This window comes from Streptomyces roseus, assembly GCF_001044425.1.
GTDB lineage: Bacteria > Actinomycetota > Actinomycetes > Streptomycetales > Streptomycetaceae > Streptomyces > Streptomyces roseus.
On sequence record NZ_LFML01000043.1, the window covers coordinates 1 to 56822 of the forward strand.

The following is a 56822-nucleotide window of genomic DNA, read 5'->3' on the forward strand; positions in this document are numbered from 1 at the left end:
GCGCACCGGGCGGGCGGACATGACGGAAACGGTGAGCTTCATCGGGGTGTGACAGTTGGACGGCCGAGATCGACAGGACAGGTTCTAGGCCAGGTGGCGCTCCACCGTCTCCACCTTGGACGTCAGGCCGCCGACCACCCCGGGGCGGATGTCGGCCTTGAGGACCAGCGACACCCGCGGCGCCCTCTCCTCCACGGCCGCCACCGCGCGCTTGACCACGTCCATCACCTCGTCCCACTCCCCCTCGACGGAGGTGAACATGGCGTCGGTGCGGTTCGGCAGTCCCGAATCCCGTACGACGCGCACCGCGTCGGCCACGTACTCGCCGACCTCTTCGCCGACCCCCAGCGGGGTCACCGAGAACGCGACGATCACGCTGCGTTCGCCGCCTCGCGCCGGGCGCGGGCCGCCATGACGCTGTCGGCCTCCTCGCGCTTGAGGAGCTTGTCGCCGTACAGGCCGCCGAAGGGCAGCAGCGCCAGCAGGAAGAACAGGGCGACCCTCTTGACCGGCCACTTCGCCTTGTTCCACACGTCCAGCAGGAAGACCGCGTAGATGACGAACAGGATCCCGTGCAGGATGCCGAGCGGCATCATCAGGTAGTCGATGTCGGAGATCCGGCTCAGCACCGATCCGAAGATCAGCAGGGCCGGGAACGACAGCGCCTCCGGTACGGAGATGAGGCGCAGCCGGTGCAGGGCGGAAGCGGTCTTGATGTCCACGATGAGCCTTCGGGGTGGTGGCCGGGGGTCCGTTCCAGTCTCTCAGCCGCCGTGCCGGATCTTGCGGCGGGGCCGCCGCGGCCGGTGGGGCGCCGGGGTGTCCCGGGTGTGTGAGATGCCGCAGTCGCCGGATATCGGCCACCGGGCCCTGTTCGCCTCCGCCCGCTGCCGATAACGTCATCCCGTGGCTCAGTTCCGACTCCAAGGCAGCAAGGTGCTCGCCGTCGACCTGACCGGGGACGCCGTGAAAGCGAAGAACGGCTCCATGGTCGCGTACGACGGCCAGATGGCCTTCAAGAAGATGACCGGCGGCGGCGAAGGCCTGCGCGGCATGGTGACCCGTCGGCTGACGGGTGAGCAGATGACCGTGATGGAAGTGCAGGGGCACGGCACCTGCTTCTTCGCCGACCGCGCGAGCGAGATCAATCTGGTCAACCTGCGCGGCGAGAAGCTGTACGTGGAGTCCAGCAACCTCCTGTGCACCGACGCCGGCCTGCGCACCGGCACCACCTTCACCGGCCTGCGCGGCGGGGCGACGGGCAACGGCCTGTTCACCACCACCGTCGAGGGCAGCGGGCAGGCGGCGATCATGTCCGACGGACCGGCGGTGGTGCTGCGCGTCAGCTCCCAGTACCCGCTCTCCGTCGACCCGGGGGCGTACATCGCGCACACCGGGAACCTCCAGCAGTCCTTCCAGTCGGGGATCAATTTCCGCACCCTGATCGGCGAGGGCTCGGGCGAGGCGTTCCAGATCCGCTTCGAGGGCGAGGGCCTGGTCTACGTGCAGCCCAGCGAGCGCAACACCATCGGGGGCGACATCTGATGCCGTTCCGCGAGCTCAACTCGAAGATGGTCGAGGCCCAGGTGATCCCGGGGCAGAAGATGTTCAGCCAGCGCGGCGCGATGCTCGCGTACCGCGGCGAGGTCTCCTTCACCCCGAGCCTGACCGGTGGTCAGGGCGGGGTGATGGGCATGATCGGGCGCCGCGTGGCGAACGAGCAGACCCCGCTGATGTCGGTCGAGGGCAGCGGCACCGTGATGTTCGGCCACGGGGGCCACCACATCCAGGTGATCAACCTGACCGGCGAGACCCTGTACGTGGAGGCCGACCGGCTGCTCGCCTTCGACGGCACGCTCCAGCAGGGCACGATGTTCATGGGCTCGCAGGGCGGGGTCATGGGCATGGTCCGCGGCCAGGTGACCGGCCAGGGCCTGTTCACCACCACCCTCAAGGGGCACGGCTCGGTGGCGGTGATGGCCCACGGCGGGGTCATCGAGCTCCCCATCACCCCGAACCGGCCGATCCACGTCGACCCGCAGGCGTACGTGGCCCACCACGGGGACGTCAGGAACAAGCTCTCCACCGCGCTCGGCTGGCGGGACATGGTGGGGCGCGGCTCGGGCGAGGCGTTCCAGCTGGAGCTGTCGGGTCAGGGAGCGGTGTACGTACAGGCCTCGGAGGAGAAGCTGTGAATTTTGGCCCCGTGACGGGCGGACCCGGCGCCCCGACGGTCTTCGACCCGCACTCGCTGCCCTCCGACGACAACGTGAACGCCTACACCTTCTGCGTGGAGCTCAAAGGGAGCCAGTGGTTCCTGCAGAAGGGCAAGATGATCGCCTACTACGGGCGCATCGACTTCAACGGCGTCGGCAACGGCCGCTTCGACCGGCTCCTGCGCACGAGCTTCCACTCGCCGATGCACGCCGCCGACTGGGTGGTGGCCGAGGGCCAGGGCAAGATGCTGCTGGCCGACCGGGCCTTCGACGTGAACTCGTACGACCTGGACGACGGGAACCTGACGATCAGGTCGGGCAACCTGCTGGCCTACCAGCCCTCGCTCGCCCTGAAGCAGTCGATCGTGCCAGGATTCCTGACCCTGATCGGAACCGGGAAGTTCGTGGCGGCGTCCAACGGGCCGGTGGTGTTCATGGAGCCGCCGCTGCGCGTGGACCCGCAGGCGCTGGTGGGCTGGGCGGACTGCCCGTCCCCCTGCCACCACTACGATCACGGCTACATGTCGGGCGTCATCGGCGGGCTGCGCTCGCTGACCGGCATCGGCGGCAGCTCCGGCGAGGAACACCAGTTCGAATTTGTCGGTGCGGGGACGGTGCTGCTGCAATCGTCGGAGATGCTGATGGCGGAGCAGGCGATCGGAACCGTCGGCGCCGGCGCCGAGGCGGCGGGCGTGCCCGGTGCCGGTTACGGGGGCGGGCACGGGCAGCAGGGTCCGCTGGGCCAGCTGGGCGTGCCGCGGATGCCGGGGCAGCTGGGTGACATCCAGCGGCGTCTGGGACTCTGACATATTCCACCATTCTTCTTTGTACGTAATTCAACTTCTTAGGTAGAGTTCAGTCATGGAGACCATGGAGACCGAGACGGCCACCCGCTGGCTGACCGAGGCCGAGCAGTGCACCTGGCGCACCCACCTGGACGTCAGCCGGCTGCTGATGCACCAGCTGGAAAAGGATCTCCAGCCCTTCGGGCTCACCATCAACGACTACGAGATCCTGGTGAACCTCTCGGAGTCCGAGGGCCGCCGGATGCGGATGAGCGATCTCGCGACGTCGACGCTCCAGTCCAAGAGCCGGCTGTCCCACCAGATCACCCGCATGGAGACCGCGGGCCTGGTCGTCCGGGTGAACTGCGAGTCCGACCGCCGGGGGCTGTACGCGGTCCTGACCGACGAGGGCATGGAGCTCATGCGGAAGGTCGCCCCGCACCACGTGGCGTCCGTCCGCCGGCACTTCATCGACCTGCTGTCGCCCGAGGCCCTGGCTGCGCTGCGCGCGTCGCTGGAGCCGGTCGCCGGCCACCTGCGGGACGAGCGCGGCAAGGCCTGACACGGGCGGGCCGGGGCGGCGGGCCCGCGGCCGCCCCGGCCCGCGCGGGCGCGTCGGCCGCCGCTGCCGCTGCCGCCGCCCGGAACGGTCTGCGGGTTCCCGTGCGGACCCGATCGGGCGCCCCTAGACTGGCGAACGCCCGGATTACCCCGATCGTCGAGGGAGTGGCGTCATGGCCAAGCGCGGCAACAAGAAGCGAGCACGCAAGAAGAAGAAGGCGAACCACGGCAAGCGTCCCAACGCCTGACCGTCCGCCCGCAGACGTACGAGAGCCGCGCCCCGGAAGACCGGGGCGCGGCTCTCGCGCGGAACGGGCGTCAGGACTCCGTCAGCGTCGCCAGGAGCGTGTCCGCGGCCGCGTACGGGTCCAGCTCGCCGGCCGCCACCCGGCCCGCGAGGGCGTCGAGGTGCGCGTCCCCGCGCACGTCCGCCATCCTGGCCCGCAGGGCCGTCACCGCGATGGTCTCCACCTCGCGCGCGGCCCGGACCGTACGGCGCTCGGCCAGCACCCCGCGCTCGTCCATCCACGCGCGGTGCTTCTCCAGGGCCTCGACCAGCTCGTCGATGCCCTGGCCGCGCGCCGCGACCGTCTTGACGATGGGCGGCCGCCAGTCGCCCGCGCCCCGGGACTCCCCGAGGCCCAGCATGTGGTTGAGCTCCCGGGCGGTGGCGTCGGCGCCGTCGCGGTCCGCCTTGTTCACCACGTACACGTCGCCGATCTCCAGGATGCCCGCCTTCGCGGCCTGGATCCCGTCGCCCATCCCGGGGGCCAGCAGCACCACCGAGGTGTCGGCCTGCGCGGCGATCTCCACCTCGGACTGCCCGACCCCGACCGTCTCGACCAGGATCACTTCGCAGCCGGCCGCGTCCAGCACCCGGATCGCCTGCGGGGCGGCCCAGGCCAGGCCTCCCAGGTGGCCGCGGGTGGCCATGGAGCGGATGTAGACCCCCGGGTCGGAGGCGTGGTCCGACATCCGGACCCGGTCGCCGAGCAGCGCACCGCCGGAGAACGGCGAGGACGGGTCGACGGCGAGGACGCCGACCCGCTTGCCGGCCTTGCGGTACGCGGAGACCAGGGCCGAGGTGGAGGTGGACTTGCCGACGCCCGGGGAGCCGGTCAGGCCCACCACGTACGCCCCGCCCGTCAGCGGGGCCAGGGCCGCCATCACCTCGCGCAGCTGCGGGGACGCCCCCTCGACCAGCGAGATCAGCCGGGCCACCGCTCTCGGCCTGCCCTCACGCGCCTGGGCCACCAGCTGGGGGACGTCCACCGTCATACGTGCTGCGCTCCTCGGTTCGGGTAGGGAAGGGCCGGCGGGCCGGGACTACTTCTTCTTCGGGACGCGGACGATCAGGGCGTCGCCCTGGCCGCCGCCGCCGCACAGCGCGGCCGCGCCGGTCCCGCCGCCCCGGCGCGCCAGCTCCAGGGCCAGGTGCAGCACCACGCGGGCGCCGGACATGCCGATCGGGTGGCCCAGGGCAATGGCGCCACCGTTGACGTTCACCCGTTCCGGGGTCACGCCGAGATCCTTCATTGACTGCACGGCGACCGCCGCGAAGGCCTCGTTGATCTCGATGAGGTCCAGGTCGGAGACCTGGAGCCCCTCCTTCTGCAGGGCGTGCAGGATCGCGTTCGACGGCTGCGACTGCAGCGAGTTGTCGGGACCGGCCACATTGCCGTGGGCGCCGATCTCGGCGATCCACTCCAGGCCGAGCTCCTCGGCCTTCGCCTTGCTCATCACGACCACGGCGGCGGCGCCGTCGGAGATCTGCGAGGAGGTGCCGGCGGTGATCGTGCCGTCCTGCGCGAACGCGGGGCGCAGCTTGCCGAGGGACTCGACCGTGGTCTCCGGGCGGATGCCCTCGTCCTGGGCGAAGAGGACCGGGTCGCCCTTGCGCTGCGGGATCTCCACGGGGACGATCTCGGCCTCGAAGACGCCGTTCTTCTGCGCGGCGGCGGCCCGCTGGTGCGAGGCGGCGGCGAACTCGTCCTGCGGGGCGCGCTCGATGCCCAGGCGGCTGTTGTGCTTCTCGGTGGACTCGCCCATCGCGATGTGCTCGAAGGCGTCGGTCAGACCGTCGTAGGCCATCGCGTCGAGCATCTCGATCGCGCCGTACTTGAATCCCTCTCGGGACTTCGGCAGCAGGTGCGGGGCGTTGGTCATGGACTCCTGGCCGCCCGCGACCACGATGTCGAACTCGCCCGCGCGGATGAGCTGGTCGGCCAGCGCGATCGCGTCGAGGCCGGAGAGGCACACCTTGTTGATCGTGAGCGCCGGGACGTTCATCGGGATGCCGCCCTTGACCGCCGCCTGGCGCGCCGGGATCTGGCCCGCACCGGCCTGGAGCACCTGCCCCATGATCACGTATTGCACCTGGTCACCGGCGATGCCGGCCCGCTCCAGAGCGGACTTGATGGCGAACCCGCCGAGATCGGCGCCGGAGAAGGACTTCAGCGAGCCGAGCAGCCGCCCCATGGGCGTGCGGGCCCCGGCGACGATCACTGACGTGGTGTTGTTCGTTCCGGACATGGAGCACAGCCCCTTGAAGATGAGGGTGAACGAGGGTTTACATGAATGTACTGAGCGGTACCCGCGTCGTCACCGGGCAGTCGGTGTGATCGCTGGCACGTTGCGTGACCGCCCTCCGCAGCGGTGCACTGGTCCCATGCTGACAAGAATCGACCACATCGGGATCGCCTGCTTCGACCTGGACAAGACCGTCGAGTTCTACCGTGCCACGTACGGCTTCGAGGTCTTCCACACCGAGGTCAACGAGGAACAGGGCGTCCGCGAGGCCATGCTCAAGATCAACGAGACCTCCGACGGCGGCGCCTCCTACCTCCAGCTCCTCGAACCCACCCGCGAGGACTCCGCGGTGGGCAAGTGGCTGGCCAAGAACGGCGAGGGCGTGCACCACATCGCCTTCGGCACCGAGGACGTCCTCGGCGACTCGGAGGCCATCCGCGGCAAGGGCGTCCGGGTCCTCTACGACCAGCCCCGCACGGGCTCGATGGGCTCCTCGATCACCTTCCTGCACCCCAAGGACTGCCACGGAGTCCTCACCGAACTGGTCACCTCGAACCCCGACCACTGACGGACCCCTGATGGCCCGATTCCCCGGCCGGTAGAGTGGCCATGGCTCGGCCGGGGTTCGGTGCGGAGACGGGGTCGGGGCCTGTGACCCCTGCCCCGGTATCTGACACCATTCCCCCGGGGGCGTCGTTCAGCGGGCGAGCGATGCTCAATTGGGAGTGAGCTTGCGACCAGGGGACGGATGGGACCGCGCTGTGCGGGGCTACGAAAGCCAGGAGAGCCATCAGGCTGAAGCCGACCATCTCTCGCGCTTCGAAGCCGAGATGGAGCGGCTGAAGAAGGAGCGCGGGAAGGCCGTCCAGCACGCCGAGGACCTCGGCTACCAAGTCGAGGTGCTGCGCGCCAAGCTCCACGAGGTGCGCCGCAATCTGGCGTCCCGCCCCGCCTACGACAGTGCGGACATGGGCTACCAGGCGGAGCAGCTGCTCCGCAATGCCCAGATCCAGGCCGACCAGATGCGCTCGGACGCCGAACGCGAGCTGCGCGAGGCCCGGGCGCAGACCCAGCGCATCCTGCAGGAGCACGCCGAGCACCAGGCGCGCCTCCAGGCCGAACTGCACGCGGAGGCCGTCAACCGCCGCCAGCGTCTCGACCAGGAGCTCAACGAGCGCCGCCAGACCGTCGAGGCGCACGTCAACGAGAACGTGGCCTGGGCCGAGCAGTTGCGCTCCCGTACGGAGGCGCAGGCCCGCCGGCTCCTGGACGAGTCCCGCGCCGAGGCCGAGCAGTCCCTGAACGCGGCCCGCGCCGAGGCCGCCCGCGTCGCCGAGGAGACCCGCCGCCGGCTGACCGCCGACGCCGAGGCCGCCCGCGCGGAGACCGAGGCGACCCTGCTGCGCGCCCGCAAGGAAGCGGAGCGGCTGCTGACCGCCGCCTCCGCGCAGGCCCAGGAGGCCACCGAGCACGCGGAGCGGCTGCGCAGCAGCACCACCGCCGAGGCCGAGCAGACCCGGCAGCAGACCCTCGACCTCGGCCGGGTGGCCGAGCAGCGGGTCCAGGAGGCCGACGGCGCCCTGCGCGCGGCGCGCGCCGAGGCCGAGAAGCTCCTCGCGGACGCCAAGGAGAGCGCCGCCCGCCAGCTCGCCTCGGCGGAGTCGGTGAACGAGCAGCGCACCCGCACCGCCAAGGAGCAGGTGGCCCGGCTGGTCGGCGAGGCCACCAAGGACGCCGAGGCCCTCAGGGCCGAGGCCGAGCAGGCCCTCGCCGACGCCCGCGCCGGCGTGGAGCGGCTGCGCGCCGAGGCCGCGGAGCAGGCCCGTGCGGCGGCGGCCGAGGACACGGCCGCCCAGCTGGCGAAGGCGGCCCGCACGGCCGAGGACGTACTGAACAAGGCCTCGGAGGACGCCCGGGCCACCACCCGCGCCGCCTCCGAGGAGGCCGAGCGGATCCGCCGCGAGGCCGAGTCCGAGGCGGAGCGGCTGCGCGCCCAGGCGGCGGCCACGGCCGACGAGCTCAAGGGCGCGGCGAAGGACGACACCGAGGAGTACCGGGCCCGGACCGTCGAGCTCCAGGAGGAGGCGCGGCGGCTGCGCGGCGAGGCCGAGCAGCTGCGCGCCGAGGCCGTCGCCGAGGGCGAGCGCATCCGCGGCGAGGCGCGCCGCGAGGCCGTCCAGCAGATCGAGGAGGCGGCCCGGACCGCCGAGGAGCTGCTGGGCAAGGCCAAGTCGGACGCGGACGAGCTGCGCGGCGGCGCGCGCGCCGAGAGCGAGCGGGTCCGCGCGGAGGCCGTCGAGCGGGCCACCACCTTGCGGCGGCAGGCCGAGGAGACGCTGGAGCGCACGCGCGCCGAGGCGGAGCGGCTGCGCGGCGAGGCCGAGGAGCAGGCGGAGGCCGTACGGGCCGAGGCCGACGCGGCGGCGCGGGCGCGGCGCGAGGAGACCGAGCAGGCCCTCGCGGCGAAGCGGGCGGAGGCCGACGCGGAGCTCGTACGCCTCCACGCCGAGGCCGAGAGCCGGCTGGGCACGGCCGAGGAGACGCTGCGCGACGCCCGCGGGGCGGCGGAGAACATCCGGCGGGAGACCGCCGAGGAGGCCGACCGGCTGCGCGCCGAGTCGGCGGAGCGGATCCGTACCCTCCAGGCGCAGTCGCAGGCGGAGGCCGACCAGCTGCGCACGGACGCGGCGGACGACGCCGGGCGCACCCGCGCGGAGGCCGAGCAGGTCGCCGTACGGCTGCGCAGCGAGGCGGAGTCCGAGGCGGAGCGGGTGCGCGCGGAGGCGCAGGAGACCGCGGACCGGCTGCGCGCCGAGGCGAAGGCCGCCGCCGAGCGGGTCGCCGGGGAGGCCGCGGAGGCGCTGGCCGCGGCGCAGGAGGAGGCCGCCCGGCGCCGCCGGGAGGCCGAGGAGACCCTCGCGTCGGCCCGTACGGACGCCGACAACGAGCGGGCGCAGGCCCGCGAGCAGAGCGAGGAGCTGCTGGCCTCGGCCCGCAAGCGCTCCGAGGAGGCGCAGGCCGAGGCGGCCCGCCTGACCGACGAGGCGGAGCGGCGCGCCGCGGAGCTGGTGTCGGCGGCCGAGGCCACCGCGCAGCAGGTGCGGGACTCGGTGGCCGGTCTGCGCGAGGAGGCCGACGAGGAGATCGCCGGGCTGCGCAGCGCCGCCGAGCACGTGGCGGAGCGTACGAGGACGGAGGCCGAGGAGGAGGCCGCGCGGGTCCGCGCGGACGCCTACGACGAGCGCGAGCGGGCCACCGAGGACGCCAACCGGATCCGGACCGAGGCGCGGGCCGAGACGGACGCGGCGAAGGCGCTGGCCGAGCGCACGGTCGGCGACGCGATCGCCGAGGCGGAGCAGCTGCGGAGCGACACCGCCGAGTACGCGCAGCGCGTGCGTACGGAGGCGACGGACGCGCTGGCCGCGGCCGAGCGCGACGCGGCCCGCACCCGGGCCGACGCCCGGGACGACGCGAACCGGATCCGCGGCGAGGCGGCGGAGGCCCTGGAGTCCTCGCGCGCCGAAGGCGGCCGGATCGTCGCGGAGGCGACGGCACAGGCCGAGCGGCTCACCGGCGAGACCGAGGCGGCGAACGCCGCGACGCTCGCCGAGGCTGCGGCGGAGGCCGAACGGCTCACCGCCGAGGCGGCCGAGGCGGCGGACGCCACCCGCGCCGAGGCGGCGGCCACCTTGGACGAGGCGCGTTCCGAGGCCAACCGGCTGCGCAGCGACGCCGCGGAGCAGGCGGACCGGCTCATCACCGAGGCCGCGTCCGAGGCGGACCGGCTCACCGAGGAGACGCGCGCCGCGAACGAGGCCGCGCTCGCGGAGGCGACGGCGAAGGCCGAGCGGCTCACCCGGCAGGCCTCCGACATGCTGGCCGCGGCCGAGCGGGACGCGGCGCGGGTCCTGGTCGACGCCCGCAACGAAGGCGACCGGCTGGTCGACGAGACGCGCGCGGCCAACGAGGCCACGGTCGGCGAGGCCGCGGCCGAGGCCGAGCGGCTGCGCGCCGAGGCGGCGCGGACCCTGGACGACGCCCGTGCGGAGGGCGGCCGGATCATCGGCGAGGCCACCGCGGAGGCCGACCGGGTCACCGTCGCGGCCAACGAGACCTTGGCGAGCGCCGAGCGGGAGTCGCAGCAGACGCTCGACGACGCGCGCGCCGAGGCTGCCCGGCTGCGCACCGAGGCGGCCGAGCAGGTGGACCGGCTCATCACGGAGGCGGCGGCCGAGGCGGACAAGCTCACCGAGCAGACCCGCAAGGACAACGAGCGCACGGTCGGCGAGGCCCGGTCCGAGGCCGAACGGCTGCGTGCGGAGGCCTCGGAGGCCCTGGCCTCGGCGCAGGAGCACGCGACCCGTACCCGCTCGGAGGCCGAGCGCGTCAAGGCCGAGGCCGCGGCGCAGGCGGAGCGCACCCGCACGGAGGCCCGCGCGGAGTCCGAGCGGTTGCTGGACGAGGCCCGCGAGGAGGCCAACAAGCGCCGCAGCGAGGCCGCGGAGCAGGTGGACCGGCTCATCACCGAGGCGGCGGCCGAGGCGGACAAGCTCACCGGCGACGCGCAGGCGCAGGCCCTGGCGGCGACGACGGCGGCCGAGGAGCAGGCCGACGCGATGGTCGACGCGGCCCGCAAGGAGGCCGCGCGGATCTCCTCGGAGGCGACGGTCGAGGGCAACTCCCTGGTGGAGAAGGCCCGTACGGACGCGGACGAGCTGCTGGTCGGCGCGCGCCGCGACGCGGCCGCCATAAGGGAGCGGGCGGAGGAGCTGCGCTCCCGCGTCGAGGGCGAGGTCGAAGAGCTGCACGAGCGGGCCCGCCGGGAGTCGGCCGAGCAGATGAAGTCGGCCGGCGAGCGCGTGGACAAGCTGGTGCGGGCGGCGACCGAGCAGAGCGTCGAGGCCGAGGCGAAGGCCAAGGCACTGGTGTCGGACGCGAGCAGCGAGGCGAGCAAGGTCCGCATCGCGGCCGTGCGCAAGGCGGAGGCGCTGCTCAAGGAGGCCGAGCAGAAGAAGGCCGAACTGGCCCGGGAGGCCGAGAAGGCCCTCGCGGAGGCAAAGGCGGAGGCCGAGCGTCTGGTCGACGAGGGCCGCCGTGAGCTGGAGGTCCTGGTGCGCAGGCGCGAGGACATTCAGGCGGAGATCTCCCGTGTCCAGGACGTTCTTGAGGCGTTGGAGTCATTCGAGGCACCTTCGGGCGGCGGGAAGCCGGTGGTCGGCGGTCAGGGCGCGGGGGGCGTGAAGGCGGGAGCCTCGGCCGGTTCCACCCGTTCGGGTGGCAAGGCGTCGGAGGGCTAGCAATCGATCAGGTTGTGTGGTCCTGATGAAGGTTCAGCCGAACGAGTGACAAGCATTCTGTCGCCTTGCCACTCAAAAGGGGTGTCATTGTCCAGATCAAACGTGGATTGACTCGATGACACGCCGCTCGGGCGCCTAGGATTCCCCTAACACCTCACGTAGCACCTCATCGGTCTCATTCGACAGGAACCCCATGAGCGACACTTCCTCCCCCTTCGGCTTCGAGCTCGTGCGGCGTGGTTACGACCGCGGTCAGGTGGACGACCGCATTACCAAGCTGGTCTCCGACCGCGACAGCGCCCTTGGACGAATCAACTCTCTGGAAAAGCGGATCGAGGAGCTGCACCTCGAAACGCAGAACGCCCAGGCCCAGGTGAGCGACGCAGAGCCGTCGTACGCCGGCCTCGGTGCCCGGGTCGAGAAGATCCTGCGCCTGGCCGAGGAGGAGGCGAAGGACCTGCGCGAGGAGGCCCGTCGCGCGGCCGAGCAGCACCGCGAGCTCGCCGAGTCGGCTGCCCAGCAGGTGCGCAACGACGCCGAGTCGTTCGCCGCCGACCGCAAGTCGAAGGCGGAGGACGAGGGCGTCCGCATCGTCGAGAAGGCCAAGGGCGACGCCTCCACCCTGCGCGCCGAGGCCCAGAAGGACGCCGCCTCCAAGCGCGAGGAGGCCGACGCCCTGTTCGAGGAGACCCGCGCCAAGGCCGCCCAGGCCGCCGCGGACTTCGAGACCAACCTGGCCAAGCGCCGCGAGCAGTCCGAGCGCGACCTGGCCTCGCGTCAGGCCAAGGCCGAGAAGCGCCTCGCCGAGATCGAGCACCGCGCCGAGCAGCTGCGCCTGGAGGCCGAGAAGCTGCGTACGGACGCCGAGCGCCGCGCCCGCCAGACGGTGGAGACCGCCCAGCGCCAGGCCGAGGACATCGTCGCCGACGCCAACGCGAAGGCGGACCGCATCCGCAGCGAGTCCGAGCGCGAGCTGGCGGCGCTCACCAACCGCCGCGACTCGATCAACGCCCAGCTCACCAACGTCCGCGAGATGCTGGCGACGCTGACCGGCGCGGCCGTCGCGGCAGCCAACCCGATCGTCGACGACGAGCCGGTCACCCGCGGCGTTCCGGCTCAGCAGAGCCGCTAGTCCGGGCGCCGGTACGAGCGGTAGCCCACGCGGGAGTTCACCGGCGGTCGACCGGTCGGACGGCCGCCGTCCACCGGCCCGTGGACGAACGTCCTGCCCGAGGGCCCTATGTCACCTGTTTGAGGTGGCGTGGGGCCCTCGGGCGTTCTAGCGTGAGCGGCATGATCGAGCTTGAGGGCCTTACCAAACGATTCGGCGCGAAGACCGCCGTGGACCACCTCAGCTTCCAGGTCAGACCGGGGGTGGTGACCGGCTTCCTCGGCCCCAACGGGGCGGGGAAGTCCACGACCATGCGCATGATGCTCGACCTCGACAACCCGACCAGCGGTACGGTCCGGATCGACGGGAAGCACTACCGGGACCTGCCGGAGCCGCTGAAGCACATCGGTGCGCTGCTGGACGCGAAGGCCATGAACGGCGGCCGCAGCGCTTACAACAACCTTCTCTGCCTCGCCCAGTCGAACCGCATCCCGGAGCGCCGGGTGGCGGAGGTATTGGATCTTGTCGGGCTGACGCCCGTGGCGAAGAAGAAGTCGAAAGGATTTTCGCTGGGCATGGGCCAGCGGCTGGGAATCGCCTCCGCGCTGCTGGGCGACCCGGAGATCCTCATGTTCGACGAGCCCGTCAATGGTCTGGACCCGGAGGGAATTCTCTGGATCCGAAATCTCATGAAGGGCTTGGCGGCCGAGGGACGGACGATCTTCGTCTCCTCCCACCTGATGAGCGAAATGGCGCTGACCGCGGACCATTTGATCGTCATCGGCCAGGGAAAACTTCTGGCCGACATGTCCATGGCTGATTTCATTCACGAGAACTCGCGCAGCTACGTCCGGCTGCGTTCCCCGCAGCAGGAGCGGCTCAAGGACGTCCTGCACGAAGCGGGCATCGACGCCATCAGCGTCCCGGCCACCGGCGCGCTGGAGATCGACGGCGTCGCCGCGGAGCGGCTCGGCGAACTGGCCGCGCAGCACCAGATCGTGCTGCACGAACTCAGCCCGCAACGGGCCTCACTGGAGGAAGCGTTCATGCGCATGACGGCGGACTCCGTCGAGTACCACGCCCACGCACCGGGCGCCCCGGGGCTGCCTGCGGGACCCGGCGCCGCGGACAACCCCGTCCGGCCGGCCGACGTCCCCGCGTGGGGCGCCGGGTACGAGGCGACGCGCAAGGGCGGCGAGTGACCATGTCCTCCTTCCCCGCCGTCCTCCGGTCCGAGTGGACCAAGATCCGTACGGTCGCCTCGACCACGTGGACGCTGGTCGCGGCGCTGGTGGTCACGGTCGGCGTGAGCGCCGGCCTGTGCGCCGTCTTCAACGCCACCTTCAACGACATGCCGAAGGAGCAGCAGGTCACTTTCGACCCGACCCTGGCCAGCTTCGCGGGCATGACCCTCGGCCAGCTCGCCATGATCGTCTTCGGTGTGCTCGTGGTGGGCACCGAGTACAGCTCGGGCATGATCCGCACCTCGCTGGCCGCCGTACCGCGCCGGGGGAGCTTCCTGGCCGGCAAGCTGATCGTGGCGACCGGCCTCGCGCTGGTCGTCGGCCTGGTCACCAGCTTCCTGTCCTTCTTCCTCGGACAGGCGATCCTGGGTGACCGCAGCATCGGCATCGACGAGCCCAACGTCCTGCGCGCCGTGATCGGCGCCGGCCTCTACATGGCGATGATCGCCCTGTTCTCGATGGGCGTGGCGACGATCCTGCGCAGCTCGATGCTCTCGCTCGGCATCCTGATGCCGTTCTTCTTCCTGGTCTCGACGATCCTCGGGGCGGTCAGCGCGACCCGCAAGGTCGCCCAGTACTTCCCGGACCAGGCGGGCTCCAAGATCATGCAGGTGGTCCCGGGGGCGATGGACAGCGGCGAGGCCCCCTACGGGCCGTGGGGCGGCTTCGGGATCATGGCGCTGTGGGTGCTGGCCGCCGTACTCGGCGGCTACCTGGTGCTGAGGAAGCGCGACGCCTGATCCCCGCGGACCCGAGGCGTCCGCCCTGCGGCGGACGCCTCGGGTACTACGGGTCATCCCCGGGTCGGATTCAGGGGCAGCTCAGGGATCGGGCCGGGGTGGAACCGTAGGCGACTCGATATCCTCTTAACCCTTACGCGGACGAAAGTCGTCCGGTCCTGGCTAGGGGCAGAGCAGAGGCAGAGCAATGATCGAGGCTGTCGGCCTGACCAAGCGCTACGGCGCCAAGACCGCCGTCGACCAGCTGTCCTTCCAGGTCAGGCCGGGTCACGTGACGGGATTCCTGGGGCCGAACGGCTCCGGGAAGTCCACCACCATGCGCATGATCCTCGGCCTGGACCGGCCCACCGCGGGCAGCGTGACGATCAACGGCCTGCCCTTCCGGCAGCTGCCGAACGCCCAGCGGCACGTCGGCGCCCTGCTCGATGCCAAGGCCGTGCACGGCGGCCGCCGGGCCCGCCGGCACCTGCTCTCCCTCGCCCAGCTCTCCGGCATCCCCGAGAAGCGCGTGGACGAGGTGCTGGCCGTCGTCGGCCTCCAGGACGTGTCCGGGCAGCGTACGAAGGGCTTCTCGCTCGGCATGGGCCAGCGGCTCGGGATCGCCGCCGCGCTCCTCGGCGACCCCCAGGTGCTGCTCTTCGACGAGCCGGTCAACGGGCTCGACCCCGAGGGCATCCTCTGGGTCCGCACCCTGATGCGCCGGCTCGCCGCCGAGGGCCGCACGGTGTTCGTCTCCTCACACCTGATGAGCGAGATGGCGCTGACCGCCGACCACCTCATCGTGATCGGCCGCGGCCGGCTGCTGGCCGACATGGGCACCCAGGAATTCATCGCGCACAACTCGGCCGGATTCGCGCGGGTGCGCGCGGCCGACAACGATCACGGTGGCCGGGATGCACTGGGTGAAGCCCTGACCAAAGCCGGCGGCCGGGTCCTCCAGGAGCCCGAGGGGACACTCCGCGTGACCGGCCTGGACCTCCCGCGGATCTCCGATCTCGCGCACGAGGCCGGCGTACGGCTGTGGGAGCTGTCCCCGCACCGGGCCTCGCTCGAGGAGGCCTACATGCGGATGACCCAGGCCGACGTGGAGTACACCTCCACCGAGGACCCGCGCGCCGAGCTGTGGGAGCCGCAGCCGCTGACCGTCCCCGCCTGGGAGGACGAGCTCCGGGCGCCGGAGGTGCCGCGGGACTCTTTCTTCGCTCCCCCGCCGCCCGGGGCGGGCGGGCAGTCCTTCCTGATGCCCTCCGACCCCGGCCAGCTCGCCGGCACCGACCGGAACACCGCCCAGGACACCCGCGAGGACACCCGATGACCGGCCCCACGAGCCCCGCGCGCCCCACGCACAACACGACCACTGAGGGCACCACGAGCACTGCGGACACCACGAGCACCGCAAGCACCTCCACGCAGCCGAAGGGCTACAGCTCGCCCCTGGAGACGCCCCGCCCCCACCTCGGGCACGCCGTGGCCTCGGAGTGGACGAAACTGATCTCGGTGCGCTCGACCGTGTGGACGCTCGGCTCGCTGGTCCTGCTCGTCGTGGGCATCGGCGTGCTGGCCGTCTCCGAGACGCGCTCGACCGACTACCAGGAGGTGCCGCTCACGGCGCCCGCCCTGTTCGGGCTGCTGGTGGGGCAGATCCCCGTGATGGTGCTGGGCGTCCTCACGATCTCCTCCGAGTACGGCACGGGCATGATCCGTACGACGCTCACCGCCGCCCCCGACCGGGCGCGGGTGCTGACCGCGAAGTACCTCGTCTTCGCCGGGGTCGCCTTCGCCGCCATCGCCGGGTCGGTGGCCGTCGTGGGCCTGTCCTCCGCGATCCTGCGGGGCGGCGCGGGTGCCGGGGCGCACGGCGGCGGCGAATGGGCGCACGCGCTGGCCGGCTGTGTCTACGTCACCCTGCTCGGGGTGCTCGCCCTCGCGATCGGGGCCATGCTGCGGCACTCCGCCGGAGCGATCGCCGTCATGCTGGGGCTGGTCATGCTGCCCCCGGTGGTCGGGGGGATGCTCAGCATGTGGGAGACCCTGGCCCCGCTCGGCACCGTGATCCTCCGGTACAACGCCCCGGTCGCCATCATGGGGCTGTTCGGCCTGCCGAACGCCGACACCGGGGACTCTCCCGGAAGCGCGGTCCAGCTCCTGCTGATCCTGCTGGTGACGGGCGCCGCGGTGGCGGGCTCGTACGCGGTGGTCGGCCGCCGCGACGTCTGACCGCGCCGGCGGGAGTCAGTACTTGGGAGCGTTCCTGGACCGCTGCACCCGTGAGGTGCGGCGGTCCTTCGCGTTCCAGCAGGCCTTGTGCCAGTGCCGGCGGTCGTCCACGCCGCCGTACTCGGGCCAGGCCACCAGGTGCGGGGTGCCCGAGGGGATCTCCTGGTCGCAGCCGGGGCAGCGGTAGCGCTTGCCCGCCGCGCTCGCGCCCGCGACGTGCCTGACCTTCCACTCCTCGCCCTGGTACTCCTCCGTGCGCTCCAGCCCGAAGCGGTCGAGGCCGGTGGCGGGGCGTTCTTCCGGAGTCTCGCCGCCCCTGGGGCGGTTGTGGCGCGGTGACACGTATACCTCACGTATGGGCGGACGGAAGTGACTTTCTCCCAGACTACGCGCAGCGAGCCCGGGTACCCGCAGGGTGGCTGACAGGGGCCCGACGACCTCGACGCGCTCGCAGTCGGACGGCCTGACTATCCCAATAACTTTCGTGGCAGGCCGTGCCTTTGGCACGTGTCAGACGTTGTTGCCATCAGATGAACCGGTCCACCTGGGGGAGGCCGCGTCAGCCACGAGGAGGGCAAAGGCGATGCGCGTAGGAGCTTTTGTACTGGCGGCCCAGTTTCCGGGTCAGGGACAGGGGGAGGCCCTGCACCGGGCGGTGCGGACCGCGGAGGTGGCCGAGGAGGCGGGGCTGGACTCCGTGTGGCTCGCCGAGCACCACTTCGTCCCGTACGGGGTGTGCCCCTCGGCGGTGACCCTGGCGGCCCTGCTGCTGGGGAGGACCCGGCGGTTGCGGGTGGGCACGGCCGTGAGCGTGCTGCCGAACACGCATCCGGTGGCCCTCGGGGAGCAGGCGGCGCTGCTGCACTTGACCTCGGGCGGCCGGTTCACCCTGGGGGTGGGCCGGGGAGGGCCCTGGGTGGACCTGGAGGTGTTCGGCGGCGGCCTGGACTCCTACGAGAAGGAGTTCCCGGAGGGGCTGGACCTGCTGCGCCGGTGGCTGTCCGAGCCGCGGGTGGCGGCCGCCGGCGAGCGGTACGGGTTCCGCGAAGTGGCCGTAGTACCGCGCCCTTCGGAGGCGCTGGACGGCGACGGATCAGGGCCGGAAGTGATCGTCGCGTGCACCTCGCCCGCCTCGGTGCGCCTGGCCGCCGAACGGGGGCTGCCAATGCTGCTGGGCATGCACTGCGGGGACGAGGACAAGGCGGAGATGGTCGCGCTGTACCGGCGTACGGCCGCGGCGGCGGGGCGCGACCCGCACGCCCCGCACGTGTCCGCAGGCGTGTGCCAGCTGGCGGACCGCACGGCGGACGCCCGCGAGGCCCTGCTGAAGGCCATGCCGGGCTGGCTGAAGCAGGGGCTGGACGCGCACGTGACGGTGGACGGCCGGGTGCGGGCGATGCGGGACCCCGTCGCCTACACGGAGCTCCTGTGCGAGCTGCACCCCGTGGGCACCGCCCGGCTGGCGGCGAACCGGCTGGCGGCCACCTCCGAGCGGACGGGCATCACGCGGTTCGCGCTGCTGGCGGAGGGCTCCGGGGATCTCGCCGCGACGGAGGAGAACGTACGGCGCCTCGGCGCCGAGGTCCTGCCCCGTCTCGGCTGAGGCTGCCGCCCCGGTGTCACCTCCCCCGATACGGAGCGGCAGCGAAGTGGGGTCGGTCAGCAGTCCCGGAGCTCGGGCGACTGGTTGAGGAGCTGGCCGCGGATCGAAGTGAACTTGGCGAGCCGGTCGTCCGACGAGGGATCCAGCGGGAACACGGCCACCCGGTGGCAGTTCTGGAACGCCAGGCGCACCCCGAAGTGCCGCTGCAGCGCACCACGTATCGCGTCACTCGCGAGGGCGCGCAGCAGCTGGCCACGCGCCTGCTCGTCGGGCGGCGGCGTCTGGTTGTCGGCGAACTCTCCGCCGTCCACCTTCAGCTGGGCCACCAGCGAGCTGATCATCTCCCATGCGAAGGGCAGGGAGGTCCGGACGCAGTCGACGAAAGCGGCTTCGTCGACCTCGCCTCGCTCGGCCTGTTCGAGTAGGGCCGGTGAGACGTCGAGCGACATGGGTTCTCCTCTCGCGACCCCGGCGGTTTGGGTTGCCGGAGCCTTACGGGCAGGGAAGGAGATCGCGACGCAGCGTGCACGCTCCGCCACCTCCTGCTCACCACGGTAGGCGCCCCATGGGTGGCGCACCAGGAGAATGCGCATACAACGCGCCATCGGCGAACGGGGCTTTCGGGGGCGAATCGCGTACAGGCCTTCTCGTCGAGTAGCGTTGCCGACCATGCGTCTCGTCATTGCCCGCTGCTCCGTCGACTACGCGGGCCGGCTCACCGCCCATCTGCCCTCGGCACCCCGTCTCATCCTCGTGAAGGCCGACGGCAGTGTCTCGATCCACGCGGACGACCGGGCGTACAAACCGCTCAACTGGATGTCGCCCCCCTGCACCCTCAAGGAAGGGAGCGGGGACGAGGCCGGCGTCTGGACGGTCGTCAACAAGGCGGGCGAGAAGCTCATCATCACCATGGAGGAAGTCCTCCACGACTCCTCCCACGAGCTGGGCATCGACCCCGGCCTCATCAAGGACGGCGTCGAAGCACACCTCCAGGAGCTCCTGGCGGACCGCATCGAAACGCTGGGCGACGGCTACACGCTGATCCGGCGGGAGTACATGACGGCGATCGGGCCGGTGGACATCCTGTGCCGGGACGCCTCCGGCGCGACGGTGGCCGTGGAGATCAAGCGGCGCGGCGAGATCGACGGCGTGGAGCAGCTCACGCGCTACCTGGAACTGCTGAACCGGGACCCGCACCTGGCGCCGGTGCGCGGCGTCTTCGCGGCCCAGGAGATCAAGCCGCAGGCCCGCGTTCTGGCCACCGACCGCGGCATGGACTGCGTGGTCCTGGACTACAACGCCATGCGCGGCATCGAGGACGACAAGCTCCGCCTGTTCTGACGCGGGGCTGCGGTCCCCGCCGGCGCTCCGGCGGCCCCGGCGGCGCTACAGCGTCGCCGTCGGGCTGGCCGGTGTGGTCGTCGTGACGGGCGTCGGGTCCGGCGACGCTGGGGGCGTCGTCGTGGGCAGCGTCGTCGGGTCCGGGTCCGGGTCCGGGGACGGCGGCTTCGGGCCGTTCGAGGACGGCTTCGGCGAGGGCGGCGGGGTGACCGGCTTGCGCGTGGGGGGCCGCGGCGGCTGGTTCGGGTCCGGGGTGAGGGTCGACTCCGGGGAGCCCGGGTTCGAGGCTTCGGGGGCCGGGGTTCCCGGGCCCGCCGCAGGAACGTTCCCGCTCGTCTCCGTCACGTCCGGCGCCGATGCCCCCGGAGTCGGCGTGGAGGACGTCGCCGCGCCGCCCCCGCCCGCCGGGGTCTGCGGATCGTCCGAGCCCGACATCGCCAGGGCCATGACCGTGCCCAGTGCCACCACCGTCAGCGCGCCCGCCCCGGCCAGCAGTGCGGGCTTGCGGCGCGGGCGCTGTCGGGGCGCCGCCGCGGTCGCGTACCCGGTCGCGGGAGCCGTTTGCGGCGCGGGCTTGTGGGCGAGCGGGAAGGCGTCCTCGAACACCTCCGTGAGGTTCGCCGGGGACTCCGAGCGGCCGATCACCGGCACCACGGGGTTCACGGGCCCCACGGGATTCCCAGGCGCCACGGGCGTCATGGGCGTCGTCGTGGCCGTCGTGCGCATCGTGCCCGTCGTGGGCGCTGCGGGCGCTGCGGGCGCTGCGGGCGCTGCGGGCGCTGCGGGCGCTGCGGGCGCTGCGGGCGCTGCGGGCGCGACCGGTGGCAGCGCCGCCGTGACGGCCTCGGCGCTCCCGCCGGCCGGCGCGGGCGCCGGCGGCTCCAGCCGCAGCGGGGGCGAGACCTCCACTCCCGCCTTCTCCCGGTCGGCGACCAGCGCGAGCGCCCGCCGGCCCGCCACCGTGCCCCGCTTGTCGGCGAGCGCGCCCTTCAGGCCTATGGAGGCCTCCAGTTCGGCCCGCGCCCGGTCCAGGCGCCCCTCGCACAGGGCGAGTACGCCGAGCTCGTGGTGGAAGTACGCCTGCTCCGCGACCTCCCCCGCCTTCCGGGCGGCCTCCGCGCCGGAGCGCAGCACCCGCTCCCACGCCTCCCAGTGCCGCGCGGCCGCGAACGCCGGGGCCGCGGTCCGGGCCAGCAGTACGGCGGCCACCACGTCCGCGCCGGCCAGCGCGGCCAGCACCGCGTCGGCCTCCGCCGCGACCCGCTCCGGGGTCACCGAGGCGTGCCCGGTCCACCAGGCGTAGTGGCGGGCGGCCGTACGGGCCTCCTCCGCCGCGGTGTCCCCGTACCCGGCCTCCTCCAGCTGCCGCAGCACCCCGGCGGCCAGCCGGTAGCGGGTGCCGACGGCGGTGAGCAGTCCGCAGCCCAGCAGCTCCGCGACCGCCGCGTCGGCGTGGGTGTCCCCGACGAGCGCCGGCAGGTGGGCGTGGTGCGGGAGCTCCCCGCCGAGCGCGCTCGCGATCCGCAGCGCAGCCCGCGCCGACTCGCTGACGCGGGAGGCCAGCAGCTCGGCGGGGGCCGCGGCCTCGGCCAGCGTGGGCAGCGGCACGGCCTCGGCGTCGCGCGGCCGCTCGTCGAAGACCCCGGGCTCGTCGTGCTCGTCCTCGGCGCGGGACCGGTTCCGTTCGTCGCGCTGGCGCAGGAGCGCCGCCGCCTGGACGAAGCGCAGCGGCAGCCCCTCGGAGGCGAACCGCAGGTCCGCCGCCCAGGCGGTCTCCTCCTCGGTCAGCGCCCGGCCGATGCCCGCTTCCAGCAGCTCCAGGCAGTCGGCCCGGCCGAGCCCGGCGAGGAAGACCTCCTCCAGGTGCGAGTCGTCGGAGGGGGCGCGGGTGTCGGGGGTGGCGGCGAGCAGGTAGGCGCACTCGGGGGTGGCGCGCAGCAGCTCGTCGAGGGCGGCGCCGCCCATCTCCAGGTCGTCGAGGAGCACGATGGCGCCGATGTCCCGCACGCGGGCCAGGAGTTGGTCCCGCTCGGGACGTTCCCGGGGGGCCTCGTACACGGCGTCGTACAGCGCGTACAGCAGCTCACCGGGCTGCTGGTGCCCGTACCCGCTCAGCCGTACGACGCCGTCGGGCGCCAGGCGCGCGCACGCGGCGGCGACGGCGTCGAGCAGGGAGCTGCGGCCGGAGCCGGCGGGGCCGGTCAGCCGTACGGAACGGCCGCGGCCCAGCAGCCTTACGAGGCGCTCCCGTTCCTCGTCGCGGGCGAGGAGCGGGGGGGCCGGTGCGGCGGGACCGGGCAGGACGGGCGGCCGGGCGGCGGCGTCCCGGGCGGCGCGGCCGGCGGCGTCGCGCTTGGCGGGGGCGCTGCCGCCGGTGCCGGGACGGCGGGGTTCTATCTCGCTGCCGTCGACGGGGTTCACGGTGAGCGTGAAGTCCCCGGCGGTGAGGGTGACGATCCGCGCGACGCCGGGGGCGGCGGGGACGGAGGCCGGTGCGGACGCCGCGGCGCCCGTACCGGCGGGCGCGAGCGCCGTCCCCGGAGACACGGCTGCCGTCGCGGGCTGCTCCACCGGTTCGGGCTGCCCCTGCGTGCGGTCCATGACCTCGTCCCCCGATCGCGCCCTGCGCCATAGCCGTCGTGTCGTACCGTCCGGCCTTCGCACATTCCGCTGTCGCTACGGGTCCGGTTTCCGCCCGAACCCTAGACGGTGGCCGGTCGTGCACGGAACCGCAGGGGTGCCATCACCACCGGACCGTTACGTTTCCGCGGAAGGGTAGACGGTGGCCGTCTCAGACCCGCGGGAGGGATTCCGCTTCCAGTCCGCCCTCGATCGCGAGGATGCGGTGCAGCCGGGTGGCGACGAGGAGGCGCTGCATCTGCGGCGGCACCCCGCGCAGGACGAGGCGGCGGCCGGTCCGGCCGGCCCGCCGGTGGGCTCCCATGATCACGCCGAGCCCGGTGGCGTCCCAGGAGTCGAGCCCGGTGAGGTCCAGCACGAGGTCGCCGTGGCCGTCGTCGAGGGCGCAGTGGAGGGCCGTACGGGCGTCCGCCGCGCTGCGCACGTCGAGGCGGCCCCCGACAGCGAGTTCGGCGTGGTCGCCCCTGATGTGCATATGTGCTCCCGGCAGTCCTGGGTACGGGTACGTAGGGATCCGACTGGTCCGCGGTCGGCAACTCTCACTGCATCTGACTGCCGTTCGGGCAGTGAGGTTGCCGACCGTGAGCGAACCGATACCTAATTCACCCGTGCGGGTGCGGATATTCGAACTGGTGCTCAGTGTCGCTTCTGTGCGTGTATCAGTGCTTGTAGAAGCCCTGACCGCTCTTGCGGCCGATGTCGCCGGCGTCCACCATGCGGCGCATGAGCTCCGGCGGCGCGAACTTCTCGTCCTGGGACTCGGTGTAGATGTTGCTCGTGGCGTGCAGCAGGATGTCGACCCCGGTGAGGTCGGCGGTGGCGAGCGGCCCCATGGCGTGGCCGAAGCCCAGCTTGCACGCGATGTCGATGTCCTCGGCGGAGGCCACGCCCGATTCGTACAGCTTCGCGGCCTCGACGACCAGGGCGGAGATCAGACGGGTCGTCACGAAACCGGCGACGTCACGGTTGACGACGATGCAGGTCTTGCCGACGGACTCGGCGAACGCGCGGGTGGTGGCGAGGGTCTCGTCGCTCGTCTTGTAGCCGCGGACGAGCTCGCAGAGCTGCATCATCGGGACGGGCGAGAAGAAGTGGGCGCCGACGACGCGCTCCGGACGCTCCGTCACGGCCGCGATCTTGGTGATCGGGATGGCCGAGGTGTTGGACGCGAGGATCGCGTCGTCCCGTACGAGCTTGTCGAGCGCACGGAAGATCTCGTGCTTGACCTCGAGCTTCTCGAAGACGGCCTCGACGACGATGTCGGCGTCGGCGACCGCGTCGAGGTCGGTGGTGGTCGTGATGCGGGCGAGCGCGGCCTCGGCGTCCTCGGCCGTCATCCTGCCCTTGGAGACGAACTTGTCGTACGAGGCCTTGATGCCGTCCGTGCCGCGGGTCAGCGCGGCGTCGGTGACATCACGCAGCACCACGTCCCACCCCGCCTGAGCGGAGACCTGAGCGATTCCGGAACCCATCAGTCCGGCACCGATGACGGCGAGCTTCCCAGCCACTGCACACCCCACGTTCTTCCCTACGGCCCAGTCTCGTAGCCTCTCCGGCGGAGACTAGCGCCAGCGAGGGTTCGTGTGACCGCGAAGTAACACGCGTCACGTCTCAACTGACGGACATCACACCGCGACGGCCCAGTAGCCGTGCGCGGCAGCACAGTTCACCCGCCGCCCCCGCCCGGGAGCCGCGCCGGCACACGCAGCCGCTCCCGTCGCAGGTCCTCGGCGCGGTCCCGGACCCGGGCGTCGGCCGCGGGCCCCGCGCCGCGTCCCCGCGGGACCGTAGACGGGACGTGGCCGCCGCGCCCGGAATTTCCGCGGCGCGGCCGTCTACGCTGGCGCCATGGTGAACCTCACGCGCATCTACACCCGTACCGGCGACAAGGGCACGACCGCCCTCGGCGACATGAGCCGTACGGCCAAGACCGATCTGCGGATCTCCGCCTACGCCGACGCCAACGAGGCCAACGCGGCCATCGGCTCGGCGATCGCCCTCGGCGGGCTGCCGGCGGATGTCGTGAAGGTCCTGGTACGGGTGCAGAACGACCTCTTCGACGTCGGCGCGGACCTCTGCACCCCGGTCGTCGAGAACCCCGAGTACCCGCCGCTGCGCGTCGAGCAGTTCTACATCGACAAGCTCGAAGCGGACTGCGACACCTTCAACGAGCAGCTGGAGAAGCTGCGCAGCTTCATCCTGCCCGGCGGCACCCCCGGCGCGGCCCTCCTGCACCAGGCCTGCACCGTGGTGCGCCGCGCCGAGCGTTCCACCTGGGCGGCCCTGGAGGTGCACGGCGAGGTGATGAACCCGCTGACCGCGACCTACCTGAACCGCCTCTCCGACCTCCTCTTCATCCTGGCCCGCACGGCCAACAAGGAGATCGGCGACGTCCTGTGGGTGCCCGGCGGGGAGCGTTAGACACTTCTCTCAAGGCTTGGCGGCGGTCCTCTCCTCCCGCGGCTGCGCCGCGGGGTCCTTGCGCGGCCAGAACGTGTACGTGGCGGCGATCACGGCCTGGACGGCGAGCACGCGCAGGGCGACGTACTGCCAGCTCCGCAGGGCGCCGGTGTCGGCCGCGCCGCCCACGTACCAGATCGCCCCCTGGAGCAGCCCGAGCGCGACGGCCGCGCCGACCAGGGTGCGCGTCCACAGCTTCCACTCGTGGACCGCCCTGGCCCTGCCGTACTTCGGGCCGGGCGGCTTCGGGCCGCCGGCGAAACGGTACGCCGCGTGCCGGTCGAGCCACCGCACCGTGTAGTGGCCGTAGCCGACGGAGTAGCCGATGTAGAGCGCCGCGAGGCCGTGCGTCCAGCTCGGCTCGCCCCCGTTCTTCAGGTCCACCGCGGTGGCCACCAGCAGGACCAGCTCCAGCAGCGGCTCGCACAGCAGGACCGCCGCGCCCAGCCTCGGCATCCCCGCGAGGTAGCGCAGCGCCAGTCCGCCGGCCAGCAGCACCCAGAAGCCGACCTCACAGGCGATGATCAGTGTGACGAGCACCGGATTCTCCCTTCCGTTGCCGTGTACGGCCTTCCGGCAACCACTGGATCCAGCCTCCCGCCCGATCGGCGCCGCCTCGTCGTCGCCGGTGACGAACCGTGACTGCATCCTTCGGTGTACTGCCGCCCCGCCCGGTCTCCGCCCCCGCGGGGACGCCCGGCCCTCCCCGGCCCTGTTGGATGGGACCGTGACCCCGACCACCGCCGCCGCGACGCCGGCCAGGACCTTCCGCCCCCACCGCGACGACGTGCTCCTCGCGGTGTGCAGCGTGCTCGCCGGCCTGGTGCTCTGGTCGCTCGGCGTCTACAGCACGAACAACCGGCACTTCCTGCCGCCGTGGGCCGCCCTGGTCCCGCTGCTCGTGCTCGGCCCGATGGAGCTGCTGCGCCGTACCGCGCCCCGCGTCACCCTGGCCGTCGGCACGGTCGGCGTGATCGCCGACCAGTTCACCGTGGGCAACCTCGGCACGGTCCTGATCTTCACGGACCTGATGTACGCGGCCGTCGTCTACGGCAAACCCGCCATGGCCCGGCGGCTCCCGATCACCACCGGCCTGGTGACCGTCGCCGTCACCGTCACCGCGGTGGCCTGGCTGCGCACCCCGCAGTCCCTGATGATCGGCGTGATCACCGGCATCGTGTGCTTCGGCCCGGCGCTGACCGGCGCCACCCTGCGCAACCACCGCGAGGCAGCCGAGGCCGCCCGGCTGCGCGCCGAGCAGACCGCGCTGTTGGCCGAAATGGACCGCAGCCAGGCCGTCGTCGCCGAGCGCGCCCGGATGGCCCGCGAGCTGCACGACATGGTGGCCAACCACCTCTCCGCCATCGCCATCCACTCCACGGCCGCGCTGTCCATCGACTCCCCCGCGACGAGCCGGGAGGCGCTCGGGGTGATCCGGGAGAACAGCGTGCAGGGGCTGGCCGAGATGCGCCGGCTGATCGGGCTGCTGCGGGACGCGGGCGCGGAGCAGGAGGCGGTCGCCACGCCCTCCCTGGACGGGCTCGACGCCCTCTTGGAGCAGGCCCGCGTCAACGGCGCCGCGAGCGGTCTGGACTTCGTCCTGCACGACGACCGGCCGCCCGGGGAGCCGCTGCCGGCCCCGGTGGAGCTGGCGGGGTACCGGATCGTCCAGGAGTCGCTGACGAACGCCCTCAAGCACGCCGCCCCGGGCACGGTCCGGGTCCGCGTGACGCGGGCGGACGGGGTGCTGGCCGTACGGGTGGAGTCCCCGTACGGGGACCGGCCCGGGCCTCGCGCCCCCGGCTCGGGGGCCGGGCTGATCGGCATGCGGGAGCGGACGGAACTGCTGGGCGGGGAGTTCTCGGCGGGCCGTACGGGATCGCTGTGGCTGGTGCGGGCGGAGCTGCCCGCGGAGGAGAAGGCGGTGACCGGATGAGCATCCGGGTGGTGGTGGCCGAGGACCAGAGCGCGGTACGGGCGGGGCTGGTGCTGATCCTGCGCAGCGCTGGCGACGTGGAGGTCGTGGGCGAGGCGGCGGACGGGGAGGAGGCGGTCCGCCTGGCGCGGGAACTGCGGCCCGACCTCGTCCTCATGGACGTGCAGATGCCGCGCCTCGACGGGGTCTCGGCGACCCGGCAGGTGGTCGCGGAGGAGCTGGCCGACGTCCTCGTCCTGACCACGTTCGACCTGGACGAGTACGTGTTCGGGGCCCTGCGCGCGGGGGCGGCGGGCTTCCTGCTGAAGAACGCGGACGCGGCCGAGCTGATCGAGGCGGTACGGACGGTCGCGCGCGGGGAGGGCCTGATCGCCCCTGCGGTGACCCGGCGGCTGATCGCCGAGTTCGCGGCTCCGCAGCCCGTCAGGGCTCCGCTGGCGCCCCGGACGGCCGCGGCGGTGGCCTCGCTGACGCGGCGGGAGCGGGAGGTGTTCGCCGCTCTGGGCGAAGGGCTCTCGAACGCGGAGATCGCGGTGCGGCTGGAGATGGCGGAGGCGACGGTGAAGACGCACGTCAGCAGGCTGCTGGGCAAGCTGGACCTGCGCAGTCGGGTCCAAGCGGCTGTACTCGCGCAGGAGTTGGGGCTCTAGAGGCGTGCCGGAGTGGAGGTCTGGACCTCTTGACGGTTGGTCCAGACCTTTCTACGCTCGCGGCAACTGTGGTGAGCGTGCCATGACAAGCGTGCTCACGGGCGGCGCAGGTCCCATCCCCAGTCCCGGCCGGCCCCACGGCCGGGACGGACCTACGGAGGAGCACCCTTGAGCACAGCACGCGCAACCGGCACGGCACCCCCACCCCGCATGCGGCTGCTGCGAAGGCTCGCCGCGAGCGTGGCCGCCTTCGCCCTGCCCCTCGCCGGACTCGTGGCCCTGGCCGGCCCCGCCGAGGCCGCCGCCTCCGCGACGGCCACGTACACGAAGGTCTCCGACTGGGGCACCGGCTTCGAGGGCAAGTGGACGGTGAAGAACACCGGCACCACCACCCTCACCAGTTGGACCGTCGAGTGGGACTACCCCTCCGGCACGACCGTCACCTCCGCCTGGGACGCCACCGTCACCAGCTCCGGAACCCACTGGACCGGCAAGAACGTCGGCTGGAACGGCACCCTCGCCCCCGGTGCCACGATCAGCTTCGGCTTCAACGGCGCCGGCCCCGGCGCGCCCAGCGGCTGCAAGGTCAACGGCGGCTCCTGCGACGGCGGCTCCAACCCCACCGACAGCCCGCCGTCGGCCCCCGGCACCCCCACCGCCAGCGGGGTCACCGACACCTCGCTGACCATCGGCTGGGCCGCCGCCACCGACGACAAGGGCGTCAAGAACTACGACGTCTACCGCGGCGGCACCAAGATCGCCACCGTCACCGGTACGAGCTACTCCGACTCCGGCCTGACCAAGGGCACGACGTACACCTACAGCGTCATCGCCCGCGACACCGCCGACCAGACGGGCCCCGCCTCCGGCTCCGTCTCCGTCACCACGACCGGCGGCGGCACCACTCCCCCGGACCCGGGCGGCAAGGTCAAGCTCGGCTACTTCACCGAATGGGGCGTCTACGGGCGCAACTACCACGTGAAGAACCTGGACACCTCCGGCTCCGCCGCGAAGATCACCCACATCAACTACGCGTTCGGGAACGTCCAGGGCGGCAAGTGCACCATCGGTGACGCCTACGCCGACTACGACAAGGCCTACACCGCCGACCAGAGCGTCGACGGCGTCGCCGACACCTGGGACCAGCCCCTGCGCGGCAACTTCAACCAGCTGCGCAAGCTCAAGGCGAAGTACCCGGGCATCAAGGTGCTGTGGTCCTTCGGCGGCTGGACCTGGTCCGGCGGCTTCGGCCAGGCCGCGGCGAACCCCGCCGCCTTCGCCGACTCCTGCTACAGCCTGGTCGAGGACCCGCGCTGGGCCGACGTCTTCGACGGCATCGACATCGACTGGGAGTACCCGAACGCCTGCGGGCTGTCCTGCGACACCAGCGGCGCGGCCTCCCTGAAGAACGTCCTGTCGGCGCTGCGCACCAAGTTCGGCGGCAGCAACCTGGTGACCGCCGCGATCTCCGCCGACGGCTCGAACGGCGGCAAGCTGGACCTCGCGGACTACGCCGGCGCCTCCCAGTACGTCGACTTCTACAACGTCATGACGTACGACTTCTTCGGCGCGTGGGACGCCAAGGGCCCGACCGCCCCGCACTCCCCGCTCACCTCGTACGCCGGCATCCCGATCGCCGGCTTCAACTCCGAGGCCGCGATCACCAAGCTCAAGGGCAAGGGCATCGCGGGCTCGAAGCTCAACCTCGGCATCGGCTTCTACGGCCGCGGCTGGACCGGCGTCACGCAGGCCGCCCCCGGCGGCACCGCGACCGGGCCCGCGCCGGGCACGTACGAGCAGGGCATCGAGGACTACAAGGTGCTCAAGAACAGCTGCCCGGCCACCGGCACCGTCGCCGGCACGGCCTACGCCAAGTGCGGCAGCAACTGGTGGAGCTACGACACCCCCGCCACCATCGCCGGGAAGATGAGCTGGACCAAGCAGCAGGGCCTCAGGGGCGCCTTCTACTGGGAGTTCAGCGGGGACACGGCGAACGGCGAGCTCGCGAACGCGGTCCACGCCGGCCTCCAGTAGGCACGCGGGGCCAATGAACGACGAAGCCGGGAGACGGGGTCCGCCCCCCGTCTCCCGGCTTCGTCCTGCCACGTCACGCCATGCCGGGACAATGCCAGGTCACGTCATGTCATACGCCGGTGCGGGTCCGGCCTCAGGCGACGTTCACCCGTTGCCCGGGCGGCGCCGCCTCCAGCCAGGCCAGGAAGCCGGTCAGCGCGTCCTCGCTCATCGCCAGCTCCAGGCGGGTCCCCCGGTGGAGACAGCCGAGCACGACGGCGTCGGACAGCAGCGCCAGCTCCTCCTCGCCCTCGGGGGCGCGGCGCGCGACGACCTCGATGGAGGAGCGCTCCAGCAGCCGGCGCGGGCGCGGGGAGTAGGAGAAGACGCGGAACCACTCGATGCGGTCACCGCTGTAGCGGGCGACCCCGTACACCCAGCCCTTGCCGGAGACGTCGGGTTCCTCGGAGACCCCCCAGCGCAGGCTGCAGTCGAAGGTGCCGCCGGAACGCTGGATCAGTCTGCGGCGCAGCCCGAACACAAACAGCCCGATCACCACCAGGGCTACGACCAGGCCGCTCACAAGCAGAGCGAGGAGCATCTTCACCGACCTCCTCGCTCATCGAATACCTCAAACGAAAAACGACCTGCATCGCCTCAGCCGCGACCCGGTCTGGAGAATTCCAGACCGGACCGCGGCTGAGGTCTCAAACCTGTTCGGTACGGGGCTCAGTGCCCCGTGACCGCGCGCAGCCGGACATCGGCGCGACGCTCGGCGGCCCCATCGGCCTCCGACTTCGCGCGCTCCAGTGCCCGCTCCGCCCGCTGGACGTCAATCTCGTCAGCGAGCTCGGCGATCTCGGCCAGCAGGGACAGCTTGTTGTCCGCGAACGAGATGAATCCGCCGTGCACCGCGGCGACGACAGTGTTGCCCTCGCTGGTGCGGATGGTCACCGGGCCCGATTCCAGCACACCGAGAAGCGGCTGGTGACCGGGCATGACGCCGATGTCGCCGGACGTGGTGCGGGCGACGACCAGGGTGGCCTCGCCGGACCAGACATTGCGGTCCGCCGCGACCAGCTCGACGTGCAGCTCAGCAGCCAAGGTGGCTCCTCGGGTCACCACCCGGCGGGTCAGCCGGGTGTTGGGTCAAATTCTAATGGGCGTGGGGAGAGGGACGGGACACACCCGCCCCTCTCCGTCGGGACTCCTGCCGGCGAACCGGCGGGCCTTCGAACCGGATGCGCCCCGTGCGGAGCGCGCCGGATCAGGAGACGCCCAGCTCCTTGGCGTTGGCCTTCAGGTCCTCGATGCCACCGCACAGGAAGAACGCCTGCTCGGGGAAGTGGTCGTAGTCACCATCGCAGATCGCGTTGAACGCGGTGATCGACTCGTCGAGCGGAACGTCCGAACCGTCCACGCCGGTGAACTGCTTGGCGACGTGGGTGTTCTGCGACAGGAAGCGCTCGACACGACGGGCACGGTGGACGACGAGCTTGTCCTCCTCGCCCAGCTCGTCGATACCGAGGATCGCGATGATGTCCTGGAGGTCCTTGTACTTCTGCAGGATCCCCTTGACGCGCATCGCCGTGGCGTAGTGGTCCGCCGCGATGTACCGCGGGTCGAGGATGCGGGACGTCGAGTCCAGCGGGTCCACGGCCGGGTAGATGCCCTTCTCGGAGATCGGACGGGAGAGAACCGTCGTCGCGTCGAGGTGGGCGAAGGTGGTGGCCGGCGCCGGGTCGGTCAGGTCGTCCGCGGGGACGTAGATCGCCTGCATCGAGGTGATCGAGTGACCGCGGGTCGAGGTGATGCGCTCCTGCAGCAGACCCATCTCGTCAGCCAGGTTCGGCTGGTAACCCACGGCGGACGGCATGCGGCCCAGAAGGGTCGACACCTCCGAACCGGCCTGGGTGTAACGGAAGATGTTGTCGATGAAGAAGAGCACGTCCTGCTTCTGCACATCGCGGAAGTACTCCGCCATGGTCAGACCGGCCAGGGCGACGCGCAGACGGGTGCCCGGGGGCTCGTCCATCTGGCCGAAGACGAGCGCCGTCTTGTCGATGACGCCGGAGTCGGCCATTTCCTCGATGAGGTCGTTGCCCTCACGGGTACGCTCACCGACGCCCGCGAAGACCGACACACCGTCGTGGTTGTTGGCGACGCGGTAGATCATTTCCTGGATCAGAACGGTCTTGCCGACACCGGCACCACCGAACAGACCGATCTTTCCACCCTTGACGTACGGGGTGAGAAGGTCGATGACCTTGACGCCGGTCTCGAACATCTCGGTCTTCGACTCGAGCTCGTCGAAGCGGGGCGCCTTGCGGTGGATGGGCCAGCGCTCGGTGACCTCGGCGTTCGCCTCGGGGTAGTTCAGCACCTCGCCCAGGGTGTTGAAGACCTTGCCCTTGGTGAAGTCACCGACGGGGACGGTGATGCCCTCGCCCGTGTCGGTCACCGGGGCCTGGCGGACCAGGCCGTCGGTCGGCTGCATCGAGATGGTACGGACGAGGCCGTCACCCAGGTGCTGCGCGACCTCGAGGGTCAGGGTCTTCAGCGCGCCGTCCTCGGCCGGGTCGGAGACCTGGACCTTGAGGGCGTTGTAGATTTCGGGCATGGCGTCGACGGGGAACTCCACGTCGACGACCGGGCCGATGACCCGGGCGACGCGGCCCGTGGCGGCGGCCGTCTCAACAGTGGTCGTCATTACTTGTCACTCCCCGCGGTCGCGTCAGCCATGGCGCTCGCGCCACCGACGATCTCGCTGATTTCCTGGGTGATTTCGGCCTGGCGGGCCGCGTTGGCAAGCCGGGAGAGGCTCTTGATGAGGTCTCCGGCGTTATCGGTCGCCGCCTTCATCGCGCGGCGGCGGGCGGCGTGCTCGGAAGCGGCCGACTGCAGCAGTGCGTTGTAGATACGGCTTTCGACGTAGCGCGGCAGAAGGGCGTCGAGGACGTCCTCCGCCGACGGCTCGAAGTCGAACAGCGGAAGGATCTCGCCCTTCGCACCGTTCTCCTCCGCAGCCTCGTCGAGGCTGAGCGGCAGCATCCGGCCGTCGACCGGGTTCTGCGTCATCATCGACACGAATTCCGTGTAGACGATGTGCAGCTCGTCGACGCCACCCTCGGCCGTCTCCGTCTGGATGGCTTCGATCAGCGGCCCGGCGACGCGCTTGGCGTCGGCGTAGGCCGGGCTGTCGGTGAAGCCGGTCCACGAATCCACGACCTTGCGCTCGCGGAAGGCGTAGTAGGCCAGACCCTTACGGCCGACGATGTAGGTGTCGACCTCCTTGCCCTCGCCGCGGAGCCGCTCGGTGAGCCGCTCCGCCTGCTTGATGGCGTTGGAGGAGTAGCCGCCGGCCAGACCGCGGTCGCTCGTGATGAGCACGATCGCGGCACGGCTCGGCTGCTCGACCTCGGTCGTCAGGGCGTGCTTGGTGTTCGAACCGGTCGCCACCGCGGTCACCGCACGGGTGAGCTCGGTCGCGTACGGCATCGACGCCGCCACCTTGCGCTGCGCCTTGACGATGCGCGAGGCGGCGATCATCTCCATCGCCTTGGTGATCTTCTTGGTCGCCGTGATGGCACGGATGCGACGCTTGTAGACCCGGAGCTGCGCTCCCATGAGTCAGGTCCCTTCCGTCGTCACTTGGAGACGTTGACGGCCGGTGCGTCCTCGCCCAGGAGCTTGCCGTCCGAGGTCTCGAACTGGCGCTTGAAGCCGGCGATGGCGTCCGCGATGGAGGACAGGGTGTCGTCCGACATCTTGCCGCCGTCCGCGATGGAGGTCAGGAGGTCCTTGCGCTCGCGGCGCAGGTGCTCCAGCAGCTCCGACTCGAAGCGACGGATGTCGGCGACCGGAACGTCGTCCATCTTGCCGGTGGTGCCGGCCCAGACGGAGACGACCTGCTCCTCGACGGGCATCGGCTGGTACTGGCCCTGCTTCAGCAGCTCGACCAGGCGCTTGCCGCGCTCCAGCGCGGCCTTCGACGCGGCGTCCAGGTCGGAACCGAAAGCGGCGAACGCCTCCAGCTCGCGGTACTGGGCCAGGTCGAGGCGCAGACGGCCGGAAACCTGCTTCATGGCCTTGTGCTGGGCGGAGCCACCGACGCGGGAGACCGAGATACCGACGTTGAGCGCCGGGCGCTGGCCCGCGTTGAACAGGTCGGACTCCAGGAAGCACTGGCCGTCGGTGATGGAGATGACGTTGGTCGGGATGAACGCCGACACGTCGTTCGCCTTGGTCTCGACGATCGGCAGACCGGTCATCGAACCGGCGCCCATGTCGTCGGAGAGCTTCGCGCAGCGCTCCAGCAGACGGGAGTGCAGGTAGAAGACGTCACCCGGGTAGGCCTCACGGCCCGGCGGGCGGCGCAGCAGCAGCGACACGGCGCGGTAGGCGTCGGCCTGCTTCGACAGGTCGTCGAAGATGATCAGGACGTGCTTGCCGGCGTACATCCAGTGCTGGCCGATGGCCGAACCGGTGTACGGCGCCAGGTACTTGAAGCCGGCCGGGTCGGACGCCGGGGCGGCGACGATCGTCGTGTACTCGAGCGCACCGGCGTCTTCCAGGGCGCCGCGCACGGACGCGATGGTCGAGCCCTTCTGGCCGATGGCGACGTAGATGCAGCGCACCTGCTTGTTCACGTCGCCCGAGCGCCAGTTGTCGCGCTGGTTGATGATCGTGTCGACGGCCAGAGCGGTCTTACCCGTCTGACGGTCGCCGATGATCAGCTGACGCTGGCCGCGGCCGACCGGCACCATCGCGTCGATGGCCTTGTAGCCGGTCTGCATCGGCTCGTGGACCGACTTGCGGACCATGACGCCCGGGGCCTGCAGCTCCAGGGCGCGACGGCCTTCGGTCGCGATCTCGCCGAGACCGTCGATCGGGTTGCCGAGCGGGTCGACGACGCGGCCGAGGTAGCCCTCGCCGACGCCGACGGAGAGCACCTCACCGGTGCGCTGCACCGGCTGGCCCTCCTCGATACCGCTGAACTCGCCGAGGACGACCGCACCGATCTCGCGCTCCTCGAGGTTGAGGGCGAGACCGAGGGTGCCGTCCTCGAACTTCAGCAGCTCGTTCGCCATGGCGGAGGGCAGGCCCTCCACCTTCGCGATGCCGTCGCCGGCAACGCTGACCGTTCCGACCTCCTCGCGCGAGGCCGCGTCCGGCTGGTACGACTGGACAAAGTTCTCCAGTGCGTCCCGGATCTCCTCCGGCCGGATCGTGAGCTCCGCCATCTGGGTTCCCTGCTCTCCTTGTTGGGCCTGAAGCTTCTTAGGGGTCTGGGGGCGACCCCCAGGAATCTTCTGCAAGTTCTGCACGGCCCAACCGGGCCGCTAGGAATGCTTTGTTCTTTTGGTGGCTGGTCAGCCGGCCATGCGGCGCGACGCCTCGGCGAGGCGGTCCGCGATGGTGCCGTCGATGACCTCGTCGCCGACCCGCACCGTGATCCCGCCGAGGACCGCGGGGTCCACGTCGAGGTTCAGGTGCATCTGGCGGCCGTACAGCTTGGCCAGCACCGCGCCGAGACGCTGCTTCTGCACGTCGCTGAGCGGAACCGCGCTGGTCACGGTGGCGACCATGCGGTCACGGCGCTCGGCGGCGAGCTTGGAAAGGGACTCCAGTCCCGCTTCCAGGCTACGTCCACGCGGGTGCGTGACAAGACGGGCGACCAGGCGCTCGGTGACGGGGTTCGCCTTGCCGCCGAGCAGGCTGCGCAGCAGCTCGCCCTTGGCGGAGGCGGAGGCCGCACGGTCGGTCAGCGCCGCGCGCAGCTCGGTGTTCGAGGCGACGATCCGGCCGAAGCGGAAGATCTCGTCCTCGACGTCGTCGAGCGCGCCGGCCCGCTGGGCCGCCGTGAGGTCGGCCGTGGCCGCCAGGGTCTCCAGCGCGTCGACCAGGTCACGGGACTGCGACCAGCGCGACCGCGCCATGCCGGACACCAGGTCGAGGGTCTCCCCGCTCACCTGGCCGGACAGCAGCCGGCCGACCAGCTCGGCCTTGGCCTCGCCGGGCTGCGCCGGGTCCGTGATGACCCGACGCAGCGAGACCTCACGGTCGAGCAGCGCGGTGACGGCTGCCAGCTCGCCGGCGAGCTTCGCCGCGTCGACGGACGTGTTGTCCGTCAGCGCGTCGAGACGCTCGCGCGCGGAGGCCAGCGCCTCGCGGCTCGCTCCGTTCATCGGGCCGCCTCGGCCTTCTCCTCAAGCTCGCTGAGGAAGCGGTCGATCGTGCGGCTCTGACGGGCGGCGTCCTCGAGGGACTCGCCGACGAGCTTGCCGGCCAGGTCGGTGGCGAGCTTGCCCACGTCCTGGCGCAGTGCGTGAGAGGCGGCCTTGCGGTCGGCCTCGATCTGGGCGTGGCCGGCAGCGATGATCTCCTCACGCTGCCGCTGGCCCTCTGCGCGCAGTTCTTCCTTGAGCGCAGTGCCCTGCTCCAGCGCTTCCTGGCGCAGGCGCGCGGCCTCGTGCCGGGCTTCGGCGAGCTGGGCCTTGTACTGCTCCAGCACGCTCTGGGCCTCGGTCTGAGCGGCCTCAGCCTTCTCGATACCGCCCTCGATCTGCTCACGACGCTCGTCCAGAACCTTGTTGATGTTCGGGAGGAGCTTCTTCGCGAGGAAACCGAAGACGATGACGAAGGCGATCAGACCGATGACGAGCTCGGGGATCGGCGGGACGAGCGGGTTTTCCGTCTCGGCCGCGAGAACCAGGAGGTTCACATCAGTGCCTTTCGTCTAATCGGACTAGTGGTAGCGGCTCGTCTTAGTAGACGAACGGCATGACCAGACCGATGAGGGCGAGCGCCTCACAGAAGGCGAAGCCGAGGATCTGGTTGGCGCGGATCAGACCGGCAGCCTCGGGCTGACGGGCAAGAGCCTGCGTGCCGTTACCGAAGATGATGCCGACGCCGACACCCGGGCCGATGGCCGCGAGACCGTAACCAACGGAGCTGAGGGAGCCGGTGACGCCTTCGGCGGCAGCGAGGATCTGGGACATGCCAGTTCTTCCTTCTCTTTCACGGACCGGTGGGGGTTGGCCACCGGACGACAGGGGGTTTGGGGGAGGGCCGGACTCAGTGGTGCTCGGCGAGCGCGCCCTGGATGAAGCTGCAGGCCAGCAGCACGAAGACGTAGGCCTGGACAGCCTGGATGAAGAGCTCGAAGGCCGTCATCACGATGACCATGATGAAAGAGACGCCCGCGTAGGCGATCCCGATCCCGTTCAGCAGGTACCAGCTGGCGATGGTGAACAGCAGCAGCAGGGTGTGACCGGCGAACATGTTCGCGAACAGTCGGACCGCGTGGGTGAACGGGCGGACCAGGACGTTCGAGAAGAACTCGATGACCATGACGAGCGGGAGGACCGGGCCGAGCGACTTGTCGTAGCCCGTCAGGTTCTTGAATCCGCCGACGAAGCCGTGACGCTTGAACGTCACCGACATCCAGATGAAGTAGACGATCAGCGCGAGCGCCGCCGGGTACGCGATGATCGCGGTCACCGGGAACTGGGCCACGGGAACGATCGACCAGACGTTCAGGACCCAGACGAAGAAGAACAGCGACACCATGAAGGGGACGTACTTCTCGCCCTCCTTCTTGCCCAGCGTCTCGTACACGATGCCGCGGCGCACGAAGTCGTAACCGGCCTCGGCGACCATCTGCAGCTTGCCCGGTACGACCTTCGGCTTCCGGAACGCGGCCCAGAAGAAGGCGACGATGATGACGGAGCCCAGGAGGGCCAGCAGCATCGGCTTGTTGAAGTAGGCACTGGTGGTGCCGGCTTCGCCCCACAGCGGCTCGAAGAGGAACGAGTGCAGGCCCGGGCCGGGGAAGCCACATCCGTCGAAGATGTGACAGTCGGTCTCGAAAGCGAGCACCTGCGTCAGGTCAGCACTCACCGCGGGCTCCTTCAGCGTGGCGCATAGGTACGGCAACCTCGTTGTGTCGGCGCGGCGCACAGCCGCTGTTCGGCACTGGACTGGTGTTACGGGTGTGGGGGCGGCGATCAGGCATCGAGCCTCGCGATGGAACAGGCGTCAGCTCAGATGCCCGCGCCCGCAATGCCGCAGTTGGAACCGGACGATAGCAGCATCTCGAACGAGCACTTATCCCGGCCCTACCCCTCACGACTTCGGCCCCGAATTTTCGGGCTTGTCGCCCTTCGTCGAGTCCGGTTCGACGTACAGGATCTTGGCCTTCATGTGAGCACGCGTCTGCGCGCCGATCCACACCAGGGTGGTGGCGACGAGCGTGATCGCGAATGCACGGGGGTTGAACAGCGTCGTGTTCTTGAACACGGCGAGAAAGACGAAGAGCAGCAGGATCTGGGCCGTGTAGAGCATGAGCCCCATGGCCTGGAACAGGTGCGGCAGCGATTTCGCGGTGCGTTGCAGAACGACGAATCCGATGCCCATGAACAGCATCACCAGCAGCGTGGCAATGACGGCCCCGAGTGCCCCCTTGCCGCCTGCCACCACCGCGCTGATGACGGCGGCGAGAGCGCCGGCGACAGCTGTGGGCACAGCGGCGTGCAGGAGGGATCGGACGTCATCTGACCGCATGGCGGGTTGCTCCGCGTGGTGGTGGGGGCACGGACTCGTACGGGACTCGTACTGCGGGGACTCGTACGGGACGAGCGTAAGCCCGGTCCGAGATCGAACCTCGGGCCGATGGGCCGTCGCACTACGGTCCTTCGGCTCTGTCGCCGGGTTTAGTGAACGGTATCACAAACTATTTGATGAGAGCTTTACCCACAGAGTGTGCCGACTGTCACACATGAGAGCTAATCCGCCCGTGTGTGCGCGACAAGCCGTCGTTGTGTGTGGTAAAGGCGGTTCATGTCCGACATGTCCCGCGGGCGTCAGCGCGCCGACTCGGCCTTACGCCGGTCGGGGAAGCGCGAACGGGGGCCTACCGCGGTCGCTCCGTTGACGCCCGAGACACCGACCCGGATCGTCCCGGCGGGCTCCGGCTCGCGGCCCGAGACATCCAGGGCCGCCGCCTCGGCGGCCCGCTCGCGGTGCCGGTAGCGCGGAGGCACGAGACCCTCGGCCCAGCGCGGGGCGCGCGGGGTGAAGCGCGGCAGGAGCAGCAGGACGAGCCCCAGGGCGCTCAGCGCGACGATGGCGAGCACGATCCACATCGAGGCGGAGTGCACCGAGTACGCCACCGCGCCGAACGCGATCAGACCTGACCAGAAGTACATGATCAGCACCGCGCGGCTGTGCGAATGCCCGAGCTCCAGCAGCCGGTGGTGCAGGTGCCCGCGGTCGGCCGCGAAGGGCGACTGGCCCTTCCACGTACGCCGCACGATGGCCAGGACCAGGTCCGCCATCGGGATCGCGATGATCGTCAGCGGGAGCAGAAGCGGAATGAAGACCGGGAGCATCGCGTGCGTCGCGTTGCGCTCACCGCCGGCGAACAGGGCCATCGTGTCCGGGTCCACCTGCCCGGTGATCGAGATCGCGGAGGCGGCCAGCACCAAGCCGATCAGCATCGATCCGGAATCGCCCATGAAGATACGGGCGGGATGCATGTTGTGCGGCAGGAAGCCCAGGCACATCCCCATCAGGATCGCGGCGAACAGGGTCGCGGGGGCGGCCGCCTCGATCCCGTAGCCGAACCAGATCCGGTACGAGTAGAGGAAGAACGCGGCGGCGGCGATGCAGACCATGCCGGCGGCCAGGCCGTCGAGACCGTCCACGAAGTTCACCGCGTTGATGGTGATCACGACCAGCGCCACGGTGAGCAGGTTGCCCTGCCACTGGGTCAGCGCGACCGTCCCGATGCCCGGGACGGGGATCCACAGCATCGTCAGACCCTGCATGACCATCACACCGGCGGCGATCATCTGCGCGCCGAGCTTGATCAGGGCGTCGATCTCGAACTTGTCGTCGAGGACGCCGATCAGCCAGATCAGGGCCGCTCCCGAGAGCAGCGCCCGCGGCTCGTTCGACAGCTCGAAGACGCCGTTGAGGTTGCGCAGGTGGTCCGCGACCAGCAGTCCCGCGCACAGGCCGCCGAACATGGCGATGCCGCCGAGCCGCGGTGTGGGCTCGCGGTGCACGTCGCGGGCGCGGATCTCCGGCATCGCACCGGCCGCGATCGCGAACTTCCGCACGGGCCCGGTGAGCAGGTAGGTCACCGCGACCGTGACGCAAAGCGTCAGCAGATATTCACGCACGGGCTGCCCCAGATGTATCGCCGGCCATCTCAGCCCCACACATTAGCTGCGATGTACCCCTCACCGAGGACGCGAGGGGGCGCTATCGCGGTTGCAGTACGCCCCGCTTGTCCCCGTTACGCCCCGTACGGGGGAAATCCGCGCGCCAGCTCGGCCACCTCCGGGCGGGTCCTCGCGCTTTCCCCGCGCAGCGCGGCGGCAAACAGCAGGGCGATGCGGGCCATCTCGGGCTCCGCCATGCCCTGGGTGGTGACGGCCGCCGTGCCGAGCCGGATCCCGCGCAGGTCCCCGTACGGGAGGGCGCAGGTGTCCAGCACGATCCCGGCGGCGGCGAGCCGGCCGCGGGCGGTGGGGCCGTCCACGCCGAGCGGTGCCGGGTCGGCGGTGATCAGGTGGGTGTCGGTGCCGCCCGTCGTCACCGCGAAGCCGTGGGCGGCGAGCGACTCGGCCAGCGCCCGGGCGTTGGCGACCACCCGGTGGGCGTACGTGGTGAACGCGGGGGCCGCGGCCTCGCCGAAGGCCACGGCCTTCGCCGCGATGGTGTGCATCTGGGCACCGCCCTGGGTGAAGGGGAAGACGGCGCGGTCGATCCGCTCGGCGAACTCGGCCCCGCACAGGATCATCCCGCCGCGCGGACCGCGCAGCACCTTGTGCGTCGTCGCGCAGACGATGTCGGCGTACGGGACGGGGCTCGGCGCGGCTCCGCCCGCCACCAGCCCGATCGGATGGGCGGCGTCCGCGATGAGGTGGGCCCCGACCTCGTCGGCGATCTCCCGGAACACGGAGTACTCGGGGTGGCGCGGGTAGGAGATCGAGCCGCAGACGATGGCCTTGGGCCGGTGCAGCCGGGCGAGCTCCTGCACCTCCAGGTAGTCGATCAGGCCGGTCTCGGCGTCGACCCCGTACCCGACGAAGTCGAACCAGCGGCCGGAGAAGTTGGCGGGCGAGCCGTGCGTGAGGTGGCCGCCGTACGGGAGCCCCATCGCGAGGACGGTGTCCCCGGGCCGCAGCAGGGCGGCGTACGCGGCCAGCACCGCGGCGGAACCGGAATGCGGCTGTACGTTGGCGTGCTCGACCCCGAACAGGGCGCGGGCCCGCTCGACGGCCAGCCCCTCGGCGAGGTCGGCGTACTCGCAGCCGCCGTGGTAGCGGTGGCCCGGGTAGCCCTCCGCGTACTTGTTGGCGAGCGCCGAGCCGAGGGCCGCGAGCACGGCGGGCGAGGTGAAGTTCTCGGCGGCGCTCAGCTGGAGCGTCGCGGCCTGCCGCTGCGCCTCCCCGTCCAGGACGTCGGCCATCTGCGGATCCTGCTGCCGCAGCAGGTCGGAGGGCGGGGTGATGACGCTCATGGCGCGACTCCAGTGGGCTGTCCCGAATAGCCCCACTCTAGGGCGCCCCGTCCCACGGCGCCCGATTTCGACCCCGCCGGTTTCCGCGGCGCGGGAGTCCGGGCCGGCGCCGGCCGCCGACGCCCGTCAGTGGCGGGCGTTGACGCCCGTCAGGGCCGTGACCACGGGGTCCAGCGCCTGGTTGATCTCGTCGCCGATCGAGCGGAAGAAGGTGATCGGCGCCCCGTACGGGTCGTACACCTCGTCCGCGTCCGGCGACGGCGCGAGCAGCCAGCCGCGGAGCGCGGCAGCGGCCCGCACCAGGGCCCGGGCCCGCTCCGCGACCCCGTCGCCCAGCGGCGGCAGCGTGGCCGGATCTATCGCCCGCACCAGCCGCGTGAACTCCTTCAACGTGAACGTCCGCAGCCCCGCCGAATGCCCCATCGAGATGACCTGCGCCCGGTGGTCCCGCGTGGCGGTGAGCACCAGGTCCGCCCGTATGACGTGCTCGTCCAGCAGCTCGCGCCCGGTGAACCCGGTGGCGTCCGCCCCGAAGTCCGCGAGCACCGCCGCCGCGTTCGCCTCCATCGGGGCCCCCTCGTGCCCCCACGTCCCCGCGCTCTCCACGATCAGGTCGCCGACCGGGATGCCGCCCAGCCGGTGCGCCAGCGCATGCCGGGTCAGCCGCTCGGTGATCGGCGAGCGGCATACGTTGCCGGTGCTGACGTGGAGGATGCGGAACGTGTCCCCGCCGGCGCCCGCCGGGTGGGAGTCCCCCCAGCCGTGGCTGCCGCCGGAGGTGTGCCCGCTTGCTATGCCACGCCCCTCAGGGCTCACGGGGCCACCTCGAGGTCGGGCACGACCTCCCGCAGCTGCTCGGCGGTCAGCGCCCCCTCGCGCAGCAGGACGGGAACCTTCCCGGTGACGTCGACGATCGACGACGGCAGCGTGCTCGGCGTCGGCCCGCCGTCCAGGTACACGGAGACGGAGTCGCCGAGCATCTCGCGCGCCGCGTCGCAGTCCTCGGGCGCCGGGTGCCCCGTCAGGTTCGCCGAGGACACGGCCATCGGGCCGACCTCGGTCAGCAGCTCGATCGCGACGGGGTGCAGGGGCATCCGAACGGCCACGGTCCCGCGGGTCTCCCCCAGGTCCCACGCCAGCGAGGGCTGGTGCTTGGCGACGAGGGTCAGGCCGCCCGGCCAGAACGCGTCGACGAGCTCCCAGGCCTGCTCCGAGAAGTCCGTGACGAGCCCGTGCAGGGTGTTCGGGGAGCCGATGAGGACAGGGGTGGGCATGGTGCGGCCGCGCCCCTTGGCGGCGAGCAGATCGCCGACGGCCTCCGCACTGAAGGCGTCCGCGCCGATCCCGTAGAGGGTGTCGGTGGGCAGCACGACAAGCTCGCCGCGGCGCACGGCGGATGCGGCTTCACGCAGACCCGTCTTGCGGTCCGTCGCGTCGTTGCAGTCGTATCGCCGGGCCATCAGCGGGACTCCTCGTGCAGCAGGGGGGTGGCGGGGCGGGGCGGGGGCGTCACGGCATGGCCTTGCGGGCCGTGGCGAAGCGCGGGCGGTTGTTCAGGTCGGGGTGGTCGGCGGCGTCGGCCCAGCCCCGCTCCTCGGCGAAGATCCACGGGACCTGGCCGCCCTGGGTGTCGGCGTGCTCGATGACCACGATGCCGCCGGGGCGCAGCAGCCGGTGCGCGGTGCGCTCGATGCCGCGGATGGTGTCGAGGCCGTCCTCGCCGGAGAACAGGGCCATCTCGGGGTCGTGGTCGCGGGCCTCGGGGGCGACGTACTCCCACTCGGTGAGCGGGATGTACGGCGGGTTGGAGATCACCAGGTCGACCTGGCCGTCCAGCTCCGGCAGGGCCCTCAGCGCGTCGCCCTGGTGGACGGTGACCCGCGATCCCTCGGCGTTCTTGCGGGTCCAGCGCAGGGCGTCCTCGGACAGCTCCACCGCGTGCACGCGCGAGCGCGGCACCTCCTGGGCCATGGCCAGCGCGATGGCGCCGGAGCCGGTGCACAGGTCCACGATGAGCGGCTCGACGACGTCCATCGCCCGGACGGCGTGTATGGCCCAGTCGACGACCGACTCGGTCTCGGGCCGGGGCACGAAGACGCCGGGCCCGACCTGGAGCTCCAGGTACCGGAAGAAGGCGCGGCCGGTGATGTGCTGGAGCGGCTCGCGCGCCTCGCGGCGTGCGACGGCCTCCCAGTAGCGGGCGTCGAAGTCCGCGTCCTTGACGTGGTGCAGTTCCCCCCGCTTGACGCCGTGCACGAAGGCCGCGAGCTCCTCCGCGTCGAAGCGCGGTGAGGGCACGCCGGCGGCGGCCAGCCGCTGGGTGGCCTGGGCCACCTCGGCAAGCAGCAAGTTCACGCTGGTCCTCCGGGCTGCTGTCGTACGGGGGTGGTGCGGGGGCGGTACGGGTCCTGCGGGGGCCGTGCGGCGCGGATCAGTGCGCGGACGCCAGCTTGGCGGCGGAGTCCGCATCGACGCAGGCCTGGATCATCGGATCGAGGTCGCCGTCGAGCACCTGGTCCAAGTTGTACGCCTTGAAGCCGGTCCGGTGGTCCGAGATCCGGTTTTCCGGGTAGTTGTACGTGCGGATCTTCTCGGAGCGGTCCACCGAGCGCACCTGGCTGCGGCGCACGTCGGAGGCCTCCTGCTCGGCGGCCTCCTGGGCCGCGGCCAGCAGGCGCGACCGGAGGATGCGCATGGCCTGCTCCTTGTTCTGGAGCTGGCTCTTCTCGTTCTGGCAGGAGGCGACCACGCCGGTCGGCACGTGCGTGATGCGCACGGCCGAGTCGGTGGTGTTGACGGACTGGCCGCCGGGGCCCGAGGAGCGGTAGACGTCGATGCGGAGGTCGTTCGGATTGATCTCGACCTCGACCTCCTCGGCCTCCGGGGTGACGAGCACGCCGGCGGCGGAGGTGTGGATGCGGCCCTGGGACTCGGTGGCCGGAACGCGCTGGACGCGGTGGACGCCGCCCTCGTACTTCAGGCGGGCCCACACGCCCTGGCCGGGCTCGGTGGCGCCGTTGCCGCCCTTGGTGCGGACGGAGACCTGGACGTCCTTGTAGCCGCCGAGCTCGGACTCGGTGGCGTCGATGATCTCCGTCTTCCAGCCCACGCGCTCGGCGTAGCGCAGGTACATGCGCAGCAGGTCGCCGGCGAACAGGGCGGACTCGTCGCCGCCCGCGCCCGCCTTGACCTCGAGGAGCACGTCCTTGTCGTCGCTGGGGTCGCGCGGGACCAGCAGCAGGCGGAGCTTCTCGGTGAGCTCCTCGCGGTGCGCGCTGAGCTCCTTCACCTCGGCCGCGAAGTCCGGGTCGTCGGCCGCGAACTCCTTCGCCGTCTCGATGTCCTCGGCGGTCTGCTTCCAGGCACGGAAGGTCGCGACGATCGGGGTCAGCTCCGCGTAGCGCTTGTTGAGCTTGCGCGCGTTGGCCTGATCCGAGTGGACCGAAGGGTCGGCGAGCTTCTTCTCAAGGTCGGCGTGCTCGCCGACCAGTTCCTCGACCGCCTCGAACATCGGGGGCTCCTGAAGTGAAAGTACGAAAAAGGGCTGCGGGACGACAAAGGCGCCGGTCCGGCTGCCCCCGTGTTGGACAGGGTGCAGCCGGGTCCGGCGCCGGGGGCTCGCTACTTCGAGCCGGCAGCCTTGCCGAAGCGGGCCTCGAAGCGGGCGACGCGGCCACCGGTGTCGAGGATCTTCTGCTTGCCCGTGTAGAACGGGTGGCACTCGGAGCAGACCTCGGCACGGATGGTGCCCTCGGTCAGGGTGCTGCGGGTGGTGAACGACGCGCCACAGGTGCAGCTGACCTGGGTCTCGACGTACTCGGGGTGAACATCGCGCTTCAAGGTGTCTCCTAGATTCGGGAGGGCGCCGGGTCGCAGGAGCCGAATTGCGCACTGCGTGAACCGGGGCCGACAGACCAGTCTGCCAGGACCGGGCTGCCTGTCAAAATTCTGAGGACGCCTCCCTCAACGAGGGGGGTCCGCCATCTATTCCGCTCCCCCGCGGAAAGGGTGTGACCAGCTGTTCTGCCGTTCACTGCACGATCTGACCGGCCGTGCCCTTGTCGCCCATCGAGTTGGCGGTGGCCTCGGCCGGGACCGGCTGGTCGGCGAGCAGCGCGTTCCACACCAGCTGGGACTCCTTGGTGAGCGGGGCGACGCGGTCGTGGTCGCGTGCGTCCTGGGTCACCGGCAGCGTGATCATCTTCATGCTCTGGGCGTCGATGCCCTGGAGGCTCTGCGCGAAGCCCATGAGGGACTTCACGTCGCCGAGCGCCTTGTCGGTGGTGAGCGCCTTGGTACCGGTGTCGGCGAGGTCGAGCAGCCGCTTGGGGTTGTCGAACAGGCCGATGCCCTTGACCTGCTTGATCAGGGCCTTCATGAACGCCTGCTGGAGCTGTATTCGGCCGAGGTCCGAGCCGTCGCCGACGCTCTTGCGGGTCCGTACGAGGCCGAGGGCCTGCTCGCCGCCCAGCTTGTTGGCACCGGCCGGGAGGTCGAGGTGGCTCGATCCGTCCTTGATCGGCTTGGTGGTCGTGAGCTGGACGCCGCCGAGGTTGTCGATGATCTTCTTGAAGCCCGTGAAGTCGACCTCGACGTAGTGGTCCATGCGGATCCCCGACATCTTCTCGACGGTCTTGACCGCGCAGGCGGCCCCGCCGATGGTGAACGACTCGTTGAACTGGGAGCGCGAGCTGCCGCGGTCGGTCTTGCCGTTGGCCGTCGTGCAGGCCGGCCGGTTGACCATGGTGTCGCGCGGTATGGAGACGACGGTGGCCTGCTTGTGGCCCTCGTACAGGTGGACGATCATCGCCGTGTCGGAGCGGGCCGAGCCGCCGTCGTCCTGGCCGTACTCGGAATTGGCGCCGCCGCGGGAGTCGGAGCCGAGGACGAGGATGTCCATCGAGCCGTTGTCCACGTTCTGCGGGCGGTCGGTGCCGAGGGCCTGGTCGATGTCGACCGTCTTGAGGTTCCCGTTCAGGTGGAAGTAGAACCAGCCGAGGCCCGCCCCGCCCAGCAGGACCACTGCGGCGGCGCTCCACGCGGCGATGACCAGGGGCCTGCGGCGCTTCGGCGGTTTTCGTCGGCGCCGGCCCGCGGCACGCCGGCCGCCGCCCCTGCTGTCCTCGCTCATGCTCTCCTCGGTCCCTGAGTACGTTCCCTGTGAACACAGACGGACGAATGGCGTCCAGGGTTCCACGGCCGACCGGGGTGCCCGTACGGGGGCACTATGGCGGCCGGGGCGGGACCAACGGCCCGTTTCCCCTCGGGCGCACCGCTCCCACCTGGGGTTTTCCAGGGGCACGCGCGGCGCGGCGGGCAGGTTCACGAAAGCCGCGAGTGTGGCGAACCTCGCAGCCGCGCAAACGAGGGAACCGCCCCCGCCGCGGCTGCGGCGGGGGCGGTTCCGGTGGTGCCGTGAACGGCGACGGATCGACGGATCAGTCGTCGTTCTTGCCCGACGGGGTCGTCTTGGCGATCTGCATCAGGAACTCGGCGTTCGACTTCGTCTGCTTCATCTTGTCGAGGAGCAGCTCGATGGCCTGCTGCGAGTCGAGCGCGTGCAGCACCCGGCGCAGCTTCCAGACGATGGCGAGCTCCTCGCTGTTGAGGAGGATCTCCTCCTTGCGGGTGCCCGACGGGTCGACGTCGACGGCCGGGAAGATGCGCTTGTCGGCGAGCTTGCGGTCGAGCTTGAGCTCCATGTTGCCGGTGCCCTTGAACTCCTCGAAGATCACCTCGTCCATGCGCGAGCCGGTGTCGACCAGCGCGGTGGCCAGGATGGTCAGCGAGCCGCCGTCCTCGATGTTGCGCGCGGCACCGAAGAAGCGCTTCGGCGGGTACAGCGCGGTCGAGTCGACACCACCGGACAGGATGCGTCCGGAGGCGGGCGCCGCGAGGTTGTACGCGCGGCCCAGACGGGTGATGGAGTCCAGCAGCACGACCACGTCGTGGCCCAGCTCGACGAGGCGCTTGGCGCGCTCGATGGCCAGCTCGGCGACGGTGGTGTGGTCCTCGGCCGGACGGTCGAAGGTCGAGGAGATGACCTCGCCCTTGACCGACCGCTGCATGTCGGTGACCTCTTCGGGACGCTCGTCGACCAGGACGACCATCAGGTGGCACTCGGGGTTGTTGGTGGTGATCGCGTTGGCGATCGCCTGCATGATCATGGTCTTGCCGGTCTTCGGCGGAGCCACGATCAGGCCTCGCTGGCCCTTGCCGATCGGCGACACGAGGTCGATGATGCGGGTCGTCAGCACGCCCGGGTCGGTCTCCAGGCGGAGCCGGTCCTGGGGGTACAGCGGGGTCAGCTTCTGGAACTCCGGGCGGCCGCGGCCGGATTCGGGCGCCATGCCGTTCACCGAGTCCAGACGCACGAGGGCGTTGAACTTCTCGCGGCGCTCGCCGTCCTTGGGCTGGCGCACGGCGCCGGTGGTGTGGTCGCCCTTGCGCAGGCCGGCCTTGCGGACCTGGGCGAGGGAGACGTAGACGTCGTTCGGGCCGGGCAGGTAGCCCGAGGTCCGGATGAACGCGTAGTTGTCGAGGATGTCCAGGATGCCCGCGACGGGGATCAGGACGTCGTCGTCGGCGACCTGCGGCTCGCTCGGCGCGAACTCGTCGCGGCCGCGGCGGCCACGGCGGTCGCGGTAGCGGCCCCGGCGGCCGCGGCGGCCGCCCTCGTCGTCGAAATCGTCCTCGGGGCCGTTGCCCTGGGGACCACCCTGACGGTCCTGGCGGCCCTGCTGCTGACGGTCCTGGCGGCCGCCCTGCTGCTGGCGGTCCTGGCGGTCGCCGCGGCCACCGCCCTGGCCTTGGCCACCCTGGCCACCGCCCTGACCCTGGCCGCCCTGACCCTGGCCGGCCTGGCCCTGGCCCTGGGCGCCCTGGCCCTGGTCGTCGGCCTTGGCACCGCGGTCGCGGCGGTCACGGCGGCCGCCCTCGCGCTCGGTGCGGTCACCGCGGTCGCGGCGCTCGCGTCGGCCGCGGCCCTCGCCCTCCTGGGCGGGCGCGGAGACGGCGGTGGCGGCCTCGGCCTTGGTGTCGGCCGGAGCCGTCGCGGTGGCGGTCTCGGCCCTGGCCTCGGCCTGCACGGCGGCGGGGGCCGCGGTCTCCGGGCTGCCGGAGGGGGCCGTGGCGCGACGGCGGCGGCGCTCGCCGGCCGGGGCCTCGTCGGCGGCACCCTGCTCGGAGAGCTTGGGGGACGGCTGGCCCGGGATCTCGATCTGCGCCTGCGCGGCGGTCTTCTCGGCGGGCGCCTCGGCGGCGGCCTCACCCGTACGGGCCTTGCTGGTGGCGCGGCGCTTCGGCTTGGACTCGGCGGCTTCGGCGGCGGGAGCCGCGGCCTTGGGGGCGCCGCTTCCCGCCTGCGCCTCCTTGATGACCTCGATCAGCTGGCTCTTGCGCATCCGCGCGGTGCCCCTGATGCCGAGGCCCGACGCGACCTGCTGGAGCTCGGCCAGGACCATGCCATCGAGGCCGGTGCCGGAGCGGCGACGCTTGGGGGCGGCGCCCGCGGCGGGGGCACTGGTGTCGACAGTGGTGTCGGCAGCGCCCATCAGATCGGTGGTGTCGCTCACGAAGGGTCCTTCCCTGGAGCGGACGTCGGCCTGTCTGGCTCGGCGACCGGTTGTGCTGTCCGGCAGCGGTCCATGGCTTGGTGGGTCATGGGCCGCGGCCGGGGCGGTGGTCCGCCGACAGAGGAACGGCGGAAAGAAACGTGCATGGGTGGTTCCGGCGAGAGCTCCCGAGCTGGAAGCGTGGGAATGTCACGCCGATTCCGGAGCGTGCTCGAAACTGCTGGAAGCGATCAAAGCAGTCGGGGAGGCTCCCGGAAGAAAGGTGGTCCCTGAAGGGGACACTGAGCACCGAGCCATGGCGGCTTCGGATGCGCACTTGAGACTAACACTACCGGATCCAACAGATATTCCCCCTCTCAATCACCGGCAATCGCGCCTTCGGCGCGGGCGGCCTGCCCTGGCCGCCCGCCCCCGGCGGGTATGCCCCTACGGCCTAGCCGCCCTGGTTTCCCAGCGGCAGGACGCTCGCGCCCGCGGCGTCGAGGGCGAGCCGGTTGGCCGCCCATCCCTCGCCCGCGAGCTGCGCGACCTTGTCGGCCGCGCCGTTGTCGACCAGCGCGAGGACCGTGGGGCCCGCGCCGGAGATGACCGCGGGGATGCCGTCCGCCCGCAGCCGGTTGACGAGTGCGACGCTCTCCGGCATCGCCGGGGAGCGGTACTCCTGGTGGAGCCGGTCTTCGGTGGCCGGTAGCAGCAACTCGGGACGCCTGGTCAGGGCTTCGACGAGCAGGGCCGCGCGACCCGCGTTCACGGCCGCGTCCACGTGCGGGACGTTGCGCGGCAGCAGGCCGCGCGCGGTTTCCGTCAGGACCGGCTTGGAGGGGACGAAGACCACCGGAACGATGGAATCGGCGGGCTCCATACGGATCGCCTTGGCGCTGCCGCCGTCCATCCAGGCGAGGGTGAAGCCGCCGAGGAGACAGGCGGCGACGTTGTCGGGGTGGCCCTCGATCTCGGTGGCCAGTTCCAGGAGGGCCGCGTCGTCGAGCTTGGCCTCCCCGCCTATGGTCACGGCGCGGGCGGCGACGATGCCGGCGCAGATCGCGGCGGAGGAGGACCCCAGGCCTCGGCCGTGCGGGATGCGGTTGGCGCAGACGACCTCGAGGCCGCGCGGCTGCCCGCCCAGCAGGTCGAAGGCGGTGCGCATGGAGCGTACGAGCAGGTGGCTCTCGTCCCGCGGGAGGGTGTCGGCGCCCTCGCCCGCGATGTCGATGTTCAGGCCGGAGTCGGCCACCCGGACGACGACGTCGTCGTAGAGCCCCAGGGCCAGGCCGAGGGCGTCGAAGCCCGGGCCGAGGTTGGCACTGCTGGCGGGGACGCGCACCCGTACGGCGGCGGCGCGGAACGCTGGACCGGCCATCGTCCGATGACACTCCTTGTGACTGTGCGAGACGAGATCTTCGCTGGCTCGCTGCGAATGTACTGGAGAACGTACGACACCCGAAGGCCCTCTGGGCAGCACCACGGACATATGCGCGGTGGCGGATGTAAGTACAGCCTATCGAAGGAAGGTTCTCTCGCGACATAGGGCGCACAGGAGGCGCACGATGCGTGTCGGCGCCTTCCGGTGGATTCCGCCGAATGCCGTGGACTTATGCGTCGTACGACCCGAGTTGCCGGATTCCGCGGAGCCCGCGGAATCCGGCGAACCGGGGGTGGATCAGGCCAGGCCGAGGCGGATGGCCGCGGCCTCCGCGTCCACCGGGACGGTGACCGGCTGCGGAGCACCGGCGACGGCCCAGTCGGGGTCCTTGAGTCCGTTTCCGGTCACGGTGCACACGATCTTCTGGCCGGGGTCGACCAGGCCCAGCTCGGCGGCCTTGAGCAGGCCGGCCACGGACGCGGCCGAGGCGGGCTCGACGAAGACGCCCTCCTGTGCGGCCAACAGACGGTAGGCCGCGAGGATCTGGCGGTCCGTCACCTCGTCGATGAAACCGCCCGACTCGTCGCGCGCGGCGAGCGCGTAGTCCCAGGAGGCCGGGTTGCCGATGCGGATCGCGGTGGCGATGGTGTGCGGCTCCTTGACGACCTCGCCGCGCACGATCGGCGCGGAGCCGGAGGCCTGGAACCCCCACACGCGGGGCGTACGGGAGGCCAGGCCGTCGGCCTTGTACTCCTTGAAGCCCTTCCAGTACGCGGTGATGTTGCCGGCGTTTCCGACGGGCAGCACGTGGATGTCGGGGGCGTCGCCGAGCGCGTCCACGATCTCGAACGCGGCCGTCTTCTGGCCCTCGATGCGTACCGGGTTGACGGAATTGACCAGCGCGACCGGGTAGTTGTCCGACAGCGCGCGGGCGAGGTCCAGGCAGTCGTCGAAGTTGCCGTTGACCTGGAGGATCTTGGCGCCGTGCACGAGCGCCTGGCCCATCTTGCCGAGCGCGATCTTGCCCTGGGGCACGAGGACGGCCGAGACCATCCCGGCGCGCACCGCGTAGGCGGCTGCGGAGGCCGAGGTGTTGCCGGTGGAGGCGCAGATGACGGCCTTGGCGCCCTCCTCCTTGGCCCTGGTGATGGCCATGGTCATGCCGCGGTCCTTGAAGGACCCGGTGGGGTTCGCGCCCTCGACCTTCAGGTGGACCTCGCAGCCGGTGCGCTCGGAGAGCACCTGCGCGGGAACGAGGGGCGTACCGCCCTCACGGAGTGTGACCACGGGAGTGGTGTCCGTCACCGGCAGGCGGTCCCGGTACTCCTCGATGATGCCGCGCCACTGGTGGGTGCGATTGCTGCTCATGGGTCCTTACTCCCCTTCAACACGCATGATGCTGGCGACACCGCGCACGGTGTCCAGCTTGCGCAGTGCCTCGACGGTCCCGGAGAGGGCGGCGTCGGGCGCGCGGTGGGTGACGACGACGAGGGAGGCCTCATTGCCGACCCCGTCCGGACGTCCTTGCTGTCGTACGGTGTCGATGCTGACCCCGTGCTCCGCGAACGTCGTCGCCACCTGGGCGAGGACGCCCGGCTTGTCGGCCACATCGAGGCTGATGTGGTAGCGCGTGACGACGTCGCCCATGGGGCTGACCGGCAGCTGGGTGTACGCCGACTCGCCGGGCCCCGTTGCCTCGGCGAGCTTGTTGCGGCAGACGGCGACGAGGTCGCCCAGGACCGCCGAGGCGGTCGGAGAACCGCCCGCGCCGGGCCCGTAGAACATGAGCCGCCCGGCGGCCTCCGCCTCGACGAAGACGGCGTTGTACGCCTCGCGGACGGAGGCGAGCGGGTGGGTGAGCGGGATCATCGCCGGGTGGACGCGGGCGGTGACGGACTCGCCGTCGGCGGCGCGCTCCAGGATGGCGAGGAGCTTGATGGTGCAGCCCATGCGCTTGGCGGAGGCGAAGTCCGCGGCGCTGACCTCGGTCATGCCCTCGCGGTAGACGTCGTCGAGGCGGACCCGGGTGTGGAAGGCGATGCCGGCCAGGATCGCGGCCTTGGCGGCGGCGTCGTAGCCCTCCACGTCGGCGGTGGGGTCGGCCTCGGCGTACCCGAGGGCGGTGGCCTCGTCGAGGGCCTCCTGGTAGCCGGCGCCGGTGGAGTCCATCTTGTCGAGGATGAAGTTCGTGGTGCCGTTGACGATGCCCATCACCCGGTTGATCTTGTCCCCGGCGAGGGACTCGCGCATCGGGCGCACCAGCGGGATGGCGCCGGCGACGGCGGCCTCGTAGTAGAGGTCCAGCCCGTGCTGCTCGGCCGCGGCGTGCAGGGCGGCGCCGTCCTGGGCCAGCAGCGCCTTGTTCGCGGAGACGACGGAGATGCCGTGCTCGAAGGCGGTGGTGATGAGGGTCCGGGCGGGCTCGATGCCGCCGATGACCTCGATCGCGACGTCGATGTCCCCGCGTTTGAGCAGGGCGGTCGCGTCGGTGGTGATCAGGGCGGGGTCGATGCCCTCGCGCACCTTGGAGGGGCGGCGCACGGCCACGCCGGCGAGCTCGACGGGCGCGCCGATCCTCTGCGTGAGGTCGTCGGCGTGCGTCGTCATGATGCGCGCCACCTCTGAGCCGACCACTCCACAGCCCAGCAGCGCCACCTTCAGCGGACGCGTACGCATCATTCGACCTACGCCTTTCGATCTTCCAGCACCACCCGGCGGGCGGTATTGCCCGCCGGGTCTCGACCAGTCTCACTCAATGGACAGGACTTTCCATCCTCGGTCCATTGAGTGAGACACCTATTTTGGGGGTATGGGGCCTTCTCCCCGAAACAACCGGATCATCCGAGGTCCAGCCGCAGGAGATCTTCCTCCGTCTCGCGCCGGACGATCACCCGTGCCTGGCCGTCGCGCACGGCGACGACGGGCGGGCGCAGCGCGTGGTTGTAGTTGCTGGCCATGGAGCGGCAGTACGCCCCGGTGGCGGGTACGGCGAGGAGGTCCCCCGGGGCCAGGTCGGCCGGCAGGAAGGCGTCCTTCACGACGATGTCGCCGCTCTCGCAGTGCTTGCCGACGACGCGGACGAGCATGGGCTCGGCGTCGGAGACGCGGGAGACGAGGGTGACGGCGTACTCGGCGTCGTAGAGGGCGGTGCGGATGTTGTCCGACATGCCGCCGTCGACGGAGACGTACGTGCGCAGCCCTTCGAGCGGCTTGATCGTGCCGACCTCGTAGAGGGTGAAGGCGGTGGGGCCGACGATGGCGCGGCCGGGCTCGACGGAGATGCGGGGCGCGCGCAGGCCGGCGGACTCGCATTCGCGGGCGACGATCTCGTGCAGGGCCTTGGCGATCTCGTGGGGCTCGCGCGGGTCGTCGGAGGAGGTGTAGGCGATGCCGAGGCCGCCGCCGAGGTCGATCTCGGGCAGCTCGACGCCGTGCTCGTCCCGTACCGCGGCCAGCAGCCGCACCACGCGCTTGGCGGAGACCTCGAAGCCGGCCATGTCGAAGATCTGCGAACCGATGTGGGAGTGGACGCCGAGCAAGTCGAGGCTGTCGTGCCCGAGGGCGCGCCGTACGGCCTCGGCGGCGCTGCCGTCGGCGACGGCGATGCCGAACTTCTGGTCCTCGTGCGCGGTGGCGATGAACTCGTGCGTGTGCGCCTCGACGCCCACCGTCACGCGGATCTGGACGGGCTGGCGCACGCCCAGCTCACGGGCGATGTGCGCGACGCGGGCGATCTCCTGGAAGGAGTCGAGCACGATGCGGCCGACGCCGGCGGTGACGGCCCGGGTGATCTCGGCGACGGACTTGTTGTTCCCGTGGTAGGCGATCCGCTCGGCGGGCATGCCGGCGGCGAGGGCGGTGGTGAGCTCGCCGGCGGAGCAGACGTCGAGGTTGAGCCCTTCCTCCTTGAGCCACTTCACGACGGCCTTGGAGAGGAACGCCTTGCCCGCGTAGAACACGTCGGCGTCGGGCCCGAAGGCGTGCGCCCAGGCCCGGCAGCGCTGCCGGAAGTCCTCTTCGTCGAGGAAGTAGGCGGGGGTGCCGAACTCCTGGGCGAGGGAGGTGACGGGGATGCCGCCCACGGTCACCACTCCGTCGTCGTCGCGCCGCACGGTCCGCGCCCAGACCTTCTCGTCGAGGGCGTTGAGGTCGGCGGGCGGCGGGGAGTAGTGGCCCTCGGGCAGGACGTCGGCGTGGCGGGGCCCGGCGGGGTGGGCGGAACGGCTCATCGGTATCTCTCTTCGCAGATCACAGGCAGTCAGGTGCGTCTATGCCGAGAAGGGCCAGGCCGCCGGCCAGCACCGTCCCGGCGGCTTCGGCAAGAGCCAGCCGGGCGCGGTGGGCGGCCGAGGGTTTCTCGTCCCCCTTGGGCAGCACGCAGTGCTGGAAATCGAGCAGTTCGTCGGCGACGCGGACGAGGAACCGGACGAGCTGCTCCGGCGCCCGCCGGTGCGCGGCGGCCTCCAGTACGAGGGGGTACTCGGCGAGGAGGCGCAGCAGCGCGCGGGCGTCGACCGGGCCGGGCTCGGCGTGGAAGCCGAGGCGGGTGGCGGCGCGGCCGAGCGCCTTGGCGCGGGAGTGGGCGTACCGCACGAGGAAGAACTCGCCGGACTCGTCCTGCACCAGCAGCCCGGCGTCGAAGTGGGGGGTCTCGCGGGCCGGAACGGCGAGCGCGGCCCAGGTGGCGGCGTCCCGCCCGTAGACGGCGACCACGTCCCCGTCGCGGCGGGCGACGGGGGCGACGGGGGGCGGCGCGGCGCCGTCTGCGCTCCCCTGGCTGTTTCCGTGACTGCTTCCCTGGCTGCGCAGGATGCGTACGACGGCCTCGTGGACGGCGCGCTGCCGGAACCCGGCGGTGGGGCCCCAGCAGAAGGGGCCGGGGTCGAGGGCGTCGTCCGCGTACCCGTAGCGACGTCCGCGGACGAGCACTTCGCGGACGAGCTCGGCGGCGGCGCGGGGGGCGAGGGTGAAGTTCAGGAACCCGGCGCCGGTGATCTCGACGCGGTCGAGCCCGGGCTCGGCGGCCAGGCCGTCGGCGATCACGCGGGCGACCTCGGCGGGGGTCCGTCCGGCGGCCCGGGCGACCTGGAAGGCGACGGGGGTGGCGTAGTCGCCCACCCCGCCCGGCCGGGTCCGCTCGACGACGATCCGCTCGGGCACGCCCGTCTCGGCAGGCAGCTCCCCGTCCTCGACGGCGCGGCGCACGGCGCGTGCGACGGTGCTGGAGAGGTCGGCGGGGGTCACGGGACCAGCCTAGGGGAGAAGCCCTCCCATCCCGCGAACGGTTTCGCCATGTGAACAAGGGGGACGGGAGCTACCCTCTCCCCCGCCCGGCCGGCGTGCCCTTCCGCTCGCGCCGGTCCCTGTGCTCCATGAGCCGGCGTACGACCCGTACCAGCTCGGCGGGCTCGAAGGGCTTGGCGAGGAAGGCGTCCACTCCGGCGGCGATGCCCGCCTCCACCTCGTGCTGCGTACAGGCGCTGACGATGGCGAGGGGCAGATGCCGCGTCCGCCGATCGGCCCGCAGCTGCGCGGCGGTCCCGAACCCGTCCAGCCGGGGCATGACCACATCAAGGGTGATCACGTCGGGAGCGACGCGATGCACGATGTCCAGGCACTCGGCACCATCGTTCGCGGTCACGACCTCGAAGCCCTCCAGCTCGAGATTGACCTTGATCAGCTGCCGGATGACCTTGTTGTCGTCGACAACAAGCACCCGGCCCGAGGCGCCTGACACAACTCGAGAGTAGGTCCGCCTAAGCCCCCGCGTCCGGGTTTTTGCCACTTCCACCCCCTCCGGGCGACGCACGTCCCCCAGGCCCGTAATCCGTTCCTGATCACCCCGCGGAAGCTGGTAGTGTTCAACCCGTCGCCGCAACGCGAACGACACGCCCCCGTAGCTCAGGGGATAGAGCAACGGCCTCCGGAGCCGTGTGCGCAGGTTCGAATCCTGCCGGGGGCACTTCGCAGGAAGTGCCCAAAGACCCCGCCATCAGCGAGTTCGCTGAGACGGGGTCTTCGCGTATGTGCGGCCAGCTACCGCCCTGTGCGGGCGTACGTCGGCGGTTGCGGACCCGGCGCCTCATGGGGGCCTTGGCGGAGCGGTTGTTCAGGCCGCGGGCTGCCTCTGGTGTGGGAGACCGCGGAGAGTGGCGACCGCGCCTGATGCTGCGGCAGTGCCCTCCACGTTGGTTCTCCTTGCCGGGCCGCCGGCCTGGGCGGGACCGGTGTCACGCCGTGAAGAGGGTGGTGTTCGAGGGGACGCCGGTTCGGGGTTCTTGGGTGCCGAGGCGGTAGTGCCACGTGAAGGGGACACCTTGGGCGGTGGTGGGGTCGGCGGTGGTCATGAGCTGGAAGTGGAGGTGGGGTTCGGAGGAGTTTCCGGAGTTGCCGCAGTCCGCCAGGTGCTGGCCGGCTCGGACGTGGTCTCCGGGGCGTACGCGCAGGGAGCCGCGGCGGAGGTGGGCGAAGCCGGCGACGACGTTGTCCCCGGTGTCCAGGAGGATGTAGTTGCCCCAGAGGTGGCAGGGCCAGCCGAGGCTGCGGACGAAGCCTTCGAGGTAGAGGTACGCGTAGGACGGGAGTGAGGAGCGGGTCCAGTGGTCGCGCATGCGGTGCGCGGTGGCGACGACCACCCCGTCGGCGGGGGCCAGGACCGGTTGGCCGAAGGTCGGGTAGTGCTCGGGGCGGCGGGCCGGCGGCCAGAGGTTGGTGAACGGGGGTGCCTCGGGGCCCTCGGCGGGGTGGTGGATCAGGTCGATGGCGTACGTCTGGGCGTGGCTGTGGGTGTGGCTGGGGACCTTGTCGGCGGGGCTGTTGTGTGCGGTCCAGGGGCCTTCGACGGGGATCCGCAGCGGGACCGGGGGGTGGTCGCCGGTCGGGCGCTGGCGGCGGGTCAGGGTCCAGCGCATGGTGCCGCCGACGGCGAGGAGGAACAGGCCGGTGAACCACAGGGGGCTCGGGCCGTCGGTGTTGGCGAGGACGCAGAGCGTGCCGGCGGCGAAGAGGA

At 71.4% G+C, this 56822-nt stretch carries 54 protein-coding genes and 1 tRNA gene (1 of these 55 running past the window's edge); 19 read left to right on the forward strand and 36 right to left on the reverse strand.

What is annotated here, in order from left to right; all coding sequences use genetic code 11:
- Positions 1-84: 84 nt before the first annotated feature.
- A complete protein-coding gene (locus ACS04_RS10960; RefSeq protein ID WP_048476374.1) occupies positions 85-375 on the reverse strand; it encodes an MTH1187 family thiamine-binding protein in 291 nt (96 codons plus the stop codon).
- On the reverse strand, positions 372-722 hold the full coding sequence (locus ACS04_RS10965) for a DUF3817 domain-containing protein (protein WP_048476375.1): 351 nt from the start codon (positions 720-722) through the stop codon (positions 372-374). Before ACS04_RS10965 ends, ACS04_RS10960 begins: the two co-directional genes overlap by 4 nt.
- A 184-nt stretch (positions 723-906) precedes the next feature.
- On the opposite strand from ACS04_RS10965, the gene ACS04_RS10970 reads away from it, so the two are divergent.
- The 5 genes from ACS04_RS10970 (at position 907) to ACS04_RS40400 (ending at position 3810) form a co-directional block, all read left to right on the forward strand.
- Positions 907-1545, forward strand: a complete 639-nt coding sequence (locus ACS04_RS10970; RefSeq protein ID WP_048476376.1) for an AIM24 family protein — start codon at positions 907-909, stop codon at positions 1543-1545.
- A complete protein-coding gene (locus ACS04_RS10975; RefSeq protein WP_048476377.1) occupies positions 1545-2195 on the forward strand; it encodes an AIM24 family protein in 651 nt (216 codons plus the stop codon). The genes ACS04_RS10970 and ACS04_RS10975 overlap by 1 nt, the downstream gene beginning before the upstream one ends.
- Positions 2192-3022: an AIM24 family protein gene (locus ACS04_RS10980; protein ID WP_425337813.1), complete on the forward strand. Its 831-nt coding sequence runs from the start codon at positions 2192-2194 to the stop codon at positions 3020-3022. The genes ACS04_RS10975 and ACS04_RS10980 overlap by 4 nt, the downstream gene beginning before the upstream one ends.
- A 64-nt stretch (positions 3023-3086) precedes the next feature.
- On the forward strand, positions 3087-3563 hold the full coding sequence (locus ACS04_RS10985; protein ID WP_048476451.1) for a MarR family winged helix-turn-helix transcriptional regulator: 477 nt from the start codon (positions 3087-3089) through the stop codon (positions 3561-3563).
- Positions 3564-3735: 172 nt separating this feature from the next.
- Entirely contained in the window at positions 3736-3810 is a 75-nt protein-coding gene (locus ACS04_RS40400; protein WP_099895366.1) for a 50S ribosomal protein bL37, read from the forward strand.
- Between the two features lie 70 nt (positions 3811-3880).
- Here ACS04_RS40400 and meaB read toward each other — a convergent pair whose 3' ends face one another.
- The gene (meaB, locus tag ACS04_RS10990) at positions 3881-4840 is read right to left on the reverse strand and encodes a methylmalonyl Co-A mutase-associated GTPase MeaB (protein WP_048476379.1); all 960 of its coding nucleotides are present in this window, start codon (positions 4838-4840) and stop codon (positions 3881-3883) included.
- A gap of 48 nt (positions 4841-4888) precedes the next feature.
- Positions 4889-6094 carry an acetyl-CoA C-acetyltransferase gene (locus ACS04_RS10995; protein ID WP_078864635.1) on the reverse strand — a complete coding sequence of 402 codons (1206 nt, stop codon included), beginning with the start codon at positions 6092-6094 and terminating at the stop codon, positions 4889-4891.
- Between the two features lie 136 nt (positions 6095-6230).
- Here ACS04_RS10995 and mce point away from each other — a divergent pair, with 136 nt between their 5' ends.
- The 7 genes from mce to ACS04_RS11030 all read left to right on the forward strand — a co-directional run bounded on the left by mce (position 6231) and on the right by ACS04_RS11030 (position 16700).
- The gene (gene mce, locus ACS04_RS11000) at positions 6231-6659 is read left to right on the forward strand and encodes a methylmalonyl-CoA epimerase (RefSeq protein WP_048476381.1); all 429 of its coding nucleotides are present in this window, start codon (positions 6231-6233) and stop codon (positions 6657-6659) included.
- A gap of 193 nt (positions 6660-6852) precedes the next feature.
- Positions 6853-11388, forward strand: a complete 4536-nt coding sequence (gene scy / locus ACS04_RS11005; protein ID WP_048476382.1) for a polarized growth protein Scy — start codon at positions 6853-6855, stop codon at positions 11386-11388.
- A gap of 193 nt (positions 11389-11581) precedes the next feature.
- On the forward strand, positions 11582-12520 hold the full coding sequence (locus ACS04_RS11010) for a coiled-coil domain-containing protein (RefSeq protein ID WP_030153801.1): 939 nt from the start codon (positions 11582-11584) through the stop codon (positions 12518-12520).
- Positions 12521-12681: 161 nt separating this feature from the next.
- Positions 12682-13701: an ABC transporter ATP-binding protein gene (locus ACS04_RS11015; RefSeq protein WP_048476383.1), complete on the forward strand. Its 1020-nt coding sequence runs from the start codon at positions 12682-12684 to the stop codon at positions 13699-13701.
- Positions 13702-13703: 2 nt separating this feature from the next.
- The gene (locus ACS04_RS11020) at positions 13704-14483 is read left to right on the forward strand and encodes an ABC transporter permease (RefSeq protein ID WP_048476384.1); all 780 of its coding nucleotides are present in this window, start codon (positions 13704-13706) and stop codon (positions 14481-14483) included.
- 187 nt (positions 14484-14670) lie between these two features.
- Positions 14671-15798 (forward strand): ABC transporter ATP-binding protein, encoded by a 1128-nt coding sequence (locus ACS04_RS11025; protein WP_078864636.1) that lies wholly within the window; start codon positions 14671-14673, stop codon positions 15796-15798.
- Entirely contained in the window at positions 15795-16700 is a 906-nt protein-coding gene (locus tag ACS04_RS11030) for an ABC transporter permease (RefSeq protein ID WP_048476385.1), read from the forward strand. The genes ACS04_RS11025 and ACS04_RS11030 overlap by 4 nt, the downstream gene beginning before the upstream one ends.
- A 15-nt stretch (positions 16701-16715) precedes the next feature.
- On the opposite strand, the gene ACS04_RS11035 is transcribed toward ACS04_RS11030, so the two are convergent.
- Entirely contained in the window at positions 16716-17042 is a 327-nt protein-coding gene (locus ACS04_RS11035) for a hypothetical protein (RefSeq protein WP_048476386.1), read from the reverse strand.
- A gap of 241 nt (positions 17043-17283) precedes the next feature.
- On the opposite strand from ACS04_RS11035, the gene ACS04_RS11040 reads away from it, so the two are divergent.
- Positions 17284-18303: an LLM class flavin-dependent oxidoreductase gene (locus ACS04_RS11040; protein ID WP_048476387.1), complete on the forward strand. Its 1020-nt coding sequence runs from the start codon at positions 17284-17286 to the stop codon at positions 18301-18303.
- Positions 18304-18359: 56 nt separating this feature from the next.
- On the opposite strand, the gene ACS04_RS11045 is transcribed toward ACS04_RS11040, so the two are convergent.
- Complete coding sequence (locus ACS04_RS11045) at positions 18360-18752, reverse strand: SCO5389 family protein (RefSeq protein WP_030153794.1); 393 nt, start codon at positions 18750-18752, stop codon at positions 18360-18362.
- Between the two features lie 220 nt (positions 18753-18972).
- Here ACS04_RS11045 and nucS point away from each other — a divergent pair, with 220 nt between their 5' ends.
- The gene (gene nucS / locus ACS04_RS11050; RefSeq protein WP_048476388.1) at positions 18973-19644 is read left to right on the forward strand and encodes an endonuclease NucS; all 672 of its coding nucleotides are present in this window, start codon (positions 18973-18975) and stop codon (positions 19642-19644) included.
- 45 nt (positions 19645-19689) lie between these two features.
- On the opposite strand, the gene ACS04_RS11055 is transcribed toward nucS, so the two are convergent.
- The 3 genes from ACS04_RS11055 to ACS04_RS11065 form a co-directional block, all read right to left on the reverse strand.
- Entirely contained in the window at positions 19690-22245 is a 2556-nt protein-coding gene (locus ACS04_RS11055; RefSeq protein WP_053080739.1) for an ATP-binding protein, read from the reverse strand.
- Between the two features lie 190 nt (positions 22246-22435).
- A complete protein-coding gene (locus tag ACS04_RS11060) occupies positions 22436-22759 on the reverse strand; it encodes an STAS domain-containing protein (protein ID WP_048476389.1) in 324 nt (107 codons plus the stop codon).
- A 184-nt stretch (positions 22760-22943) separates the two neighbouring features.
- Positions 22944-23792, reverse strand: coding sequence for a 3-hydroxyacyl-CoA dehydrogenase family protein (locus tag ACS04_RS11065; RefSeq protein WP_048476390.1), 849 nt, complete (start codon positions 23790-23792; stop codon positions 22944-22946).
- 340 nt (positions 23793-24132) lie between these two features.
- Here ACS04_RS11065 and ACS04_RS11070 point away from each other — a divergent pair, with 340 nt between their 5' ends.
- Positions 24133-24705, forward strand: coding sequence for a cob(I)yrinic acid a,c-diamide adenosyltransferase (locus ACS04_RS11070; protein WP_048476391.1), 573 nt, complete (start codon positions 24133-24135; stop codon positions 24703-24705).
- Positions 24706-24714: 9 nt separating this feature from the next.
- Here ACS04_RS11070 and ACS04_RS11075 read toward each other — a convergent pair whose 3' ends face one another.
- On the reverse strand, positions 24715-25284 hold the full coding sequence (locus ACS04_RS11075; protein WP_048476454.1) for a hypothetical protein: 570 nt from the start codon (positions 25282-25284) through the stop codon (positions 24715-24717).
- 187 nt (positions 25285-25471) lie between these two features.
- On the opposite strand from ACS04_RS11075, the gene ACS04_RS11080 reads away from it, so the two are divergent.
- From ACS04_RS11080 to ACS04_RS11090, 3 genes are all read left to right on the forward strand, one after another.
- The gene (locus ACS04_RS11080) at positions 25472-26680 is read left to right on the forward strand and encodes a sensor histidine kinase (protein WP_048476392.1); all 1209 of its coding nucleotides are present in this window, start codon (positions 25472-25474) and stop codon (positions 26678-26680) included.
- Positions 26677-27330 carry a response regulator gene (locus ACS04_RS11085; protein WP_048476393.1) on the forward strand — a complete coding sequence of 218 codons (654 nt, stop codon included), beginning with the start codon at positions 26677-26679 and terminating at the stop codon, positions 27328-27330. The genes ACS04_RS11080 and ACS04_RS11085 overlap by 4 nt, the downstream gene beginning before the upstream one ends.
- A 210-nt stretch (positions 27331-27540) precedes the next feature.
- The gene (locus ACS04_RS11090) at positions 27541-29364 is read left to right on the forward strand and encodes a glycoside hydrolase family 18 chitinase (protein WP_048476394.1); all 1824 of its coding nucleotides are present in this window, start codon (positions 27541-27543) and stop codon (positions 29362-29364) included.
- A gap of 133 nt (positions 29365-29497) precedes the next feature.
- Here ACS04_RS11090 and ACS04_RS11095 read toward each other — a convergent pair whose 3' ends face one another.
- The 25 genes from ACS04_RS11095 to ACS04_RS11215 form a co-directional block, all read right to left on the reverse strand.
- Positions 29498-29944, reverse strand: a complete 447-nt coding sequence (locus tag ACS04_RS11095; protein WP_048476455.1) for a DUF2550 domain-containing protein — start codon at positions 29942-29944, stop codon at positions 29498-29500.
- 128 nt (positions 29945-30072) lie between these two features.
- A complete protein-coding gene (locus ACS04_RS11100; protein ID WP_030857159.1) occupies positions 30073-30447 on the reverse strand; it encodes a F0F1 ATP synthase subunit epsilon in 375 nt (124 codons plus the stop codon).
- A gap of 163 nt (positions 30448-30610) precedes the next feature.
- A complete protein-coding gene (gene atpD / locus ACS04_RS11105) occupies positions 30611-32053 on the reverse strand; it encodes a F0F1 ATP synthase subunit beta (RefSeq protein WP_048476395.1) in 1443 nt (480 codons plus the stop codon).
- Positions 32053-32970, reverse strand: coding sequence for a F0F1 ATP synthase subunit gamma (locus tag ACS04_RS11110; RefSeq protein WP_048476396.1), 918 nt, complete (start codon positions 32968-32970; stop codon positions 32053-32055). The genes atpD and ACS04_RS11110 overlap by 1 nt, the downstream gene beginning before the upstream one ends.
- A 20-nt stretch (positions 32971-32990) precedes the next feature.
- Complete coding sequence (atpA, locus tag ACS04_RS11115; RefSeq protein WP_048476397.1) at positions 32991-34586, reverse strand: F0F1 ATP synthase subunit alpha; 1596 nt, start codon at positions 34584-34586, stop codon at positions 32991-32993.
- A gap of 129 nt (positions 34587-34715) precedes the next feature.
- A complete protein-coding gene (locus ACS04_RS11120; RefSeq protein WP_048476398.1) occupies positions 34716-35531 on the reverse strand; it encodes a F0F1 ATP synthase subunit delta in 816 nt (271 codons plus the stop codon).
- The gene (locus ACS04_RS11125; RefSeq protein WP_048476399.1) at positions 35528-36067 is read right to left on the reverse strand and encodes a F0F1 ATP synthase subunit B; all 540 of its coding nucleotides are present in this window, start codon (positions 36065-36067) and stop codon (positions 35528-35530) included. Before ACS04_RS11125 ends, ACS04_RS11120 begins: the two co-directional genes overlap by 4 nt.
- Before the next feature lie 43 nt (positions 36068-36110).
- Positions 36111-36344 carry an ATP synthase F0 subunit C gene (gene atpE, locus ACS04_RS11130; RefSeq protein ID WP_030857147.1) on the reverse strand — a complete coding sequence of 78 codons (234 nt, stop codon included), beginning with the start codon at positions 36342-36344 and terminating at the stop codon, positions 36111-36113.
- Between the two features lie 76 nt (positions 36345-36420).
- Positions 36421-37260: a F0F1 ATP synthase subunit A gene (gene atpB / locus ACS04_RS11135; protein WP_048476456.1), complete on the reverse strand. Its 840-nt coding sequence runs from the start codon at positions 37258-37260 to the stop codon at positions 36421-36423.
- A 210-nt stretch (positions 37261-37470) separates the two neighbouring features.
- Positions 37471-37908, reverse strand: coding sequence for a Cg1360 family ATP-synthase-associated protein (locus ACS04_RS11140; protein WP_048476400.1), 438 nt, complete (start codon positions 37906-37908; stop codon positions 37471-37473).
- Positions 37909-38207: 299 nt separating this feature from the next.
- On the reverse strand, positions 38208-39530 hold the full coding sequence (locus ACS04_RS11145; RefSeq protein ID WP_048476401.1) for an MraY family glycosyltransferase: 1323 nt from the start codon (positions 39528-39530) through the stop codon (positions 38208-38210).
- A gap of 116 nt (positions 39531-39646) precedes the next feature.
- On the reverse strand, positions 39647-40876 hold the full coding sequence (locus ACS04_RS11150; protein WP_048476402.1) for a serine hydroxymethyltransferase: 1230 nt from the start codon (positions 40874-40876) through the stop codon (positions 39647-39649).
- 126 nt (positions 40877-41002) lie between these two features.
- Positions 41003-41692 (reverse strand): arsenate reductase/protein-tyrosine-phosphatase family protein, encoded by a 690-nt coding sequence (locus tag ACS04_RS11155; protein ID WP_398024968.1) that lies wholly within the window; start codon positions 41690-41692, stop codon positions 41003-41005.
- Entirely contained in the window at positions 41689-42336 is a 648-nt protein-coding gene (locus ACS04_RS11160; RefSeq protein ID WP_048476403.1) for an L-threonylcarbamoyladenylate synthase, read from the reverse strand. The genes ACS04_RS11155 and ACS04_RS11160 overlap by 4 nt, the downstream gene beginning before the upstream one ends.
- Positions 42337-42385: 49 nt before the next feature.
- Entirely contained in the window at positions 42386-43231 is an 846-nt protein-coding gene (gene prmC, locus ACS04_RS11165) for a peptide chain release factor N(5)-glutamine methyltransferase (RefSeq protein WP_030857135.1), read from the reverse strand.
- A gap of 76 nt (positions 43232-43307) precedes the next feature.
- Positions 43308-44387 carry a peptide chain release factor 1 gene (gene prfA / locus ACS04_RS11170; protein WP_048476404.1) on the reverse strand — a complete coding sequence of 360 codons (1080 nt, stop codon included), beginning with the start codon at positions 44385-44387 and terminating at the stop codon, positions 43308-43310.
- Between the two features lie 110 nt (positions 44388-44497).
- Positions 44498-44716: a 50S ribosomal protein L31 gene (gene rpmE, locus ACS04_RS11175; RefSeq protein WP_030153765.1), complete on the reverse strand. Its 219-nt coding sequence runs from the start codon at positions 44714-44716 to the stop codon at positions 44498-44500.
- Between the two features lie 190 nt (positions 44717-44906).
- Entirely contained in the window at positions 44907-46007 is a 1101-nt protein-coding gene (locus ACS04_RS11180) for an LCP family protein (RefSeq protein ID WP_048476405.1), read from the reverse strand.
- Between the two features lie 307 nt (positions 46008-46314).
- The gene (gene rho, locus ACS04_RS11185; RefSeq protein WP_048476406.1) at positions 46315-48450 is read right to left on the reverse strand and encodes a transcription termination factor Rho; all 2136 of its coding nucleotides are present in this window, start codon (positions 48448-48450) and stop codon (positions 46315-46317) included.
- A gap of 433 nt (positions 48451-48883) precedes the next feature.
- Complete coding sequence (thrB, locus tag ACS04_RS11190) at positions 48884-49810, reverse strand: homoserine kinase (protein ID WP_048476407.1); 927 nt, start codon at positions 49808-49810, stop codon at positions 48884-48886.
- A gap of 300 nt (positions 49811-50110) precedes the next feature.
- Complete coding sequence (gene thrC, locus ACS04_RS11195) at positions 50111-51181, reverse strand: threonine synthase (RefSeq protein ID WP_048476408.1); 1071 nt, start codon at positions 51179-51181, stop codon at positions 50111-50113.
- A gap of 6 nt (positions 51182-51187) precedes the next feature.
- Complete coding sequence (locus ACS04_RS11200; RefSeq protein WP_209441676.1) at positions 51188-52492, reverse strand: homoserine dehydrogenase; 1305 nt, start codon at positions 52490-52492, stop codon at positions 51188-51190.
- A 158-nt stretch (positions 52493-52650) separates the two neighbouring features.
- Positions 52651-54042 carry a diaminopimelate decarboxylase gene (gene lysA / locus ACS04_RS11205; RefSeq protein WP_048476409.1) on the reverse strand — a complete coding sequence of 464 codons (1392 nt, stop codon included), beginning with the start codon at positions 54040-54042 and terminating at the stop codon, positions 52651-52653.
- A 19-nt stretch (positions 54043-54061) separates the two neighbouring features.
- Complete coding sequence (gene nrtL, locus ACS04_RS11210; RefSeq protein ID WP_048476410.1) at positions 54062-55057, reverse strand: ArgS-related anticodon-binding protein NrtL; 996 nt, start codon at positions 55055-55057, stop codon at positions 54062-54064.
- 70 nt (positions 55058-55127) lie between these two features.
- On the reverse strand, positions 55128-55604 hold the full coding sequence (locus ACS04_RS11215; protein WP_078864654.1) for a response regulator: 477 nt from the start codon (positions 55602-55604) through the stop codon (positions 55128-55130).
- Positions 55605-55703: 99 nt separating this feature from the next.
- Between ACS04_RS11215 and ACS04_RS11220 the strand changes: the two genes are divergently transcribed.
- Positions 55704-55775 (forward strand) — tRNA-Arg (locus tag ACS04_RS11220).
- Between the two features lie 268 nt (positions 55776-56043).
- On the opposite strand, the gene ACS04_RS11225 is transcribed toward ACS04_RS11220, so the two are convergent.
- Positions 56044-56822 carry the 3' portion of a M23 family metallopeptidase gene (locus ACS04_RS11225; RefSeq protein ID WP_053080740.1) on the reverse strand. It continues 73 nt past the right edge of the window, so only the last 779 of its 852 coding nucleotides appear in the window; its start codon lies beyond the right edge, outside the window — the gene reads right to left on this strand; it ends in the stop codon at positions 56044-56046.

Bases quoted from the DNA above. Each gene is read 5' to 3' on its own strand.
- ACS04_RS10975 (WP_048476377.1), top strand. From the start codon at position 1,545: ATGCCGTTCCGCGAGCTCAACTCGAAGATGGTCGAGGCCCAGGTGATC.
- ACS04_RS10985 (WP_048476451.1), top strand. From the start codon at position 3,087: ATGGAGACCGAGACGGCCACCCGCTGGCTGACCGAGGCCGAGCAGTGC.
- meaB (WP_048476379.1), bottom strand. From the start codon at position 4,840: ATGACGGTGGACGTCCCCCAGCTGGTGGCCCAGGCGCGTGAGGGCAGG.
- ACS04_RS10995 (WP_078864635.1), bottom strand. From the start codon at position 6,094: ATGTCCGGAACGAACAACACCACGTCAGTGATCGTCGCCGGGGCCCGC.
- mce (WP_048476381.1), top strand. From the start codon at position 6,231: ATGCTGACAAGAATCGACCACATCGGGATCGCCTGCTTCGACCTGGAC.
- ACS04_RS11010 (WP_030153801.1), top strand. From the start codon at position 11,582: ATGAGCGACACTTCCTCCCCCTTCGGCTTCGAGCTCGTGCGGCGTGGT.
- ACS04_RS11015 (WP_048476383.1), top strand. From the start codon at position 12,682: ATGATCGAGCTTGAGGGCCTTACCAAACGATTCGGCGCGAAGACCGCC.
- ACS04_RS11020 (WP_048476384.1), top strand. From the start codon at position 13,704: ATGTCCTCCTTCCCCGCCGTCCTCCGGTCCGAGTGGACCAAGATCCGT.
- ACS04_RS11025 (WP_078864636.1), top strand. From the start codon at position 14,671: ATGATCGAGGCTGTCGGCCTGACCAAGCGCTACGGCGCCAAGACCGCC.
- ACS04_RS11030 (WP_048476385.1), top strand. From the start codon at position 15,795: ATGACCGGCCCCACGAGCCCCGCGCGCCCCACGCACAACACGACCACT.
- ACS04_RS11040 (WP_048476387.1), top strand. From the start codon at position 17,284: ATGCGCGTAGGAGCTTTTGTACTGGCGGCCCAGTTTCCGGGTCAGGGA.
- ACS04_RS11045 (WP_030153794.1), bottom strand. From the start codon at position 18,752: ATGTCGCTCGACGTCTCACCGGCCCTACTCGAACAGGCCGAGCGAGGC.
- nucS (WP_048476388.1), top strand. From the start codon at position 18,973: ATGCGTCTCGTCATTGCCCGCTGCTCCGTCGACTACGCGGGCCGGCTC.
- ACS04_RS11055 (WP_053080739.1), bottom strand. From the start codon at position 22,245: ATGGACCGCACGCAGGGGCAGCCCGAACCGGTGGAGCAGCCCGCGACG.
- ACS04_RS11060 (WP_048476389.1), bottom strand. From the start codon at position 22,759: ATGCACATCAGGGGCGACCACGCCGAACTCGCTGTCGGGGGCCGCCTC.
- ACS04_RS11070 (WP_048476391.1), top strand. From the start codon at position 24,133: ATGGTGAACCTCACGCGCATCTACACCCGTACCGGCGACAAGGGCACG.
- ACS04_RS11085 (WP_048476393.1), top strand. From the start codon at position 26,677: ATGAGCATCCGGGTGGTGGTGGCCGAGGACCAGAGCGCGGTACGGGCG.
- ACS04_RS11090 (WP_048476394.1), top strand. From the start codon at position 27,541: ATGCGGCTGCTGCGAAGGCTCGCCGCGAGCGTGGCCGCCTTCGCCCTG.
- ACS04_RS11095 (WP_048476455.1), bottom strand. From the start codon at position 29,944: ATGCTCCTCGCTCTGCTTGTGAGCGGCCTGGTCGTAGCCCTGGTGGTG.
- atpD (WP_048476395.1), bottom strand. From the start codon at position 32,053: ATGACGACCACTGTTGAGACGGCCGCCGCCACGGGCCGCGTCGCCCGG.
- ACS04_RS11110 (WP_048476396.1), bottom strand. From the start codon at position 32,970: ATGGGAGCGCAGCTCCGGGTCTACAAGCGTCGCATCCGTGCCATCACG.
- atpA (WP_048476397.1), bottom strand. From the start codon at position 34,586: ATGGCGGAGCTCACGATCCGGCCGGAGGAGATCCGGGACGCACTGGAG.
- ACS04_RS11120 (WP_048476398.1), bottom strand. From the start codon at position 35,531: ATGAACGGAGCGAGCCGCGAGGCGCTGGCCTCCGCGCGCGAGCGTCTC.
- atpE (WP_030857147.1), bottom strand. From the start codon at position 36,344: ATGTCCCAGATCCTCGCTGCCGCCGAAGGCGTCACCGGCTCCCTCAGC.
- ACS04_RS11140 (WP_048476400.1), bottom strand. From the start codon at position 37,908: ATGCGGTCAGATGACGTCCGATCCCTCCTGCACGCCGCTGTGCCCACA.
- ACS04_RS11150 (WP_048476402.1), bottom strand. From the start codon at position 40,876: ATGAGCGTCATCACCCCGCCCTCCGACCTGCTGCGGCAGCAGGATCCG.
- ACS04_RS11160 (WP_048476403.1), bottom strand. From the start codon at position 42,336: ATGGCCCGGCGATACGACTGCAACGACGCGACGGACCGCAAGACGGGT.
- prfA (WP_048476404.1), bottom strand. From the start codon at position 44,387: ATGTTCGAGGCGGTCGAGGAACTGGTCGGCGAGCACGCCGACCTTGAG.
- ACS04_RS11180 (WP_048476405.1), bottom strand. From the start codon at position 46,007: ATGAGCGAGGACAGCAGGGGCGGCGGCCGGCGTGCCGCGGGCCGGCGC.
- thrB (WP_048476407.1), bottom strand. From the start codon at position 49,810: ATGGCCGGTCCAGCGTTCCGCGCCGCCGCCGTACGGGTGCGCGTCCCC.
- thrC (WP_048476408.1), bottom strand. From the start codon at position 51,181: ATGAGCAGCAATCGCACCCACCAGTGGCGCGGCATCATCGAGGAGTAC.
- ACS04_RS11200 (WP_209441676.1), bottom strand. From the start codon at position 52,492: ATGATGCGTACGCGTCCGCTGAAGGTGGCGCTGCTGGGCTGTGGAGTG.
- lysA (WP_048476409.1), bottom strand. From the start codon at position 54,042: ATGAGCCGTTCCGCCCACCCCGCCGGGCCCCGCCACGCCGACGTCCTG.